53 protein-coding genes and 1 pseudogene (2 of these 54 cut by a window edge) are annotated in these 55,316 nt (G+C 72.4%); 26 read left to right on the top strand and 28 right to left on the bottom strand.

Translation table 11 applies throughout. The features are described from left to right. A protein-coding gene (locus tag BCL76_RS25700) for a class I SAM-dependent methyltransferase (protein ID WP_109781764.1) crosses the window boundary here: on the top strand, positions 1-306 show its 3' end. It extends 351 nt beyond the left edge of the window; the window shows 306 of its 657 coding nt (coding positions 352-657); its start codon lies off the left edge, out of view; the stop codon is at positions 304-306. Between the two features lie 75 nt (positions 307-381). On the opposite strand, the gene BCL76_RS25695 is transcribed toward BCL76_RS25700, so the two are convergent. Next, on the bottom strand, positions 382-789 hold the full coding sequence (locus BCL76_RS25695; protein WP_109781763.1) for a hypothetical protein: 408 nt from the start codon (positions 787-789) through the stop codon (positions 382-384). Continuing rightward, complete coding sequence (locus BCL76_RS25690; protein ID WP_109781762.1) at positions 789-1,931, bottom strand: molybdopterin-dependent oxidoreductase; 1,143 nt, start codon at positions 1,929-1,931, stop codon at positions 789-791. The genes BCL76_RS25695 and BCL76_RS25690 overlap by 1 nt, the downstream gene beginning before the upstream one ends. Positions 1,932-2,044: 113 nt before the next feature. On the opposite strand from BCL76_RS25690, the gene BCL76_RS25685 reads away from it, so the two are divergent. After that, positions 2,045-3,481, top strand: a complete 1,437-nt coding sequence (locus BCL76_RS25685; RefSeq protein WP_258309902.1) for a glycosyltransferase 87 family protein — start codon at positions 2,045-2,047, stop codon at positions 3,479-3,481. Here the strand turns inward: BCL76_RS25685 and helR are convergent. Further along, entirely contained in the window at positions 3,468-5,630 is a 2,163-nt protein-coding gene (gene helR, locus BCL76_RS25680) for an RNA polymerase recycling motor ATPase HelR (RefSeq protein ID WP_109781760.1), read from the bottom strand. The genes BCL76_RS25685 and helR overlap by 14 nt on opposite strands. A gap of 462 nt (positions 5,631-6,092) precedes the next feature. Here helR and BCL76_RS25675 point away from each other — a divergent pair, with 462 nt between their 5' ends. After that, positions 6,093-7,397: a hypothetical protein gene (locus tag BCL76_RS25675; protein WP_109781759.1), complete on the top strand. Its 1,305-nt coding sequence runs from the start codon at positions 6,093-6,095 to the stop codon at positions 7,395-7,397. Here the strand turns inward: BCL76_RS25675 and BCL76_RS25670 are convergent. The 3 genes from BCL76_RS25670 to BCL76_RS25660 all read right to left on the bottom strand — a co-directional run bounded on the left by BCL76_RS25670 (position 7,392) and on the right by BCL76_RS25660 (position 11,640). Continuing rightward, the gene (locus BCL76_RS25670; protein ID WP_109781758.1) at positions 7,392-9,038 is read right to left on the bottom strand and encodes an MFS transporter; all 1,647 of its coding nucleotides are present in this window, start codon (positions 9,036-9,038) and stop codon (positions 7,392-7,394) included. The genes BCL76_RS25675 and BCL76_RS25670 overlap by 6 nt on opposite strands. A gap of 87 nt (positions 9,039-9,125) precedes the next feature. Then, a complete protein-coding gene (locus tag BCL76_RS25665; RefSeq protein WP_109781757.1) occupies positions 9,126-10,565 on the bottom strand; it encodes a DUF2252 domain-containing protein in 1,440 nt (479 codons plus the stop codon). Positions 10,566-10,653: 88 nt separating this feature from the next. Then, positions 10,654-11,640 carry a YhjD/YihY/BrkB family envelope integrity protein gene (locus BCL76_RS25660; RefSeq protein ID WP_258309901.1) on the bottom strand — a complete coding sequence of 329 codons (987 nt, stop codon included), beginning with the start codon at positions 11,638-11,640 and terminating at the stop codon, positions 10,654-10,656. A gap of 86 nt (positions 11,641-11,726) precedes the next feature. Between BCL76_RS25660 and BCL76_RS25655 the strand changes: the two genes are divergently transcribed. From BCL76_RS25655 to BCL76_RS25645, 3 genes are all read left to right on the top strand, one after another. Beyond that, positions 11,727-12,374 carry a GAP family protein gene (locus tag BCL76_RS25655; RefSeq protein ID WP_109781756.1) on the top strand — a complete coding sequence of 216 codons (648 nt, stop codon included), beginning with the start codon at positions 11,727-11,729 and terminating at the stop codon, positions 12,372-12,374. A gap of 94 nt (positions 12,375-12,468) precedes the next feature. Beyond that, on the top strand, positions 12,469-12,942 hold the full coding sequence (locus BCL76_RS25650) for a DUF6325 family protein (RefSeq protein ID WP_109781755.1): 474 nt from the start codon (positions 12,469-12,471) through the stop codon (positions 12,940-12,942). 27 nt (positions 12,943-12,969) lie between these two features. Further along, positions 12,970-13,269, top strand: coding sequence for an SHOCT domain-containing protein (locus tag BCL76_RS25645; RefSeq protein WP_109781989.1), 300 nt, complete (start codon positions 12,970-12,972; stop codon positions 13,267-13,269). Between the two features lie 69 nt (positions 13,270-13,338). Here the strand turns inward: BCL76_RS25645 and BCL76_RS25640 are convergent, their stop codons facing one another. Continuing rightward, positions 13,339-14,913 carry an aminotransferase class I/II-fold pyridoxal phosphate-dependent enzyme gene (locus tag BCL76_RS25640; RefSeq protein ID WP_258309900.1) on the bottom strand — a complete coding sequence of 525 codons (1,575 nt, stop codon included), beginning with the start codon at positions 14,911-14,913 and terminating at the stop codon, positions 13,339-13,341. Between the two features lie 72 nt (positions 14,914-14,985). Here BCL76_RS25640 and BCL76_RS25635 point away from each other — a divergent pair, with 72 nt between their 5' ends. Beyond that, positions 14,986-15,903: a LysR family transcriptional regulator gene (locus tag BCL76_RS25635; protein WP_109781754.1), complete on the top strand. Its 918-nt coding sequence runs from the start codon at positions 14,986-14,988 to the stop codon at positions 15,901-15,903. 36 nt (positions 15,904-15,939) lie between these two features. Here BCL76_RS25635 and BCL76_RS25630 read toward each other — a convergent pair whose 3' ends face one another. After that, complete coding sequence (locus BCL76_RS25630; RefSeq protein ID WP_109781753.1) at positions 15,940-16,554, bottom strand: TetR/AcrR family transcriptional regulator; 615 nt, start codon at positions 16,552-16,554, stop codon at positions 15,940-15,942. Positions 16,555-16,651: 97 nt separating this feature from the next. On the opposite strand from BCL76_RS25630, the gene BCL76_RS25625 reads away from it, so the two are divergent. Next, positions 16,652-17,092: a nuclear transport factor 2 family protein gene (locus tag BCL76_RS25625; protein WP_109781752.1), complete on the top strand. Its 441-nt coding sequence runs from the start codon at positions 16,652-16,654 to the stop codon at positions 17,090-17,092. Beyond that, positions 17,089-18,003: an NAD(P)H-binding protein gene (locus BCL76_RS25620; RefSeq protein WP_109781751.1), complete on the top strand. Its 915-nt coding sequence runs from the start codon at positions 17,089-17,091 to the stop codon at positions 18,001-18,003. Before BCL76_RS25625 ends, BCL76_RS25620 begins: the two co-directional genes overlap by 4 nt. On the opposite strand, the gene BCL76_RS25615 is transcribed toward BCL76_RS25620, so the two are convergent. After that, complete coding sequence (locus tag BCL76_RS25615; protein WP_109781750.1) at positions 18,000-18,851, bottom strand: alpha/beta fold hydrolase; 852 nt, start codon at positions 18,849-18,851, stop codon at positions 18,000-18,002. The two genes, BCL76_RS25620 and BCL76_RS25615, sit on opposite strands and share 4 nt — an antisense overlap. A 50-nt stretch (positions 18,852-18,901) precedes the next feature. Next, positions 18,902-20,083: a UDP-N-acetylglucosamine--N-acetylmuramyl-(pentapeptide) pyrophosphoryl-undecaprenol N-acetylglucosamine transferase gene (locus BCL76_RS25610; RefSeq protein ID WP_109781749.1), complete on the bottom strand. Its 1,182-nt coding sequence runs from the start codon at positions 20,081-20,083 to the stop codon at positions 18,902-18,904. 238 nt (positions 20,084-20,321) lie between these two features. Here BCL76_RS25610 and BCL76_RS25605 point away from each other — a divergent pair, with 238 nt between their 5' ends. The 3 genes from BCL76_RS25605 (at position 20,322) to BCL76_RS25595 (ending at position 21,523) form a co-directional block, all read left to right on the top strand. Next, entirely contained in the window at positions 20,322-20,681 is a 360-nt protein-coding gene (locus BCL76_RS25605; RefSeq protein WP_030732855.1) for a hypothetical protein, read from the top strand. Positions 20,682-20,813: 132 nt separating this feature from the next. Continuing rightward, entirely contained in the window at positions 20,814-21,257 is a 444-nt protein-coding gene (locus tag BCL76_RS25600; RefSeq protein WP_258309899.1) for an SMI1/KNR4 family protein, read from the top strand. A gap of 71 nt (positions 21,258-21,328) precedes the next feature. After that, positions 21,329-21,523 carry a hypothetical protein gene (locus BCL76_RS25595; RefSeq protein ID WP_109781747.1) on the top strand — a complete coding sequence of 65 codons (195 nt, stop codon included), beginning with the start codon at positions 21,329-21,331 and terminating at the stop codon, positions 21,521-21,523. A gap of 73 nt (positions 21,524-21,596) precedes the next feature. Here BCL76_RS25595 and BCL76_RS25590 read toward each other — a convergent pair whose 3' ends face one another. The 3 genes from BCL76_RS25590 to BCL76_RS25580 form a co-directional block, all read right to left on the bottom strand. Further along, positions 21,597-22,463, bottom strand: a complete 867-nt coding sequence (locus tag BCL76_RS25590) for a phosphatase PAP2 family protein (RefSeq protein WP_109781746.1) — start codon at positions 22,461-22,463, stop codon at positions 21,597-21,599. Between the two features lie 63 nt (positions 22,464-22,526). Beyond that, complete coding sequence (locus BCL76_RS25585; RefSeq protein WP_109781745.1) at positions 22,527-23,507, bottom strand: YihY/virulence factor BrkB family protein; 981 nt, start codon at positions 23,505-23,507, stop codon at positions 22,527-22,529. Position 23,508: 1 nt separating this feature from the next. Beyond that, positions 23,509-25,413, bottom strand: a complete 1,905-nt coding sequence (locus BCL76_RS25580) for a diacylglycerol kinase family protein (RefSeq protein ID WP_109781744.1) — start codon at positions 25,411-25,413, stop codon at positions 23,509-23,511. Between the two features lie 197 nt (positions 25,414-25,610). On the opposite strand from BCL76_RS25580, the gene BCL76_RS25575 reads away from it, so the two are divergent. Both BCL76_RS25575 and BCL76_RS25570 read left to right on the top strand, forming a co-directional pair. Beyond that, a complete protein-coding gene (locus tag BCL76_RS25575; RefSeq protein ID WP_109781743.1) occupies positions 25,611-26,150 on the top strand; it encodes a DoxX family protein in 540 nt (179 codons plus the stop codon). Positions 26,151-26,178: 28 nt separating this feature from the next. Next, the gene (locus BCL76_RS25570; protein WP_181382729.1) at positions 26,179-26,568 is read left to right on the top strand and encodes a hypothetical protein; all 390 of its coding nucleotides are present in this window, start codon (positions 26,179-26,181) and stop codon (positions 26,566-26,568) included. Between the two features lie 206 nt (positions 26,569-26,774). Here BCL76_RS25570 and BCL76_RS25565 read toward each other — a convergent pair whose 3' ends face one another. Further along, a complete protein-coding gene (locus tag BCL76_RS25565) occupies positions 26,775-27,164 on the bottom strand; it encodes a hypothetical protein (RefSeq protein ID WP_109781741.1) in 390 nt (129 codons plus the stop codon). Positions 27,165-27,325: 161 nt separating this feature from the next. Next, positions 27,326-28,138, bottom strand: a complete 813-nt coding sequence (locus BCL76_RS25560; protein ID WP_109781740.1) for an MBL fold metallo-hydrolase — start codon at positions 28,136-28,138, stop codon at positions 27,326-27,328. A gap of 81 nt (positions 28,139-28,219) precedes the next feature. On the opposite strand from BCL76_RS25560, the gene BCL76_RS25555 reads away from it, so the two are divergent. Both BCL76_RS25555 and BCL76_RS25550 read left to right on the top strand, forming a co-directional pair. Continuing rightward, entirely contained in the window at positions 28,220-28,828 is a 609-nt protein-coding gene (locus tag BCL76_RS25555; RefSeq protein WP_109781739.1) for a CGNR zinc finger domain-containing protein, read from the top strand. Positions 28,829-29,020: 192 nt separating this feature from the next. Further along, positions 29,021-29,968, top strand: coding sequence for an NADP-dependent oxidoreductase (locus tag BCL76_RS25550; RefSeq protein ID WP_181382728.1), 948 nt, complete (start codon positions 29,021-29,023; stop codon positions 29,966-29,968). Between the two features lie 164 nt (positions 29,969-30,132). Here BCL76_RS25550 and BCL76_RS25545 read toward each other — a convergent pair whose 3' ends face one another. The 7 genes from BCL76_RS25545 to BCL76_RS25515 form a co-directional block, all read right to left on the bottom strand. Next, a complete protein-coding gene (locus BCL76_RS25545) occupies positions 30,133-31,497 on the bottom strand; it encodes a carotenoid oxygenase family protein (protein ID WP_109781737.1) in 1,365 nt (454 codons plus the stop codon). Positions 31,498-31,611: 114 nt separating this feature from the next. Next, positions 31,612-32,052, bottom strand: a complete 441-nt coding sequence (locus BCL76_RS25540) for an SRPBCC family protein (RefSeq protein ID WP_109781736.1) — start codon at positions 32,050-32,052, stop codon at positions 31,612-31,614. Between the two features lie 77 nt (positions 32,053-32,129). Then, the gene (locus tag BCL76_RS25535; protein WP_109781735.1) at positions 32,130-33,656 is read right to left on the bottom strand and encodes an MFS transporter; all 1,527 of its coding nucleotides are present in this window, start codon (positions 33,654-33,656) and stop codon (positions 32,130-32,132) included. Positions 33,657-33,764: 108 nt separating this feature from the next. Next, positions 33,765-35,768 (bottom strand): ATP-binding protein, encoded by a 2,004-nt coding sequence (locus tag BCL76_RS25530; protein ID WP_109781734.1) that lies wholly within the window; start codon positions 35,766-35,768, stop codon positions 33,765-33,767. A 126-nt stretch (positions 35,769-35,894) separates the two neighbouring features. After that, positions 35,895-36,287, bottom strand: a complete 393-nt coding sequence (locus tag BCL76_RS25525; RefSeq protein WP_109781733.1) for a nuclear transport factor 2 family protein — start codon at positions 36,285-36,287, stop codon at positions 35,895-35,897. A 70-nt stretch (positions 36,288-36,357) separates the two neighbouring features. After that, positions 36,358-37,578, bottom strand: a complete 1,221-nt coding sequence (locus BCL76_RS25520) for a cytochrome P450, cyclodipeptide synthase-associated (RefSeq protein ID WP_109781732.1) — start codon at positions 37,576-37,578, stop codon at positions 36,358-36,360. Positions 37,579-37,959: 381 nt separating this feature from the next. After that, positions 37,960-38,523: an HPP family protein gene (locus BCL76_RS25515; protein WP_258309898.1), complete on the bottom strand. Its 564-nt coding sequence runs from the start codon at positions 38,521-38,523 to the stop codon at positions 37,960-37,962. A 232-nt stretch (positions 38,524-38,755) separates the two neighbouring features. Here BCL76_RS25515 and BCL76_RS25510 point away from each other — a divergent pair, with 232 nt between their 5' ends. Then, on the top strand, positions 38,756-39,370 hold the full coding sequence (locus BCL76_RS25510) for a dihydrofolate reductase family protein (protein WP_109781731.1): 615 nt from the start codon (positions 38,756-38,758) through the stop codon (positions 39,368-39,370). A gap of 27 nt (positions 39,371-39,397) precedes the next feature. Beyond that, complete coding sequence (locus BCL76_RS25505) at positions 39,398-40,714, top strand: ClC family H(+)/Cl(-) exchange transporter (protein WP_109781730.1); 1,317 nt, start codon at positions 39,398-39,400, stop codon at positions 40,712-40,714. Between the two features lie 10 nt (positions 40,715-40,724). On the opposite strand, the gene BCL76_RS25500 is transcribed toward BCL76_RS25505, so the two are convergent. After that, positions 40,725-41,270 (bottom strand): hypothetical protein, encoded by a 546-nt coding sequence (locus tag BCL76_RS25500; protein WP_258309897.1) that lies wholly within the window; start codon positions 41,268-41,270, stop codon positions 40,725-40,727. A gap of 162 nt (positions 41,271-41,432) precedes the next feature. Between BCL76_RS25500 and cutA the strand changes: the two genes are divergently transcribed. From cutA to BCL76_RS25485, 3 genes are all read left to right on the top strand, one after another. Further along, on the top strand, positions 41,433-41,756 hold the full coding sequence (cutA, locus tag BCL76_RS25495) for a divalent-cation tolerance protein CutA (protein ID WP_109781729.1): 324 nt from the start codon (positions 41,433-41,435) through the stop codon (positions 41,754-41,756). A gap of 307 nt (positions 41,757-42,063) precedes the next feature. Further along, complete coding sequence (locus BCL76_RS25490) at positions 42,064-43,230, top strand: alanine--tRNA ligase-related protein (protein WP_109781985.1); 1,167 nt, start codon at positions 42,064-42,066, stop codon at positions 43,228-43,230. Between the two features lie 135 nt (positions 43,231-43,365). Beyond that, positions 43,366-44,433, top strand: coding sequence for an MBL fold metallo-hydrolase (locus BCL76_RS25485; RefSeq protein ID WP_109781728.1), 1,068 nt, complete (start codon positions 43,366-43,368; stop codon positions 44,431-44,433). Here the strand turns inward: BCL76_RS25485 and BCL76_RS25480 are convergent. Together BCL76_RS25480 and BCL76_RS25475 are read right to left on the bottom strand one after the other, a co-directional pair. Continuing rightward, the gene (locus BCL76_RS25480; RefSeq protein ID WP_109781727.1) at positions 44,430-46,922 is read right to left on the bottom strand and encodes a CehA/McbA family metallohydrolase; all 2,493 of its coding nucleotides are present in this window, start codon (positions 46,920-46,922) and stop codon (positions 44,430-44,432) included. The genes BCL76_RS25485 and BCL76_RS25480 overlap by 4 nt on opposite strands. Before the next feature lie 145 nt (positions 46,923-47,067). Continuing rightward, entirely contained in the window at positions 47,068-47,859 is a 792-nt protein-coding gene (locus tag BCL76_RS25475; protein WP_109781984.1) for an SDR family NAD(P)-dependent oxidoreductase, read from the bottom strand. A gap of 148 nt (positions 47,860-48,007) precedes the next feature. On the opposite strand from BCL76_RS25475, the gene BCL76_RS25470 reads away from it, so the two are divergent. Then, the gene (locus BCL76_RS25470; protein ID WP_109781726.1) at positions 48,008-48,580 is read left to right on the top strand and encodes a TetR/AcrR family transcriptional regulator; all 573 of its coding nucleotides are present in this window, start codon (positions 48,008-48,010) and stop codon (positions 48,578-48,580) included. 94 nt (positions 48,581-48,674) lie between these two features. Here BCL76_RS25470 and BCL76_RS25465 read toward each other — a convergent pair whose 3' ends face one another. Beyond that, positions 48,675-49,211 carry an NUDIX hydrolase family protein gene (locus BCL76_RS25465; RefSeq protein WP_109781725.1) on the bottom strand — a complete coding sequence of 179 codons (537 nt, stop codon included), beginning with the start codon at positions 49,209-49,211 and terminating at the stop codon, positions 48,675-48,677. 141 nt (positions 49,212-49,352) lie between these two features. On the opposite strand from BCL76_RS25465, the gene BCL76_RS25460 reads away from it, so the two are divergent. From BCL76_RS25460 to BCL76_RS25445, 4 genes are all read left to right on the top strand, one after another. Then, positions 49,353-50,186 (top strand): hypothetical protein, encoded by an 834-nt coding sequence (locus tag BCL76_RS25460; protein ID WP_109781724.1) that lies wholly within the window; start codon positions 49,353-49,355, stop codon positions 50,184-50,186. 223 nt (positions 50,187-50,409) lie between these two features. Further along, complete coding sequence (locus BCL76_RS25455) at positions 50,410-50,775, top strand: hypothetical protein (RefSeq protein WP_258309896.1); 366 nt, start codon at positions 50,410-50,412, stop codon at positions 50,773-50,775. Between the two features lie 86 nt (positions 50,776-50,861). After that, the gene (locus BCL76_RS25450) at positions 50,862-51,563 is read left to right on the top strand and encodes a GNAT family N-acetyltransferase (protein ID WP_109781723.1); all 702 of its coding nucleotides are present in this window, start codon (positions 50,862-50,864) and stop codon (positions 51,561-51,563) included. 169 nt (positions 51,564-51,732) lie between these two features. Continuing rightward, a complete protein-coding gene (locus BCL76_RS25445) occupies positions 51,733-53,331 on the top strand; it encodes a hypothetical protein (protein WP_109781722.1) in 1,599 nt (532 codons plus the stop codon). A 222-nt stretch (positions 53,332-53,553) separates the two neighbouring features. Here BCL76_RS25445 and xdhC read toward each other — a convergent pair. Together xdhC and xdhB are read right to left on the bottom strand one after the other, a co-directional pair. Continuing rightward, positions 53,554-54,354: pseudogene (xdhC, locus tag BCL76_RS25440) on the bottom strand (xanthine dehydrogenase accessory protein XdhC); the annotation flags it as partial. 1 nt (position 54,355) lies between these two features. After that, positions 54,356-55,316 carry the end of a xanthine dehydrogenase molybdopterin binding subunit gene (xdhB, locus tag BCL76_RS25435; protein ID WP_109781721.1) on the bottom strand. It continues 1,451 nt past the right edge of the window, so the window shows 961 of its 2,412 coding nt (coding positions 1,452-2,412); its start codon lies beyond the right edge, outside the window; it ends in the stop codon at positions 54,356-54,358.

Genomic DNA, 55,316 nt, shown 5'->3' with positions numbered 1-55,316 from the left:
GGCCGCTGGGGCACCGTCCTGCTCATCGACGGCAACATCGGCATCGGCGGCGACCCGGCCGCGCTGCTCCACCGCGCCGCCCAGCTCGCTGCCCCGGACGGCTCCTTGCTGGTCGAGGTGACCACCGTCGATGTGGACGAACGCGTGGAGGTGTACGTCGACGACGGCCGCGGCGGCCGCGGGGCGCCCTTCCGGTGGGCCCGGCTCGGCGCCCGCGCCCTGTGCGCCGAAGCCGTGGACGCCGGCTGGACCCGGCCCGTGACCTGGCAGGCCGGCGGCCGCGACTTCGTGAGCCTGCGGCGCTGACCGGGTCGGGAAGAAGCAGCACGTAGGGGGAGTCGATGCCCGTCGGCATCGACTCCCCCTACGTGGTCGCCCTGCTCAGCGCCGACGGGCCGTCCGTCGGCGCCCCCATGTGCGCGCTCCCGCGTACCCGGCCGTGAGTACGCCGATCGCGGCCATCGCCAGCAGCCAGTTCCGCGGATAGTCCAACGGCAGCACCGACGGGTTCGCCACGCCACCGGGACGCAGGAGCGGCGGCAGAGCGATCACCGTCAGGGAACCCGCGACGACCAGCGCGGCGCGCGGGACCCCGCGCAGGCGTAGGCCCGCCGCCGCGCACAGCGCCCCGACCCCGACGATCGACGGGGCGATCAGTCCGTCGTGCACGAGGACTCCACCCGCGAGCCACAGGGCGATCCGCCCCGGCTCGGGTTCCCGCACCAGCAGGAGGCCGCCGAAGGCCATCACGACCACGCCGACGCCACCGACCGCATGACGGAAGGCCATCACGCCACCTCCAGTCGGCCGACCCACTTGGTCTGCAGGACGCCCGGCCGGTTCGGGGCGATGATCCGCGCCGGGTAACCGTGGTCCAGCGACAGCACCTCACCGTTCAGACGCAGCGCCAGCAAGGTGAGCGGGTCCTGCGCGTACAGGCGGCCCATCTCCATCACCCGGTACGCGCCCACCGCTTCCAGCGACACCACCCGGCAGCGCGCGTCCGGGCCCCCGCCGGCCAACTCCAGCAGGTCCCGTACCCGTACGCCCGTCCACCTCGCGGACTTGCTCCAGCCCTCCACACAGGCCAGGGGCAGGGTCACCTCGTGCTGCGGGAGCGCGCGCAGCTCCTCCAGGGTCAGGGCGGCCGGGCGCGGCCCCGTCAGGGTCAGCCGCCAGCCGTCCAGCGAGGCCGCCGTGACGCCCGCCGCGGCGGCCGTACGGTTCACCGGAAGCCCCTGCGGGCCGTGCGCCGGACTGCGCGGACCGAACAGCTCCAGCGGGCCGAGCGCGGTGACGGACTGCCCGACGGTGGTCAGGGTGACCGCGCCGACCCCGGCCACGACCGCCGCCAGGAGCTGCCGCCGGTCCGGACCATCGGTCTCGGGCAGGGCCAGGGTGCCGGGGGAGCGGCGGGTGAAGTGGTCGCGGATCAGCGGCCATTGCACGGCGACGTGCAGCAGCAGAGCCCCCAGCAGGACCCAGCCGACGGCGTAGTGCACGGGAACGAAGGAGAACGGCCAGGGGTACCACTGGAAGGTGTTCAGCAGCCCGGTGAACAGCTCGAAGACCGCGGCGGCGACGAGCACGGCCACCGAGAGCCGTTCCAGCGCGTGGAGCACGGACCGTACCGGCGGCCACGCGAAGAGCCGCGGGTAGACCGTCCACAGCTTGGCCGCCAGCAGCGGGATCGAGGCCGTGCCGGAGGCCACGTGCAGCCCCTGGGTGAGCCGGTAGCCCCAGTACGGGCGGCTCGGGAGCCGGTCGGCCAACCAGAGCGGCGGATGCTGGAGGAAGTGGCTGAGCACACCGGTGGCGAAACAGACGACGAGGGCGAGCCCGAGCAGCCGGCCGATCACCGTCGCGGTACGGGCGTCGTGCAGCCGCGCCGTGAAGGTGATCGGCGGGCCCGGGGGCGAAGGGAAGCGCATGAGCCCATCACACCCCCGCCGAGGACCCGATGGGCGGGTGGAACACCTTACGGAATGCGGACATGCGGTTCGGCGGACGCCACTTGCGGACCCACTGCTGGAACGCTGCGGAGGTGACATCCCGTACCGTCCCGACCGCGCTCGCGACCTCCCTCGCCCTGACCGCCGTCCTCGCCCTGACCGCAGTCCTCGTCCTGACCGTCCGCCACGACGGCTACTTCACCGACGGCACGGGGCTGTTCCTCCGGTACGCCGCCTGCTGGGCGCTGTTCGCCCTCGCGCTGCTCGCCCTGCGCAAGATCCCGGCCGCCCACGTCGCCCCCCTGCTCCTGGCCGGCGCGCTCGCCGTCGCCGCGACCGGACTGGTGGCGCCGCCCCGTACCAGTACCGACTCCTACCGCTACGCCTGGGACGGCCGGGTCCAGTCGGCCGGCATCTCCCCGTACGACCACGCCCCGCAGGACCCGGGACCGGCCCGACTGCGCGACCCCTGGCTCTTCCCCACGGGCACCGCCTGCGCGGGCCCGGACCGCGCCCCGATTCCCGGCGGCGGCCCCGTCGCGCACTGCACCCGCATCAACCGGCCCGCCGTGCACACGATCTACCCGCCCGTCGCCGAGGCGTACTTCCTGGCGGTCGACCAGCTGTCACCGCACGGAGCCCGCCACAAGCCGCTCCAGATCGGAGCCGGCCTCCTCTCCCTCGGCGTGACAGGCGCGCTGCTGCTGATCCTGCGCCGCCGGGGGCAGGACCCGCGCCGGGCCGCGTACTGGGCCTGGTGTCCCGCCGTACCGATCGAAGCCGTGAACAACGCCCACGTGGACGTGCTGGGCGTACTGCTCACCGTGATCGGCCTCGGACTCGTCGCGGAGCGCGGGCCGCGCCACCGGGCCGCGGGGGGTCTGGTCCTCGGCGCCGCCGTCGCCACCAAGCTGATGCCCGCCGTCGTCCTGCCCGGGGCGCTGTCCGGGGTGCGCCGGGTCCGCGACGCCGCCGCCGTCCTGGTCCCCGCCGCCGCCTTCACCCTGCTCACCTACCTGCCCTACCTCCTCCTCTCGCACGGCTCCGTCCTCGGCTACCTCGGCGGGTACGTGGACGAGGAGGGCTACGACGACCCCTCGGCCGGCTCCCGCTACGCCCTGCTCCGCCTCGTCCTGCCCGACACCTGGGCGCTCCCGGTGCTCCTCGCGGCCATGGCGGCCGTATCCCTGTACGTGATGCGGCGCGGCGACCCCGAACGCCCCTGGAGCGGCGCCCTCCTGGTCACCGGGTGGGCCTTCGTGCTCCTGACCCCCGGCTACTCCTGGTACGCCCTGCTGCTGATCGCCCTCGTGGCGCTGGACGGCCGCTGGGAGTGGCTCGGCATCGCCCTCGCGGGCGCGGCGGTCTACCTCCTCGCACCCGTCCTCGGCCACCGGTCGGCGCTCGGCGTGAGCGCGTACGGCGCCGCGGTCCTCCTGATCGTGGCGGCCGGAGCCGTCCGTCGGTGGCGCGGGACCGGCGAACCGGGGGAGACGGCCGCGGCCCGCGACCGGGTCATGAACTCGTGAGGACGACGAGCCGCTGCGTCGCGCGCGTCATCGCGACGTAGCGGTCCACCGCTCCCTCGATCCCTGTGCCGAAGGTCTGCGGATCGACGAGCACGACGAGGTCGAACTCCAGCCCCTTCGACAGCCCCGGGGTCAGCGACCGGACCCGGGAGGTCTCCCGGAAGGCGCCGGCCCCGAGCTCCTCGGCGCCGATGACACAGGCGACCCCGTCGGCATGCGCCGCCAGCCAGCCGTCGAGGATCGCGTCCAGTTCCGTGACGGAGCCGTGTACCACGGGAACGCCGCTGCTCCGGACGGAGGTCGGCACATTGGCGTCCGGGATCGCCTCCCGGATCGCCGGCTCCGCCACCACCATGACCTCTTCGGGCGTCCGGTAGTTGACGCTCAGCGGGGCCACGTCGATCCGGTCGAAGCCGATCCGCTCCAGCCGCTCCCGCCACGACTCCGCGAACCCCTGCCGGGCCTGAGCCCGGTCCCCGACGATGGTGAAGCTCCGGGACGGGCAGCGCAGCAGCAACATCTGCCACTCAGCGTCGGTCAGTTCCTGGGCCTCGTCCACGACGATGTGCGCGAACGGCCCGGCGAGCAGGTCCGGGTCCGTCCCGGGCAGCGCACCCTCGTCGATCAGGCTGTCCTGCAGGTCCTTGCCGCGCAGCATCGTCACCGCGCCCTCACCGTCGTCATCGGCCGCGAGCAGGTCGTCGATGACTCCGGCCATGCGCTCGCGTTCGGCGGCCACCGCGGCGCCCCGCCGCCGCAGCCGTCGTGCCGACTCCGGATCGCCGAGCCGCTGTCGCGCCGCGTCCAGGAGGGGCAGGTCGGACACCGTCCAGGCGTGGGCGTCCGCGCGCTGCAGCAGCGCCACCTCCTCGCGACCGAGCCAGGGAGCGCACATCCGCAGGTAGGACGGTACCGACCACAGGTCCCCGACCAGATCGGCCGCGTCGATCGTCGGCCACGCGCGGTCGAGCGTCCCGATCAGCTCCTCGTCGTGGCGCAGCGATCGGCGCAGCAGGTCGGGCGAGAGGTCCTCGTCGTCGAGCTTGTCGAGCAGGATCGACACCAGTTCCTCCCAGATCTGCTCGCGCGCCTCGTTGTGCGGCGTACCGGCGGCCGCCTCGAAGGCCTCGGCCCAGTCGGCCGGGCTCAGCCGGACGTCGGACCAGGGAGTCGTGACCGTCGTCCCCGCGGTGGGCGGCTCCTCGTAGATCCGGACGGCCTGCTCGATCGCCTTCACCATGTCCGCGGACGACTTCAGCCGCGCCACCTGCGCGTCGGTCTCGGGCGCGGCCGTGGCCCCCTCGGCGACGAGGTCCCGCACGGTGCAGGTCTGCACGCCCTCCTCCCCGAGGCTGGGCAGGACATCGGCGACATAGGCCAGGTAGGGCTGGTGCGGGCCGACGAACAGCACGCCGCCCCGACGGTGCCCGAGGCGGGGGTCGGAGTAGAGGAGGTGGGCGGTGCGGTGCAGGGCCACGACGGTCTTGCCCGTGCCCGGACCGCCGTCGACGACCAGGGCGCCCCGCGAGCCCGCGCGGATGATGGCGTCCTGGTCGGACTGGATGGTGGCCAGCACGTCACGCATCCGCGGCGAGCGGCTGCCGCCCAGCCCGGCGATGAAGGCGGACTGGTCGTCGAGCGCGGCGTGCCCCTCCAGGGCGTCGGCGACGAACACCTCGTCCCAGTAGTCACCGATCCGGCCGCGGGTCCAGCGGTACCTGCGGCGGCTCGCCAGGCCCATCGGGTCGGCGTGGGTCGCGGCGAAGAACGGCTCCGCCGCGGGCGAACGCCAGTCGATCAGCAACCGGTTGCCGGCGTCGTCGGTGAGGCCGAGCCGCCCGATGTACACCGGCTCGGGATCGTCCTCGCCGACCATCCGACCGAGGCACAGGTCCAACCCGAAGCGCCGTAGTGCCCGCAGACGACCCGTCAGCCGGTGGATCTCCACGTCCCGGTCCATCGCCTCGCGGCCCAGACCGCCGGGAGCCCGGCGCAGTGCCTCGAGACGGTCGGACACCTCGGCGATCGTCCGCTCCAAGCTCTCCGCGACGGCCGCGAAGTGCTTCTCGTCCGCGCCGATCAGCGCGGGGTCGGCCTTGGGGGCCAGACGGGCGGGAAGATCGAACGCACTGGTGGTCAGGGAGTTCATATCAGGGCTCCTTTCCGCGGTGGCACCCGCGGACTCATCGAACGACCCGTCGACCGACAACAGCACACGCACTAGGGGGATCTCCCGTTTCCGCAGGTCCTGGCTTCGAGATGCGATTCTGCGGGACGGGTGGGGCCTTGCCGCAAGCCCCCCTGTGCGTTATAACTTGAGAGTGGAAAGGAGTGGGTACTCCTCCTCTCCCCTTGATCGTCCGCTCCGTACGGACGTCCCCCCGCCGAGTGGCAGCGCGCAGCGCCCCTGTCCCGGCCTTCCCTCCCTTCCGGTGAAACCGGTGACCTGCCGCGCGTTCATCCGTACGGCCGCACTGCGGATGCCGCCCCCGGCCGGCCGGGGCAGGCTGTGGGAGCAAGGAGAGCCGCCACAGCCTGCCCTGGCGCAGCTTCAGCGTCATCCACCGGATCCCGAGGGAACCACGGCTCCCGACCCCGTAGGAGGTCAGCCATGCAGGGTGACGAGAGCGCGGGCGAACTCGCGGCGCTGCGGGCCAGAGTCGCCGTCCTGGAATCGGAGGCCGCGCGCAGACCTCCGCCCAAGCACCGGATGAAGTCACTGCTGTCCGCGGTGCTGATCATCATCGGCTGTGTGCTCGCCCCGCTGGGCATCGTCGCGTCCTGGACCTCCAGCATCGTGGGGAACACCGACCGCTACGTCTCCACGGTCGCCCCGCTGGCCTCCGACCCCGATGTGCAGGCCGCCGCCGCCAACCGGGTAACGGCCGCCCTGATGGAGCACCTCGACCTCGAAACCCTGCTGGAGGACGCGGCCCCCGAGCAACGGCCGCTGCTCCAGAAGGCCCTGGGCAAGCTCGGCGGCTCGCTGGAGAGCGCGGTCAGCAGCTTCGTCAAGGAGAAGGCACAGGACGTCATCGCATCGCCCCAGTTCGAGACGATCTGGACGAATGCCAACCGCACGATCCATGCGTCGCTGGTCAAAGCCCTGACCGGCAGTGGCGACGGCGCGGTGGAAATCAAGAACGACGCGGTGACCATCGACCTCGCGCCGGTGATCGAACAGGTGAAAACACGGCTCGTGGACGCCGGTATGGGTGTCGCGGCCAAGATCCCCGAGATCCACACCGACTTCACCGTCGTGCAGTCCAACGACATCGGTCGGGTCAAGACGGGCTTCAAGCTCCTCGAGATCCTCGGCCTGTGGCTGCCGATCATCGCCATCCTGCTCGTCGCCGCGGGCGTCCTGCTCTCCGCCCACCGGCGCCGCATCCTGGTCACCGCGGCCCTCGCGGTGGCGTTCTCCGTCGCGGTCCTCGGCCTCGGGCTGACCGTCTTCCGTACGGTCTACCTCAACGCGCTCCCGGACACCGTCTCCCAGGCCGCGGCCGGTTCCGTCTACGACGCCATGATCCGCCTGCTGCGCACGACGATCCGCATGGTCGTGGTCCTCGGCATCGTGATCGCCCTCGCGGCCTGGCTCTCCGGCCCGGGCAAATACGCCACGGCCGCCCGCCAGATCTGGCACTCCGGGATCGTCGCCACCCGCGCCACGGCCGACCGGCTGGGCCTGCGCACCGGCCCGGTCGGCCCGTTCATCCGGCGCCACCGTGCCTGGTTCACCTGGGGCCTGGTCGCGATCGCCGTCCTCGTGTACGTCCTGTGGTCCTACCCGACCGGCTGGGTGGTCGTGGGCCTCGCCCTCGCCCTGCTCTTCGCCCTCGCGGTCATCGACTTCCTCGCCGAGGACACGACCGTCCCCGTCGAGGGGACGACCCCGAGTCCGCACCCGTCATGACGGAGCGTCGGCCGGGCGCCGAGCGGCGCCCGGCTGGGCCGCCGGGATGCGCTGGGTGAAGAAGAGCGCGACCAGGGCGGCGAGGGCCAGGATGGCGAGCGCGGCCCGCAGTCCGTCGATCCGCGCCTTCTCGTTCGCGTCGAGCGCCGCCTGCGCCACCACCGGATCCGTGCCCGTCTCTTCGAGGGCCTTGCTGAGCTGCTCGTCCGACAGGAACGGCGCGGTCCCCGCGAGTTGCGTATGCGCCCGCGTCTTGGCCTCGGCCGGGATCGCCGGATTCTGGTCGACGGTGGCGAGGAACGAAGCCGCCAGCACCGCGATCATGATCGACCCGGCGACGGCGGTGCCGATCGAGGCGCCGAGGTTGGTGACGGTGTTCTGGATGCCGCCGACCTCGGCGCTCTGCTCGTCCGGTACGGCCGACACGGTGACGGCCCCGAGCTGGGAGGCGAGCAGCCCGATCCCGAGCCCGATGAGCAGCATGGGTACGGTGACGACCGCCGCGCCGGAATCCGGGGTGAGGGCGGCCAGCAGGACCACGGCGCCGGCGAACATCGCCAGGATTCCCCACCGCACCACGCGTCGGGGTGAGGCGTTCGGGCGGAATTTGGGGACCCCGATCGCGGCGGCGAGCAGGGTGATCGAGAGCGGTAGGAGCAGCGCGCCCGTATGGAGGGCGGACAGGCCGAGCGCCACGGACAGGTAGAGCGGGACGACGAAGAACACGCCCATCTGCACGAGGTACTGGAAGAGGAACATCGTCAGGCCGCCGGTGAGCTGCCGGTTCTGCATGAGTTGCGGGTCCACGAGCGGTTCGGCGCCCCGCGCCACCAGGCGTGCCTCCCAGCGGAAGAACAACCAGACCAGCATCAGTCCGGCCAGCACCAGCCAGACGACGGGCGAGACGCCGAACCAGGAGGGGCCCCCGGCCTTGGGCCGGAACCAGCCCCATTCGCTCGTCCGCAGGATGCCGAACACGAACAGCCCGATGCCCGCGGCGGACAGGACCGCGCCCAGCACGTCGATCCGCGGCCGGTGCTCCGGGGGCGCGTCGGCGATCCGCCGGCCCAGCAGCAGGATGACGAGGACCATCACGACCTCCCCGGCGAACACCCAGCGCCAGGAGAAGAAGGTGGTCGCGAAGCCGCCGATGAGCGGTCCGACCGCGATCGCCACCGCTGCCGCCGCCGCGACCAGGCCGTAGGCGGCGGGCCGTTGCGCCTTGTCGAAGTTCGAGGCGACGAGCGCCACGATCGCCGGCATGATCAGCGCCGCTCCCACACCCTCCAGGAACGACCAGCCCACCAGCAGGAGCGTCAGGTTCGGGGCGAGCGAGGTCGTGAGGGAACCGAGCCCGTAGACGACGCAGCCGATCATGAACGCCCGTTTGCGGCCGATGAGCGCGCCGACCTTGCCGCCGCTGATCATGAGCATCGCCATCACCAGGGTGTAGGCCGTGATCGCGCCCTGCATACCGCTCACCGTGGTGCCGATGTCCTCCGCGACCGTGGCGATCGAAACGTTCATCACCGAGCTGTCCAGAGCCATCAGGAACTGCCCGGCAGCGAGTGTCAGCAGGATGAGCCTGGTGTTCCCCGCGTTCCCCGCCGCCCCGGCCGGTCCCGCTTGCGCTGCTGTCATGCGCGCAGCGTGCCACGGTCGTGGGAGGCGGCCGGGCACCTCGCCCGCCGGTTCAGCCGACTGGCCGAAGCAGCGGCTCGGTCCGGGTCAGGCCGAGACGGCGGTCACCCGGCCGGACGCGATGGCGTCCACCAGACGCTGGTGGTCCCGCTCGTTGAGGTCGGCGTAGCTCTCCGCGAACCGCACCAGTGCCTGGTCGAAGACGTCACCCCGGCCCAGGTACGCCGCGATGGCGATCCGGTCGCCGGACCGGGCGTGCGCCCGCGCCAGGGTCACACCGCAGAGCGAGGCGAAGACCCGCATGCCGCGCGGCACCATCCGGGCGGGCTCCGCGATGCCCTTCCAGTCGCGCAGCTGACGTACGTAGAAGTCCCGTTCGACGTCGTCGAGGCCCTGGGTCTGCTGCCAGCCGAGGAAGATGTCGCTCGCGGCCTGCATCAGCCGCTGGCCGGCCACGACCCGCTCGCCGCCGGTGGCGTACTCGCTGGGCCCCGCGTAGGCGGCGAGCACCGAGTCACCGGCCTCCTTCGCCTGCAGGATCAGCGGGTCCTCACCGTCGCGGCCCAGCAGCAGGACGATCCAGCAACGCGTGCCGACACTGCCGACGCCCACCACCTTGCGGGCCATGTCGACGATGGAGTACTGGTGCAGCAGGTGCTTGCGGTCCGTCTGCAGACTGTCCCCGTACCGCCCGACGACCTCCCGGATCTGGTCCTCGAGCGCCTCCCGATCCCCACTCGCCAGCAGATCGGAAGCCGGTGTGATCAGCTGTGGCACGGCGGCGAATCGGCGCCGCCCGTCGACCACCTCGGTGAGCTTCTCGAACGCCTGCAGGCTGTCGCGCCCGCGCGCCTTGCTCAGTGCCTCGGACACGTTCTTGCGGCCTCGGGTGTGGAGCGCACCCTCCGCCACCGCCTGGAGCTGCGCCTCGTCCACCCTCGCGTACCAGACGTCGAGGGTGCGCATCCCCGCGAACGCGCGCATCTGCTCGCGGTAGCCGCGGACCCCCGACGTCACGATCTCCGCCCGCTCGCGGTCGGAGTAGCCGTTCTCCCGCCCGGCGATGACCAGGCTGGTCGCCAGCCGCTTGACGTCCCATTCCCACGGCCCGGGCAGCGTCTCGTCGAAGTCGTTGATGTCGAACAGCAGGTTCCGCTCCGGCGAGCCGAGCAGCCGGAAGTTCAGCATGTGCGCGTCGCCGCACAGCTGGGCCCGGATACCCGAGTCGGGGGTGCCGGCCAGGTCACCGGCCATGATCGCGGCGGCGCCCCGGTAGAAACGGAACGGTGACTCCGCCATCCGGCCGTAGCGGATCGGTACGAGCTCCTGCAGTCGGGTGGCCGACTGCCGCTCGATGACGTCCATCGGATCCGCCCGGTGGGACGACGGCTCGAAGTCTCCGTGGGCGGATCTCGGGACGGCCGTCCGGGCCGCCCGGCCCTTCGCGGCCCGGTCCTCGGAGGAGAGCCGGGGACCACCACCCGCCGCGGTACTCGTCGTGGCCGCGGTCGTGTCGCGCTTCGTCATCGTCGTTGACCTCCCGGCCACCAGGGCCCCTGTCTCTCAGCATGGCACCGGCCCCGCACCGCTGCCCCACGGACGCCCGTACGGTTGCTCAGGGACTCTCCTGTCGCAGCCCGACCGGCCCCGGGCTGCCCAGCCGCCGGGCCAGGTACGGCTCCTGCGCCAAGGCCGCGCCCAGGGTGATACCGATGGCGATGGCCACGCACAGCACGATCAGCCACGACAGGATGACGAACACCGAGCCGGTGGATCCGTACGTGGCGAGCGACCGGTTGAGGGCGATCGGCATGTAGACCCGCGCGCCCAGCGACAACGCGGTCACCGCGGCGGCCGTGATGAGCGCACCCGGCAGCAGAGGGGGCCAGCGGATCACCCCGGCCAGCAGCAGGTGCTGGCTCCACCACCACGCCGCCGTCTGGACGAGGAGCGTGAGGGGGATCCCGAGCCACAGGCCGAGCCCGAACCCGTCGCGCACCGGACCCTGGAAGATCAGCAGGACCATCCAGGCGAGGATCCAGGCGAACCAGCGCCAGATCACGATCCGTGTCCCGCCCCGCGGGATCTGCCAGGCGCGCCGGCACAGCCGCTGCATGGCGCGGCTCACCGCGGTCGCCGACAGCAGCACGATCACGGCGCCGACCGCCCCGACGGCGTTGCGGATGTCCTCCTCCCCACTGCCGTCGAACACGTCGCTCAGCTGATCGCTCGCCGCACCGGTGAGCCCGAACGTCGTGCGTACGGAGGACACCATCTGGTCCCGTACCCCCGACGGGGCGAACGAGGCGACGACGAAGAGCAGGGGCACGGCGGTCAGGAAGCACTGGGCGGCCAACCGGGTGGCGGAGTCGAAGATGTTCACGCCGACCATGCGCTCCGTGACATGGGTGATCACGGGGAACCGGGTCTCGGCCCGCGCCTGCGTCCGTTTGGCGGCCGCGGCCAGCTCACGGGAGCGCTCGCGCCACCGTGCCTGGCGCTCCGACCACATCAGCGGCCCGCAGCGGCGTGCGGCACGGACGGCGGACGCCGGGTCGTCGTCATGGCGGCCTCCTTCGTCTGCGTCCAGGTTGGTGGACACCGGCGGAGGCGGCATCTCGATGGGCAAAAGGTGTCGGAGCCCGGCCCGGTGCGTAGTGTCGTATGTCGTCGCACGATTGGGGCGCCATGGTCCTCGACCTCATGCTCATCGCGCTGGCCATCGCCCTCTACCCGCTGCCGCTGATGGCGTTCATCCTGGTGGTGTCCTCCTCCAGGGGCGTGTGGAAGGGGCTCGCCTTCATCCTGGCGTGGCTGGCCAACCTCGTCGTGGTGATCGCGATCGTGCTGGCGCTGACCGGCGGCGAGCCTCCGTCACCCCGTTCCCCGCCCGGCGTGGCCGCCCTCGCCCTCAAGCTGGCGATCGGGGTGGGACTGGTGGTCTACGGAGCGCGCCGCTACCGCCGCATGAAGAGCAAGGCCGCCCGGGACGCCACCGCGAAGCCCTCCCGGGTCGAGGTCGGCTCCGTGTGGGCCGCCGCGGGCCTGGCCGTGCTGATCCAGCCGTGGGGCATGGTCGCGGCGGGCGCGACGACCGTCGTCGAGGCCGACACCTCGCACGCGACCACGTTCATCGCCCTGTTCGGCTTCTGTCTGCTCGCCAGCGCCGGCCTGCTGGCCGCCGAGCTGTACATGGTGTTCGCACCGGAGGCCGCCCAGGACCGTTTGCTGCGGATGCGCGCGTGGATGGAGGGCCACAAGGACGAGGCCATCGTGTTCGTCTGTCTGCTGCTCGGGCTGTGGCTGACCGCGCAGAGCATCTACGAGCTGACCTGACCGGCGGACGGTCCGCGGGACCGGTCAGACGTGCGGGGGAGCGGGCAGCGTGCTGGAATGAGTAGACCTTCCCCCCTCTCCGACAGGAGCTGCCATGAGCAGCGAGACCGAGCCGCGAGCCGACTTCGGCGACATCGAGGAACTCGGCCCGGTCGACTACATCGTGGTCGAGTTCCCGGGCAACCGTATGACGGGCGAGGGTTTCCCGATCCTCGTCGACCTGGTCGACCGGGGCATCATCCGCATCTTCGACTTCGCCTTCATCCGCAAGGAGGCGGACGGCACGGTGACCGCGCTGGAGCTCCAGGACCTCGGCGGCGAGATCGATCTCACCGTGTTCGAGGGCGCGTCGTCCGGCCTGCTCGACGGTGACGACATCCAGGAGGCCGCCGCCGCCCTGGACCCCGGGAGTTCGGCCGGGGTCATCGTCTACGAGAACACCTGGGCGGCGCCGTTCGCCCGGGCCCTGCGCCGCGGCGGAGCCCAGCTCGTGGCCGCGGGACGGATTCCCGTGCAGGCCCTGCTGGCGTCGCTGGACGCCTTGGAGGACCCGCCCGCCGGAGAGTGAAGCCCTCACAGCCTGGAGATGAGCATCATGCCCGGACTCCTTCGCGGGGTCGCCCGCACCGCCGTCATCGCGGGCACCGCCACCGCGGTGTCCAACCGAGTGTCCCGCCGCCAGGGCGGCCGCTGGGCGCAGCAGGAAGCCCAGCAGCAGCAGGCCCAGGAGGCCCAGCAGCAGGCGGCACCGCCGCCGCCCCCGCCGCCCGCCGCGGCGCCGGCCGACGACATGACCACCAAGATCGAGCAGCTGAAGCAGCTCAGCACCCTCAAGGAACAGGGCGTGCTGACCGAGACGGAGTTCGCCGAGCAGAAGCGCCGACTGCTGGGCTAGGGCGTCCAGCGAGGCCCGGCCGGCACGCCCGGCACGGCCCGGTACCTCGTTCGTCGACCCCCAGGTGTCTCAGGCGACGACGCGCAGGCGCGTCACGCCCGGGTCGACCGCGCCGCGGACATGGCCGTTCGGCGCGGCCGCGGTCCGCTGCAGGAACCGGACGGCCTCGGCGGTGATCACTTCGCCCGGCAGGACGTTGGGGATCCCCGGCGGGTACGCCGCCAGGGTGTCGGCGGAGATCCGTCCGACCGCCTCCTCCGCGGCCACGACCAGGGCCGGACTCAGGAACGCCGCGCGGGCGGTCAGCTTCGTGGCGCCGGGGGCCGGCAGCCGAAGCATCTCGGTGGTGCCCGCGCCGGCGGCGGAGCCGACGCCGACACCCACCGGTTCGGCGGTTTCGGCGCTGAGCGGTGAGGGCAGGGCGTGCAGCGCCTCGACGAACCGGTCCGTGTCCGGGACAGACCCCGCGCCGATCACGGCGACGATCGCCGCGTCGGTCGCCACCTCGACCATGATCTGGTGGTCCCGGAAGAGCCGGCGCCGCGCCTCGTGGCCCGTGATCCCGCCGGTCCGGGTGTCGATCGCGATCCGCAGCGGATCCGCCGCGACGATGTCGGGGAAGGCGTGGAACCTGTCGCTCACCACCCCGAAGCGGTCCAGCGCGCGGACGGCGCCCCGTACCCGGTCCGCCGCCGCGACCGAGCCGCCCGTCGCGGCGGCGTCGCTGACCAGGCTCCTTCGGGCGAGGTCGAGCGACGCGGTCAGCAACGCGCTCGCGCTGGTGGACTGCACGAGCCGGAAGGCCCGGTCCACGAGGGGTTCGAGCAGGTCCGCGAACGGGCCCTGCGCGAGGTGGAGCATCGCCGACTGGGTCAGGCTGCCCGCCAGCTTGTGCGTGCTCGACGTCGCCAGGTCCGCGCCCGAGGAGAGGGCGTTCGCGGGAAGAGCGGGGTGGAAACCGAAGTGCGATCCCCATGCCTCGTCGACGATCAGCGGTACCCCCGCGGCGTGCGCGGCGTCCGCGATGGCACGTACGTCGGCGACCGCGCCGAAGTAGCTCGGGGAGACGATGTACACGGCGGCCACGTCCGGTGTCCGTTCGAGCGCTTGCGCCACGTCGGTGGCGGTCACGCCGTGGGCGATGCCCTGCTCCGGGTCGACGGACGGCTGGACGAAGACGGCGTCCAGGCCCGACAGCACCAGCCCGTCGATCACGCTGGAGTGCACACTGCGTTGCACGACGAGCGTGCGCCCGAGGGCGGGGGCGACCATGGAGGCGATCTGGTTGCCCTGCGAAGCCCCGTTCGTCAGGAACCAGGTGCGGCGCGCGCCCCAGGCCTCGGCCGCCAGTGCCAGCGCCCTGTCCAGGGGGGTGTCCGTGCCGAGGTCGACGCCGTCGAGCAGGGGCGGGAAGTCCAGGGCCGGGATGCGCGAGCCGAAGAAATCGGCGAGATCCGATCCGGGGGCCGCGGCATGGCCGGGGACGTTCAGCCTGAGCCAGTCCCGTCCCGCATGGCCGAGGACCGCCTCGGCGTACGGGGCACACGACTGACCGTCGTCAGCGAGGCCGGGGGCGGGAGCGGGAGCGAGGGAGGGGGTGGAGAAGGGGGTGGGGGTGCGGTGATCGGTGGTTCTCGTGTTCACCCCCGGAGCGTGACAGCCGTCGAGCCATCGAGGAACGGTGGACTTTTCGTTACCCCTCCATACGATGTCTATATGCTCGACGTCCGGCAGCTCCAGGTACTCCGCTCCATCGCGCAGGAGGGATCGCTCGCCGCCGCCGGCCGCGCCCTGCACTACAGCCAGCCGACGATCACCCACCATCTGGCCGCCCTGGAAGCCCACTTCAACGCCCGGCTCGTCCAGCGCGGACCGCGCGGCGCCACCCTGACCGAGCTCGGCGAAGCCCTGCTGCCGCACGCCGAGGCCGTACTCGACCGCCTGCGTCACGCCGAGTTGGAGGTACGCAACCTCGCCGAGCGCGGCATGCGCACCCTCCACATCGGAACGTTCCCCACCGCGGGCGCCCTCCTGTTGGCGCCCGCGGTCAAGCGCCTCCATCAGCAAGGCGTCCACATCTCGCTCACCGAGGGCGAGCTCCCCCTGCTGCTGCGCGGGCTGCGCGCCAAGGAGCTCGACGCCGCACTCGTCTTCTCGCAGCCGGGCGACGACCTCGACCTCGACGAGCACTTCGAAGTGCACCCGCTGCTGTCCGATCCGCTGCTCCTGGTCATGCCGCAGGACCACCCCTGCGCGTCCCGGGACCAGGTCTCCCTCGGCGAACTGCGGGACACGGCGTGGGTGGGCGCCTCGGACCCGCACGATCCCTGCGACCGTGTGCTGGCATGGGCGTGCGGTCAGGAAGGGTACGAGCCCCTGCACGTGATGCGCACCGACGACTACGCGGTGGTCCAAGGCCTCGTCGCCGCGGGGACGGGCGTGGCCCTCGTCCCGCGGCTCGCCCTGGGGCCGCCCCGCCCCGACCTGGCCGTACTGCCCCTCACCACACCCGCGCTCGCCCGGGAGATCAGCGTCGCCGTCCTGCGGTCCACCTCGGCCGGCGCCGCCCAGGAACTGATCGAGGCGCTGCGGGAGCAGGCCGCGCTGATCACGGCCCGCTGGGCGCAGGCCTGACCCCCCGGCACGGCTCAACCGGCGACGCGTCGGCGGTCATTGGGCGGCGGCGGCCGTCCCCGGCCCCGTGCGGGCGTCGAGGATCGCGGCCGTGAAGCTCGCGAGCTGAGCCCGCAGTTCCTCGCGGGGTACCTCCTTCTCGCCGGCCAGATACGCGATCAGATCGGCCCGGGTGGCCGCGAGCAGTGCGTGGGCGGTGAAGTCGGTGTCGGCCGGGCCGGGGACGAGCCGCAGCAGGTCCCGGAGCAGGGTGTGCCAGTGCTCGTAGTGCTCGGTCCGGTAGGGACTGTCGGCTCCGCTTCCCTCCAACGCCAGGGCGAGGTGGCGGTTGTCGAGCTTGAAGCACAGCAGGGCGTCGAGCAGGGCCGGTACGCGCAGGGGCGCCGGTGTGGCCGGGCCCAGCGGTTGCGGGCCCCGCTCGACCGCTTCCGTGATCGGTTCGAGCCGGGCCTGGTACAGCGCGCGGATCAGCCCGTTGCGGTCACCGTAGGCGCGGAACAGCGTCGCCTTGCCGACGCCGGCCGCCGCGGCGATGTCGGCCATGGTCACTTCTTCGGGACTCGCGCACCGGGCGAAGAGGGTGTCGGCGGCGGCGAAGACGGCAGCCCGGTTACGGACCGCGTCCTTGCGCGGCTTGCGTTCGACGGTCATCGGAGTCCCTCCGGTTTGCGATACGGACCGGCGGTCCGTATCTTTCGGGAGAGAGAAACGGACCGTCGGTCCGTATCGTAGTGGACGGAGAACCGTCGTGCCCACGACCACCTCACCCTCGGATCTGTACCGCCACAGCCTCCGCCTGCTCCTGGAGAAGGACATCGACTCCTGGGTCGGCCTGTGGGCCGAACACGGAGTCATGGAGTTCCCCTTCGCGCCTGCGGGGTGGCCCCGGCGACTGGAGGGCCGGGAGGCCGTCGCCGCGTACATGAGCGACTACCCCGACCACATCGACCTGCACGACTTCCCGGACCTACGGATCCACGAGACCGCCGAGCCGAGCACCATCGTGGTCGAGATGCGTGGAGTGGGCCGACTGGTCGCGACCGGGAATCCCTTCGACATGACCTACATCGCCGTCGTGACCGTCCAGGACGGGCGGTTCACCTCGTACCGCGACTACTGGAACCCCCTTGCCGTCCAGGAACCCGCGGCGGCCTTCACCACGCATCCCACCAGGAGCAGCGCCCGATGACCGCCACCGCCCGTACCGCACCTGACGCCCCCGGCACCCCGGCCAACCCGGCCACCGCGGCCACCTTGGTCATCGGCGCGACCGGCACCACCGGCAGCCGCACCACGGCCCACCTCGTCGCCGCCGGCCGGCGCGTCAAGGCCGGCAGCCGCCGGGCCGCACCGGTGCGGGGCGCCGAGCCGGTCCGCTTCGACTGGTACGACCCGACGTGTTTCGGCGCCGCCGTCGCCGGCGCCGACAGCGTCTACCTCGTACCACCCGTCGGCGATCCGGACCCGGCGGCGGTCATGCTGCCCTTCCTCGACCGGGCCCGCGCCGCCGGCGTGCGCCGCGCCGTACTGCTGAGCTCCTCGGCGATCACCGAGGGCGGCCCGGCGGTCGGACAGGTGCACGCGGCCCTGCCCGGCCTGTTCGACGAATGGGCGGTACTGCGTCCCTCCTGGTTCATGCAGAACTTCACCGGCAGCCACGCCCACGCCGACAGCATCCGCGCCGACGGCGTCATCCTGACCGCGGCCGGGACGGGACGCGTCGGATTCGTGGACGCCGACGACATCGCCGCGGTCGCGGCCCGCGCGCTCACCGACGATCGCGCGCCCGACACCGACCTCGTCCTCACCGGACCCGAGGCACTGAGTCACGACGACATCGCCGCGGTCCTCACCGAGCTCTCCGGCCGCCAGGTGGTCCACCACCGACTGACCTACGAGGCGATGCGCGACCGTCTGGCGGCGGCCGTTCCGCCGGCGTTCGCCGCGATGCTGGCCGGGATGGACCGGGCCATCGCCGAAGGAGCCGAGGACCGCACCACGGACACTGTCCACCGTCTCACCGGCCGCCCGCCCCACGCCTTCCGGACGGTCGCGGCCCGGGAACTCACCGCCCACCCGGCCCGGCCGGACATCCTCTAGGCGGTGTGGTCGAGGATCGCGGCGGCGACGGTCGGCCGGTCGGCGGGGTCGATGCCGTGCCCGGCGTCCTGCAGAGCCAACAGCCGCGCCCCGGGGATCCGTTCCGCGAGGGCCTCACCGTGTCGGAGCGGGAACATCGGATCGGCGGTTCCGTGGATCACCAGCGTGGGTACGGCGATCGAGGACAGCGGGGCCCGCGGGAGCTCGCCGTCCGTCAGCGAGTCGTGGTTGCCGGCCGCGTCGAAATCGTGCGCGCGCTCGACATCGCGGCGGACGAGGACGCGGACGGCGGCCTCGTCGAACGGGCGCCGCCCTCCCGCGAGCACGCGCGCGTACGCCACCTGGTGGTCGATCACCGAGTCGGCGTCCGACCGGTCGACCCGGGCGGTCGAGGCGAACCAGGCGAACTCCTCGGTCGGCGGGGGCAGGTCCGAGGGCAGGTCACCGTCGTCGGGCACGGCGGGGGAGGTGCTGATCAGGACGAGCGAGAGCACGCGCTCGGCGTGGTCGAGCGCGAGCGACTGCGCGAGGGCCCCGCCGGCGGAGACGCCCACCACGTGCGCGGCCGGGATCCCATGGGCGGCGAGCACCCGGACGGCGTCGGCGACCAGGTCCGCGCCGGTGTACCCGGGGTGGCCCGGCTCGTAGGTGACCGACCGGCCCGTGTCCCGGTGGTCGTAGCGGATCACGAACCGCCCGCCCACGGCGAGCATCCGGCAGAAGTCCTCCTCCCACCAGAGCATCGAAGCCCCCAGGCCCATGACGAGCAGGACGGGCGGATCCGCCGGATCGCCGAAGGACTCGGTGCACAGCTCAACGCCGTCCACCTCGATCACGCGCTCAGCCATCACCGCACCTCCTCGCCCGTCCCATCATGCCCACGTACGGGCGGCATGGGTCAGTCGGAAGGCCCCGCAGCCGCGGACAGCAGTACGTCCACGAGCCGGTCGGCGGCGTCCGGCCGCCCGTACGCACGGGCCCGCGCCGCCATCGCCGTCCGCCCGGCGGGGTCGGTCAGCAGCGGACCGACCGCCTCCGCGAGGGTCCGCCCGGTGACCTCACCGAGCAGAGCCACCGCGGCCCCCGCATCCGCCAGGTGCCGCGCGTTGTGCGCCTGCTCGTTCCCGGCCGAAGTGGCCAGCGGCACGAAGACGGCGGGCTTGCCCAGCGCGGTCAACTCCGCCAAGGTCCCCGCCCCCGACCGGGACACCACCACATCGGCGAGCGCCAGTACGTCCGGCAGCTCCGGCCCGACGAAGCCCGTCAGGTGGTAGCGGCCCGCCAGGAACGGATCGAGCGCCGCGGCGGCGGCCCGCAGCTCGTCGACGTTGGCGGGCCCGCACTGGTGGATCACGTTCGCGTGGCCCAGCAGCCACGGAAGCACCTCCCGCACCACGCCGTTGATCTGCTGGGCGCCCTGCGCCCCGCCGGTGACGTAGACGGTGGGAAGACGCCGGTCGAACCCCGTCAGGTTCAGATCGTGCACCGCCTTGTCGGGGTGCCCCGTCAGGATCTCGGGCCGCACCGGGTTCCCGGTGACCACGGCCCGGTCGCGCACCTCGGCCGGGAGCAGCGGCAGGGACGACTCGGAGGACACCGCGATCCGCGTCGCCGATCCGGCCAGCTTCCGGTTGGCCAGCCCCAGCCGGACCGTCTGCTCGTGCAGGACCAGCGGGCGCTTGCACAACCGGGCGGCCAGCCCCGCCGGAACGGCCACGTACCCGCCCGTCGCCAGGACCACGTCCGGCCGGAACTCGGACACGACCGTACGGGCCTGGGCCACACCGAGCGGTACCCGCGCCATGTCCTTGACGTTCGCCGCCGAGAGCATCTTCAGAGGATTCGCCGACCGGCGGATCTTCCCGGTGGCCACCGTCCGGAACGCGATGCCCTCCGCCGGGGCGACACGTGCCTCCAGACCGTCCGCGGTTCCGATCCACAGCACGTCGAGCGTGGCGCCTTCGGCCGCGAGGCGGTCACGCAACGTGCGGACCGCTGTCAGAGCAGGGTAGGTGTGACCGCCGGTCCCACCGCCCGTCACGAGCAGGCGGAAGGGACGGGGGTACGAGGAAGCGTCCATCCGGCAACCCTACTGTCCGTTCCACCCATGGCCTCCGATCGGGTCGGGGCACCGGCGAAGGGCCCCCGACCGGCTCGCCGGCGCAGCGCCCGGACGGTCCCGAATTCGCCCGGACAGCCCAACGGGCGCGGCCTTCGGTGGACGCCTACCCTGAAACGGCACCCCGCCGACACGCCCCTGGTCCCGCGGTCAGGGCCGGCGCGGCCGGCTCAGTTCAGCACCGAAAGGCGGTTCCGACATGGCCACCAGGTCTGACGCTCCCGTTCTCGACACGCTCGCCGCGATGACCATCGACTCCATCGAGCACTGCGGCATGGACGAGAAGACTCTCATCACCACACGCATAGCCGCCCTCGTCGCCATGGACGCCCCGGCCATCTCCTACCTCGCCCACATCAGCCCCGCGGTCAAGGCCGACTTCACCGTCGAGCAGTTGCAGGACGTGCTCGTCGCGATCGCCCCGGTCGTGGGCACCGCGCGGGTCATGTCGGCCGCCGGCCACATCGCCCAGGCGTTCGGCGTGGCCATAGCGATGCTCGAAAGCGAAGCCGAAGCCATGGCCAACGCCGAATCCGAGAGCCGCCACAAGGCGTCCTGACCCTTCCCCCGGCCTTCCCTCTCCCCGACCGGGGTCGTACTGTTCGCTCGACGATCGGTCACGTCGGTCGACTCTCGGGCCCGGTCCAAGGGCGGCGGTGCTGGGGGCTGCCTCGGCCACAAGACACAGCTCATGGAGGTCGGTTCAACCGTGTGGACCGAAGCCGTTGCGGCCCTGCCCGGCACAACCCTCTGCCGGCCTCCCGTATCGGAGGCGGCGCTGCTCCGCTGCGCGACACTCCTCGGCCATGCGGTGCCCGCGGATCTCGCCTCCCTGCTGCGTGAGAGCAACGGCATCGAGGACGAGTACGGTGACGGGCTCATCTGGTCCGCCGAGAGCATCACGTCCGAGAACCGGAACCTGCGCGGGGATGTCGCGTTCAGCACCCTCTACATGCCGTTCGACCCGCTGCTCTTCTTCGCGGACGCGGGGAACGGAGACCTGTTCGCGCTCCTTTCCACGATCGATCGGCCCGATGTCTTCGCCTGGAACCACGAGGACGACAGCCGCACCTGGGTGGCACCGAGCCTCACGATGTACCTCGAATGGCGGCTGACAGGGAAGATCGAGCTGTAGCACCTCCCCTGTGGCACCTGCTCTGTGAGCGGCCGGGGTGACGGACGGGACGCCTGGGCGTTGTTCCGGGCATGACCGAAGACCTGCTGGACGTGCTCCTCGACGGGGTGACCGAACCGCGCCTGAAACTGCTGAGCGGGGACGAGGCGAGAGCCTTGATGGTCCTCCTCGGGGCGCTCGACGACGACGCGCAGCCGGCGGAGGTCCGTCAAGCCGCGGGCGAGATGCGCTTCCGTATCGCGTCCCGTCTGGCCCTGCCGTTGTAGGGGGCCGAGGGTCGGTGCGTATGCGGCGGCGGAGCCGGGTCCGCCGCCGTACGTCGGTTCCACGCCGGTCGATCTACGGTGTCGAGCGGTGCGCGGTGGTCGTGACGTCCCCGCCGCCGGCCGGCGGCTCCGGGTGGGCCGTCACCAGTTCCGGTTCCAGGCCCTGGGCGGGTGTGGTGCGGGGGCGGCCGATGTCGCCGCGCCACGCCTCGAAAGCCAGGGTGGTGGCGGTGACCACGGCGAGGCCCAGCAGCCAGCCCCCGACCACGTCGCTCACCCAGTGCACGCCGAGCGCGACCCGTGTGCCGCCGACGCCGAGGACCGCGGTCACGGCGAGCGCCCAGGCCGCCGGCCGCCACGCGCGCGGCACCAGCGGGAGCAGGACCAGCAGCAGCACGGCGCAGGAAGTGGTGGCCGTCATGGCGTGCCCGGAGGGGAAGGAGAAGCCGGGCGCCTGGGAAACCGGGTCGGGCAGGTGCGGCCGGGCGCGCTCGACCGCGTTCTTCGCCAGCAGGCCCACCAGGCCTCCCGCGACGGCGGTCACGGCCGCCCAGGCGGCCAGCCGTAGCGCCCGGCGCCACAGCAGCCACACCACCACCGCAGCCACCAACAGCCGCATGGTCAGCGGCCCCCAGGCGACGTGCGTGAGGAATTCGAGTGCCCGGACCCAGGCGGGGTGGTCGAGTGCGGTGCGGTGCAGCCACTCGGCCGCGCCCTGGTCGAGGCGGCGCAGCGGCGGCCACTGCGACTCCACCAGGACCAGCGCCAGCGAGAAGGGCACGGCCGCCAGCGCGGTCGCAGCCGAGGTCGCCACCAGCCGCACGCCGAACCGGGCGTCGGGCCCGGTCCGCCCCGACACCAGCCGCGCCGGCAGCCGCCACAGCCGGGGTCGGGGCCGAGGCCGAGGTCGGGTCCGGGGTCGGTCGGATCGCTGCGTCATGGTCGGTGGAGTTCCTTTCTCCGTACGGTGGGGCAGGGGCCGGCGGTCCCGTGGGCCGGTGCCTCAGCTCCCCGGGTCCGCCGTGACCGGCTCGGCCACACCCGCCCGTACGGCTTCCAGTTGGGCGGCGAAGGACAGCCCCAGGAAGAGGGCGAGCGAGGTGAGGTAGGACCACAGCATCAGTGCCATGAAGGCGCTGAGCGGCCCGTACACGGTGGTGAAGGAGCTGTCGGCCCCGACGTACAGGCTCAGCGCCGACGTCGCGCCGAGCCACAGCACCAGGTAGACGGCGGCGCCGAAGGCGAGCCAGGTGTAGCCCGGCTGGGTGCGGCGCGGGGAGCGGCGGAAGACGACGCTGGTGGCCACCACGGCCAGCAGGATGCCCAACGGCCAGCGCAGCACGTCCCACGCCCGGTGCGTGGTCGGTCCCAGGTGGTACACCTCCGTCATCGCGAGGCTCAGGTCGGAACCGAGCACCGTGACCGAGAAGGCGAGCCCGAGGGGCAGCCCCGCCGACAGGGCCATCACCAGTCCGCGGGTGTACTTGTGCAGGAACGGGCGGTCGCGCTCCACGCCGTAGATCCGGTTGGCACCGCGCTCGACCTGGCACATGCCGGTGGTGACGTTGGCGATCGAGAAGAGCAGACCCAGCCAGAGGGCCACCTCGCCGCCGTCCCCGGCCTGGCGGCGGCTCTCCCGCAGGGCGTCGTCCACGACGCCCTCGCTGGGACCACTGACGAGCCGGCGGATCGTCAGCTCCGCGATCCGCCCGATGTCCTCGGTGTGCAGGACGCCCGACAGGCCGATGAGCGCGATGGCGAGCGGCAGGATCGCGAGGACCGTCTGGAGGGCGAGAGCCCGGGAGTGGCTGAACCCGTCGGCGTACCGGAACCGGACGAAGGAGTCCCGTACGAGGTTCCAGCCGCCGTAACGGCGCAGCGCGGCCCACGCCTCCTCGGCGGAGAGCTCCTCGCCCTGTATTCGCAGCTCGGCCTCCGCTGCCTCGACTTCGCTGCGCTGCGGTACGCGCGTGGCGGTGCCCATGTCAGCGCACTCCGTCCGGTCGGCGGGTCCGCGCGGGAGGACGGCCCGCGCGTTGAACGCCGTGGGGCTCCCCGAACCTGGCAGTGCACCCGTACCCGTCAGGCTCCCCGGCCGCATCGGTTGCCCCGGCCGTATCGGCTGCCTTGACCGTCCCGGTTGCTCCGACCGTCCCGGTTGCTCCGACCGGATCGCCCTCCCCGGGGTTGGGCAGCCAGACGCGCAGCGCGCCCGGCTCGACCTCGGCGGTCAGCCGGGTTCCGGCGGCGAAGGCGTCCCCGTCGAGCTCGCGCGGCTGGGGTCGGGCGAAGCGCAGGTCGATCCGCTCGGCGCTGAAGTACTCCAACGCCCCGCCCGCCGCCCGCCGGTCCCGGCCGGCGGAGAGGCGTGGCCCGGACGTCCGCGTCGCCGAACGGGTCAGGAGGTGCCTGCCCGCCGCGAGCCAGCCCGCGACACCACGCGGATCGAGGAGCACCACCTCCAACCGGCCGCTGTCGGGGCGGGCGTCCGGCAGGAGGGGCAAACCGCCCTGCAGGGAGCCGACGTTGCCGAGGACGACCATGCGGGCCCGCCGCTCCAGCGGGGCGCCCCCGTCGAGCCGGATCGTCAGACGCATCCGCGGATCGCCGAGGTGGCGCAGGGCGGAGAGTACGTACGCGGCCCAGCCCAGGCGCTGCTTGAGCCGGGCGGAGGCGTCCCGGACCATGGCGGCGTCGAACCCGGCCCCGGCCATGACCGTGAACCGGGTCGGCGCGAGTCCGTCACCGTGGATCCGGCCCAGGTCGATTCCGACGGTGGCCCCGGCCAAGGCCTCCCGCAGGGCCGTGTCGGGATCGGAGGGCAGTCGCAGGTTGCGGGCGAGGAGGTTGCCGGTGCCGCAGGGGACGATCGCCAGCGGGATCGCGCCGCCGGACAGCACGTCGGCGCAGGCCCGTACGGTGCCGTCGCCTCCGCAGACCACCACCAGGGAGGTGTCCGCCTCGGCCGTGCGGGCGGCGAGTGCGCCCGCGGGCTCCTCGGCGCTGGTCGAGGTCCACGCCTGGTCCGTGTAGCCGTGGTGGCGCAGCAGGGCCCGCACCCGGGCGGCCGTCCCGTCACCGCAGCCGTGCGGATGGCGGACCACCACGGCCCGGCGCGGCCCGGCGGGAGCGTCGGCGGAGACCTGTTCCGGGACCGGCGTGGCGGCCTGGGCGTCGTCCGGGTTGCTCCGGGGCGTGGGGAGGCCGGCCGAGGTCCTCGTACCGGGCGTGGACAGGAGCAGCACGTACGCCATCACCAGCAGGGTGCACCCACCGTTCAGCAGCCCCACCACGACGTCCGACGGGTGGTGCATGCCTCGGTACAGCCGGGAGGCGGCCACGGCCGGCGGGATGAGCAGGAGCAGGCCCACCACCAGAGCGCGCTCGGCGCCGCGCAACCGCCGGGCCGCGAGCACCGCGAGTCCACCGAAGAGCGCCGTGGCGGCTCCGACGTGCCCGGAGGGGAAGCTGGAGGTCGGCGGCGCCGCGTCCAGGTGGCTCACGTCGGGCCGGGCCCGGCCCACCACCATGGTGACGAGCAGGAAGACGGCGGACTGAGCAGCCACGGACCCGGCCAGGAACGCGGCATCCCGCCACCGGCGGAGCCGGGGCACCCCGGGGAGGAGCAGCAGGGCCAGCACGGCGACGAGCGTCAGCGTGACGATGCTCCGGGTGGAGGCCAGCAGGGACATCCCCTCCGAGAGCGCGGTGGCGAGGGCCTCTCGCCGGTCCGCCAAGGCCCGGTTGACGCCGTCCTCCACCGAGAGAGGCCATCGGTCTGCCAGTGGGCCGGTGACCAGCAATCCCAGACCGGCGACCGAGGCCGCCTGCAAGGGAAGCAGCAGGAGGAGGCGGCCGGATCTCACGCCTGCGGTGTGTGCGTTGCTCATGGCCGACGTGTTGCCCGACCCGGCCCGGTCATGCGTCCCACCGCCGCTTCGACCATGGGCAGGCTCCGGTTCGACCATGGGCAGGCCGCGGTAGGAGGCGGACGCGGCCGCCGTTCCGGGGGCGCCCGGACGTCCGACGCCGACAGTCGGGGTGGATCCGGCCGGATGGACGGGCGGGGTTTGGGCAACAGCGGGCCATGGCCGTTCTCCGAAAGCTCGCCCGTCCCCTGCTCGCCGCCCCGTTCGTCACCGGCGGACTACGCACCCTGCGCCGCCCCGAGACCGCCGCGGAAGCGGCCCGACCCGTCATCCAGGAGATCGGGAAGCGCATCCCGGCCCTGGCCGGAGATCCGCTGCAGCTGGCGCGCGTCACCGGCGCGGTCCAGGCCGCGGCGGCTCTGATGTTCGCGACCGGACGTGCCCCACGCCTGAGCGCACTGACCCTCGCCGCCACGCTCGTGCCGACTTCCCTCGCCGCACATGCCTTCTGGACGGTGGAGGACCCCGACGAGCGCGCGCGGCAGCGCGCCGACTTCCTGACCGACCTCGCCTCGCTGGGCGGGCTCCTCATCGCCGCCGCCGACACGCACGGCAAGCCCTCGCTCGTCTTCCGCTCCCGGCACGCGCTCGACCGCCGGCACCCGGTGGATGCCGTCCGCCGCCCCGTCGAAGCAGCGGCGGTGCGTACGGTCCACCGGGCCAAGGGGGTCGCAGGCTCCCTCACCGGCTCCCGCTGAGCCCCGACCGAACGGCGAGGAGGACCACATGGCGGACGCCGCCCGTCGCAACGCCCTGCGGATACCCATCGGCCCGCTGCTCCGGCCGAATGCGCTGCGCCCCCGCTTCCTGGCGGAGATCCTGGCCGGCGTCGCCCGGAGCGCCCGGCGCACCCGTCGCCCGGCTGTCACCCCGACCTGCGCACGCGCCGCCGAGCACCGGTCGTTCTCCGGCGGGGAGATCGGTTCCGGAGCGGGTGTCACGGGCGAGTCGAGGTGTCGGGACACCTCTACGGGCGCCGCCGCCGGCCGGCGCGAGCGAGCCCATGAGGCGGTCGCGTCCCGTACCGCCGGCCCCGATGACCTCGCCGCCCTGCTCGCCATGCTGGACCTGCGGACCGGGCCGGACGAGAGGACGGTCCGGCCCGAGGACGACTGAGGAACCGCGCTCACGGACGTGACCTTCGCGGGCGGACCGACACCTGAGGACGAACCGTCGGTGCATCGACCCCCGTTCCGCGCCGGGCTGAGGATCGCACCCACCCAGCGGGGTGGGTGCAACGCCCGAGGCCCCTGACCGGTCCCGGGGTGGGGTCCGGCAGGGGCTGATCGGTCGGGCGCCGTGGCGCTCCGTGCTGTGGGGTTCTACTTCGGTGCCGGTGCCGGTGCCGGTGCCGGTGCCGGGGCGGGGGCCGGGGCGGGTGCCGGCGCGGGTGCCGGGGCGGCGGGCTTTTCGGGCTTGTGTTCGCAGTAGACCTTGCCCTGGTAGAACTTGCAGCCGGGCATGTTCTCGACGTCGCGGACCTTGTTCTTCTTGCCCTGGTGCTTCTGGTTCTTCTTGTCCTTGTCGTTGTGTCGTTGGTTGTTCCGGTGGTCGTTCTTGGTGTGGTCGACCTGTCCGGTGGCGGCGTGCTGGGTCGTCGGTGCGGTGGTGGTGGCGGCGAAGGCGCTGGTGGGGATCAGCGTGCCACCTCCGACGATCGCGGCCGAGACGGCGAGCATCGCGTATCGCTGCTTCCGGGAGGTGCGGACCATGGGAGTGACTCCTGTGTGAGGTGGTGGGGGGAGGGGCTCGGTTCCAGAGACTGTGGGGCGGTATGTCCCGTTTTGCTCTCTGGTTAAAAGGCTGACCCCGGGACTTCATGAAGCTGTCCGCCGACTGTCACAGGCGCGTGACAGCCCCCCGCGCCTCCCGCTCAGGACGGCAGGGAGGAGTACCGGCGCCAGTCCGGGTCCAGGCGGTCGGCGAGTCCGGCGGCGGTGAAGGCCGCTTCCAGGTCGTCGTGACCTTCGGTGAAGTGGGCCCAGCTGTCGCAGTGGACGGGGACGACGCGGCGGGCATCGAGGATCTCGGCGGCCTCGGCGGCCTGGGGGCTGTCCAGGACGATCAGCCCGCCGTCGAAGAGGGCGGGGAAGCGGGGGGCTCCGGCGAAGAGGATCGCGGTGTCCACCGGGGCGAAGCGTGCGGCGATCTCCTTGACCGCGGTGAGGGACGCGTTGTCCCCGCTGATGTAGAGGGTGGGCAGGCCTTCGCCGGTCAGGACGAAGCCGACGACGTGGCCGAGGACCGGTTCGACCTCCTCGCGCGCGCCGGGTCCGTGGACGGCGGGTACGCCGGTCACGGTCACCGTGCCGCCGTCCGGGCGGTCCAGTTCGACGGATTCCCAGTCGGCCAATCCCTTGGCCTTCCCGCCGAGGCGCTGTGCGCCGCCGGTGGTGGTGAGGGTGAGCGGGACGTCCGCGAGCAGGGCCCGGCCGGAGACGTCGAGATTGTCGGGGTGCTCGTCATGGGAGAGCAGGACCACGTCGATGGGGCCGAGGTCGCCGGGGGTCGAGGTGGAGGGCGCGGTCTTGGTCAGGGTCACGCCGGGCGCCGGGTAGTCGCCGGGGGCGTCGAAGGTCGGGTCCGTCAGGAAGCGCAGGCCTCCGTACACGAAGAGGGCGGTCGGGCCGCCGAGAACACGAACGGGGAACTGGTCCGTCGATGTGGATGCGGGTACAGAAGGCATGGGAGTGACACCTCACGGATGGATTCGGATGAACCGTGAGACGACCGTAGCGGCTTCTCACGGATAGCTGCAAGGCGTACCATGAGGAATGTGAAGGAGCCCGCGATGGAAGAGCCCGTCCCGCCCCCCGCCCAGGGCGAGGAGGAGCACATCTCCCTCGCGCTTGCCAACAGCGCCGTCGCGCGGCCCGGCGGGCACACCGTCGACCTCTTGGGGACCCCTGATCGGGCGAACCGCTGGCTGACGGAACGCGGTCTCGCCCCGGTCGACGCCGGTATCCAGGAGATGTGCACGACGCAGCTGCGCTCACTGCGCGAACAGGTCAGGTCATTGTTCGCGGCCCGTGTCGCGGGCCTCCCGGCCCTCCCCGCCGCCGTGAGGGCCGTCAACGACGCGATGACCCGCGTCCCCACCGCGCCGCTGCTGCAGTGGGACGACAAGAACGGCCCCTACCGCGCCGCGCCCCACCCCACCACCGCGATCCTCGATCACGCCCTGGCCGCTCTCGCCGCCGACGCCGCCGACCTCCTCACCTCCCCGAACGCCGAACGCCTCACCGCATGCGGTTCCACCCCTTGCAACCGCTACCTCCTCCGCCAGGGCCGCCGCCACTGGTGCTCCACCCGCTGCGGCGACCGAGCCCGCGCCGCCCGCGCCTACGCCCGCCGCAGCGCGACCGGGACGCAATGACGCCGCTGGGCCGAAGCGCCGTGCCGGGCTGCGCGCGCATACGCCGTCCGGGTCTGCCCTGGGAGCCCGGGGTGTGCTGGAAGGCTCCGTCCGGCGTTCCCGGGCGATGATCCGTTACGGAACATGCCGGCGTCCGGCCGCTCGGCGCCTCTTGCCGTAGGGGTTCGGCGGCCAATCCTGAAAGGCCCCGCTATGCGTGCTTACGTCATCGACGCCTTCGGTGATACCCCGAGCCTCCGGGAGATGCCCGTTCCGGACCCCGGGCCGGGCGAGGTACAGATCAAGGTGCGCGCGGCGGGGGTCAATCCGCTCGACTTCAAGACGGCCGGCGGAGAGCTGGCCGGCTCGGGAGCCGAGTTCTCCTTCCCCCTCACCCTCGGCTTCGACGTCGCCGGCACGGTGACCGCAGCCGGTGAGGGCGCCGACTTCACCGTCGGCGACGAGGTGTTCGGCCTGGTGTGGCCGCGCTCCTTCGAGCACGGCTCGTTCGCCGAATACATGACCGCCCCCGGGCAGGCGGCCCTCGCGCTGCGCCCCGAGGGCCTGGACCCGGTGTCAGCCGCGGCGCTGCCGATGACGGGCGGGACCGCGCAGAGCGTGGTGGACTGGCTCGGCCTGACCGAGGGGGAGAAGCTCCTGGTGGTCGGTGCGACCGGAGGCGTGGGTTCCTATGCGCTGCAGATGGCCGCGGACCGTGGTGCCCACGTCATCGCCGTCGCGGCCGCCGCGGACCACGAGTACGCACGCTCCCTGGGCGCGGCCGAGACCATCGATCACCGCACCACCGATGTCGCCGACGCCGTCCGCTCCGCCCACCCCGACGGCATCGACGCCGTTGTCGACCTCGCCGACGACGCCGAGACGGTCGCCACCCGTATCGCACCTTTGTTGCGCGACGGCGGCCGGCTGCTCAGCACGGTCTTCGCCACCGATCCCGACGCTCTCGCCGCCCGGGGAATCAGGGCGGTGAACTTCGCCTACCGCGCCACCGGCGAGGACATGGCCCGTCTCGCCACCGGGGTGACGGCGGGCGGCCTGCGCGTCGCCGAGACCCGCGACTACCCCCTCGCCTCCATCGACGAGGCCCGCACCGCCCTCCTGCACGGGCACGTCCGCGGCAAGCTGGTCATCACGACCTGACAGCTACCGGGTCATGGTGGTGATCTCCCCTGATTCTTCGCGCCGGAGCGCCGGAGCGCCGGAGCCGCGAGATGCTCGCGGCTCCGGCAGTCGGCCCCGGGGGGAGGGCCGTTTCGGGTGAGCGGTGGTGGACGCGGCGGGGCGCGCCGCATCCCCGCTCAGGGTCAGCCCGCGGAACCGTCCAGGGTGCTGTCGGGGATCCAGGACCCGTGGAGTCCGGCGCTGACGCGGTGGGGGAGATGGACGGTGGCGATCCGGTCGAGGCCGGAGGCGTCCAGGACCAGGAGTTGCGAGGCGTTCTGCTTGAGGTCGGAGACGACGGTGAGGAGGTAGCCGTCGTCCTCGCGGGTGGTGTCGGCGGCGGGGACGAAGACGGCTTCGCTCGGCATGCGGGCGTCGCCGATCTGGTGGATGCGGCGCGCGCCGGTGGTGCGGTCGTACTTGACGATGCCGTAGCCGCCGAAGCCCTTCTCGTCGGGGAAGGAGATCGCGTACTGGTAGCGGTTCTCGGCGCCGAGGTAGTCCTCGTTGATGGTGGGGAACTCGACGGGAAGGTCGTCGATGATCTGCTCGTCGACCGTGCCGGCGGTCAGGTCGAGCACCCAGCGGCGGGTGTAGGAGCGGGTGACGGGCTCGCTGCCGCGCTCGGGGGCGCCGATCCACCAGTTCCAGGAGAGGCGGAAGCCTTCCCGGTCGACGGTGGGGCCTTCCAGGACGATGCGGCCCTGGCCGTCCTCGTAGGCGTTGGAGACGTGGAGCATGTTGCCCGGCTCGATGGAGAACCAGCGGGTGTGGCGGGCGCCGTTCTCGCCGCGGGGCATGACGCCGATCCGGGAGGGCTGGTGGTCGCTCCAGCTGTACGGGATGCCCGAGCTCTCGGTGTGGTCGAAGGTGACGTTTCCCTCGACGAAGACGACATGGCGGCGGGTGATGGCGAAGTCGTGCTTGAGGGAGGCGGTCGCTCCGGGGACCTCGGCGCTGTGCGTGATGGCGCCCTTGGTGTCGGCGACGTAGTGGGTCAGGAACGGCGGGAAGGGCGAGGAGCCGAAGAAGTGCAGCTCGCCGGTGACCGGGTCCTCCTTGGGGTGTGCGGTCATGGCGGTGCGTAGTTTTCCGTCGAAGTCGTAGGCGCCGACGGTGTCGAGGTCGGGGGTGAGTTCGAAGGGGAGGTTGGCCTCGCAGAGGGCGAGGAGGCGTCCGGCGTGTTCGATGACGTGGGTGCCGGCTGCGCTGGCGGTCAGGTCGGGGCCGTGTTCGGTCATGTACGGGGCGCCGTCGAGGGCGGGGGTGTGGACCCAGCGGTTGCGGTACCACTCGGCGCGTCCGTCCCGCAGGCGGATGCCGTGGACCATGCCGCTGCCCTTGAACCAGTGCGTCGGGGTGACACCGGGCTTGGGGTTGTGACCGTTGCGCAGCAGCCGACCGGTCAACTCGGGGGGCAGCGTGCCCTCGACGGTGAGGCCGGTGGCGGAGACCTCCTCGGCGACGGGGGTGTAGTGGCCGGTCAGGTACGGAGGGGTGGTCGTCATGGCGGGAATCTCTCTCGTGGATGCGTGGATGCGTGGATGCGTGGATGTGCGTACGCGCGGAGCAGGTGGTCGCGCGGATAGGTGTGTGCGGGGCGGCGCGGATGTGGTGCCTGGTCAGACGGGCTGCTCGGCCCGGACCTTGAGGTGCGAGAGCCAGCCTTCGAGCGAGTCGTGGAGGGCCTTGCCGAGTTCGTCGACCTCGGCGTCGACGGGCGCTCCGCTCCAGGACTCCTCGGTGTGCACGACGACGCCGGCGTCGGACTGTTCGAAGGCCCATACGTGGACGCCGACGATGCCCGCGACGGTCCCGCCCCACACGATCCGCTTCCCCGGAACCAGCTCCTGCACGGTGGAGGTGATGTCCAGGCCGTGGGTGAGCCAGCTGAAGGAGCTGCCGGGCACCAGCGGCCCGTCGACGATCGTCCGGTCGATGTCCGTGTTCCAGGCGGGCCAGGCCGCCACATCGGTGTGCAGCGCCCACACGGTCGTGAGCGGGGCGTCGATCACGGTGCTCAGGCGGACGATCACGGGGGCGGTCTCGTCGATGGTGACCATGGGGCTACTTCCTGTCTGGAGGAGATCTGTCGGTGGTGCGGCGGGTAAGACTGACGGCCGGTGCGGCTGTCGCTCGGCTACCGGTCCTGCGGGACAGGCGGGATGCCGACCGGTCGGGCGCCGGCACCGGTGCCGGTCGCGGTACGCGCCCCGGTACGGCGGGTCAGGAACAGCGCGAGGAGTGCGGTGGTGGCGAGGATGGCGGCGGAGACGGTGAAGGCGGCCTGGTAGCCGGCGGTGAGGGCGTCCAGGGGTGGCCGGTCGGTGGTGGCGTGGGCGGTGACGGAGCCGGCCAGGGTGGCGAGGGCGGCGAGTCCGACGGCGCCGCCGACCTGGCGGGTGGTGTTCACCAGGCCGCCGGCGAGGCCGGCGTCCTGGCGGGGTACGCCGTCCACGGCGAGTGCGGTCAGTTGCACGAAGGCGATGCTCAGGCCCAGGCCGACCAGGACGCTCGGCCCGAGGACGTCGACGAGGTAGCTCCCGTCCGGCCGCATCCGCGACAACCACAACAGACCGGCGGCCTCGGTCAGCAGAGCCGCGGTCACGGTCGCGGTGGCCCCGATGACTCGGGCGATACGCGGAGCGAGAGCAGAGCCGATCATGTGCGCCAAGGCGAGCGGGAGTTGTCCTACCCCGGTGAGCAAGGGGCCGGATCCCAGAACCTGTTGCTGGTAGAGCGGCAGGAAGAAGAACAATGCGATCCATACGGACCCCAGCAGCGCCATGAGTACATTGCCCACGGCGACCTGACCGGCGCGGAGCAGCCGCGGTGGTACGAGCGCGTTCGGCCGGCGGCGCTCGATCACGGAGAAGGCCACGAGCAGTACGGCGGCGGCGCCGAGGGAGCCCAGCACCCGGGCGTCCGTCCAGCCGGCGTCGCGTGCCGTGGTCAGCCCCCACACCAGAGCGGTCAGGGCGAGGGTGACGGCGAAGGTGCCCAGCAGATCGAACCGCCCGTGCTCCGCCGCGCCTTGCCGCTCGCCTTGCCGTCCGGACTCCGCTTCGGCGTCCCGTGGCACCAGCGCCACCACGGCGGCCAGCACCACCGCCGATCCGAGGGCCACCGAGTGGAAGATCCAGGGCCAGCCCCACGCCTGGGTGAGCAGACCGCCCAGCAGCACGCCGCCCGCCGCTCCCGCGCCGGAGACCGCTCCCCACACGCCCAGTGCCCTACCGCGCCCGGGGCCGGGCGGGAACCGGTCCATCACCAGGGCGAGCGCGGCCGGGGCGATCGCGGCGGCGCCGACACCCTGCACCGCACGGGCGGTGATCAGCACGCCGGAGGAGGTGGTCAGGCCCGCCACCACCGAAGCCAGTGCGAACAGGGCGAGCCCGCCGACCAGTACCCGGCGGCGGCCGAGGAGGTCGGCGACCCGGCCACCCGCCAGGAGCAGCGCCCCGAACGCCAGGCCGTACGCATTGACCACCCAGGTGGTCCCGCCGTCCGACAGTCCCGCCCCGGCTCGGATCTGCGGCAGCGCCACATTGACGATCGAGGTGGCGAGCATGACGGTGAACTGGGCCGCGGCGAGCGCGGCGAGCACCGCTCCCGGCCCGGGGACCCGGCCTGGCGCTCGGCCCGTCTGCGTGAGTGCAACGTTCATGCCGCACAGACTCGGCGCGGACGGTGTCCACTATCCAGGCCCGACAGGAGCGGCCACTGTCCACTCCTGTCCGCACCTGTCCACCCGGACCGAGCCTGTCCACCGACGCTAACGCGGGTCGTGCAACTCCTGCTGCCACAGGGCCTCACAGAGCAGGTCCAGTCCTTGGCGCAGGTGGCGACGGTAGGTCCCGTACGGCAGACCCAGGCGGCGGGCTGCAGCCTCCTGGGTGGGCGCACCGGAGAAGTAGCCGGCCGTCAGGGCCTCGCGGGCGCGCACCCCGCGCGGGTCGAGCCCGAGGTCGTCGACGGCCCCGCGCAACAGTGCACGCAACTCCCCGACAGGACTGTCGAAGTCGGCGGCGAGACGGGAACGCATCAGCGCACACGCGGCGAAGGCGTCCGCGTCCCGCCAGTGGGCCAGCGCCTCGCGTACGGCCTGGTCGAACGCACTACGCGAGACCGGCGACGGCCCGGAGGGGGCGGCGGGGGCCTCGGTGGCCGAGATGAAGTGCATCAGCCAGGTCTCCACCGGCAGTCGACGCCAGTCGACGGCGAACAGCCCGTACGTGTAGGCGCCGACCCGCGGCCGCGCCCGCGTGTCCACCAACGTGCCCTTGACGCGCTCGGCCCACGTCTCGGCGTCCTGGAAGACGGCGAACCCGTACGCCCGCCCCCGGGCGCGGGCCGCCTCCGCCTGGGCCCGGGAACTGCTCAGGTCGATGACCCGCGAGGGCACCTGGTACTGCTCGGGGTAGACCGAGAAGCGGCTGATGCCGATGTGCTCGCCGGGGCTCACCGGGTCGGTCTCCTCGGTGTACCGCCAGGCCGCCGCCACCACGGGATCGGTGGCCAGGTCCTGGGCATCGGGCGGGGACGGCAGGACCAGTCGCGCCGTGAACGCCACGATCCGGCCCGTGTTCACGAGCCGGTAGACGCTGAACGCCTGCGGCTGACGCCCCGCCCAGTAACGGACCAGGTCCGCCGAGGCGGCCCCTTCCGTCTCGGTGGCCATGCGCAGGATGACATCGATGTCGTCCGGGTGCAGCGGACGGTCGTGGACCTCGTCCTCGCGGGACCAGGAACGCAGCCGGGCCAGGGTCGCGCCCTCCCGGAACAGGTAGAAGAGATCGTCGGTGACGGTCCATACCCGTTCCTCGGGCGCCTCGCGCAGGATGCGCAGGTATTCGTCCGCCAGGCGTTGGCGCATCGCCTCGAAGGCGTTGGGCGCCCGCCAGCGCAGGTCGGCGGCCAGCGTCTCGCGTGCCGCGTCGTGCGGATGCAGTCCTCGCAGAGTGGACTCCATGAAGGGCAGGTCGCGCAGCCAGGAGAAGAGCGGATGGACGTCCTCCCCGGGGAGCACCGCGGCCAGCAGCTCCTCGGACGTCGAGTGGGCCTGCGCCGCCACCTCCAGGGCGCGGCGGTGGGCCGCCGTGGGCACCTCCCCGATCAGCCCCGCCAGTAGGGTGCGCAGCACGTCCGCCGTCGGCGCCCAGATCTCCTCCCGGCCGCAGCCCTCGGACCCGGCCGCGGCGGCCAGCGACAGCGCGAGCGGGTTGCCCCCGGCGAAGCGCAGCACCCGGTCCCGCAGTTCGGGCCGGATCTCCGCGGCCACCAGCAGGCTCCGGGCCTGCTCCGCGGAGAACGGCTCCAGCTCGCTCACGTGCAGGAGCCGGGACCAGGCCGGATCGGCGGCCCACTGCGGCTGCGGAGCCCGCCGGCCCCCCAGGACGACCAGGGTGTCGTCCGCGGCGCGCGGCAGGAAGTGGTGCCACAGCCAGCTCTCCAGCCACTGGCAGTGCTCGAACGAGTCCACGAACAGGACCGTGCCCGGCACGTCCAGGAACGGTCCGGCGGCGTGCTCGAAATCGGCCGGGTCCCGGCTGACGAACCGGCCGTCGAGTTCGACGAGCAGCCGGCCGGCGGCCCGGGCATGGTCCGCCAGCCGCCGCAGCAGCGTCGACTTGCCGATGCCGCCCGGCCCGTACACGTAGAACGCGAACGGCGCCTGCGGATCACCCGCCAACGCCTCGCCGAATCGCCCGAGTTCCTCGTCCCGGCCGACGAACGCGCGTACACGCGCTCTGCTCAGTCTTTCCCCCACGGACACCATGGCGGCTCCATCCCTTTGTTGCAGCGGTTCCAGTTGTTCCAGCAGTGGACAGCGGTCGCGGGGCCCGGCCCTCTCGCGAACTCCCCGGGCCCGCGCGAAGCGGCGCCTCGCCCAGGCCCGTCGACCTCACTGGACGAGACCGATGTTCCCGTCAGCGGCGTCACCGGTGATCAGGAGGGTGGTCTCCTCGACGCGCCGGAAGCGGCCGTCGCAGGACAGCTCGGCGAAGAGGTAGACCTCGGTACGGGAGGTGTGCCCGTCCTCGTGGACGAGGGTGACGGTGTGGCGGTCGGCGTAGCGCGTTCCGTCACGGAGCTCGTCGTGGACCTCGATGTGTCCGCTGCGGATCATGGAACGAAGGCGTGTCATGTGCTGGGTGAAGGAGGCGCGGTCACTCCACACGCCGTTGGTGCGCTGGCGGTAGTCGGGGGTGAAGTGCCGATCGATGGCTTCGGTGAGGTCGAGGCCGGGGGTGAACAGCAGATCGTCGATGGCTCGGGTGATGTCGGTCGATGTCATGGTGTCTTCGCCTGGGGGTGGGGGGTGTACGGGGACGGTGGGGCGTACGCCGGTCGCGTACGGTGTCGCGTCAGCGGACGGGGGTGAAGTCCAGCGACAGCGCGACCGGGCCCCGGGTGTAGAGGCCGGCCTCCTGATAGCGGAAGCCCGGGCTGTAACGGACCTGGTCGAGCAGGGGTAGGAGCATCGCGGCGACGGTTTCGAGCTCGGCGCGCGCGAAGGCGACGCCGACGCACTGGTGGAGGCCGGTACCGAAGGCCAGGTGCTGGGCGGCAGCGGTGAAGGAGCGGGCGGTGCCCAGGTCCGGGCGGTGGATGTCGAAGGTGTCCGGGGCGCTGAAGGCGTCGGGGTCGCGGTTGGCCGCGCCGATCATGCAGAAGACGGTGGCACCCGCCGGGACGGTGGTGCCGGCGAGCACGGTGTCCTCCTTCGCCTGGCGGGGAATGAGTTGTACCGGCGGGGTGTGGCGCAGGGTCTCGGCGATCGCGGCGCCCAGCAGATCGGGATCCCGGCGGACCTGCGCCAGCTGCTCGGGATGGTCGATGAGGTGTTTGAAGAGCAGGGCGAGGGTCTTGTCCGCGGGTTCGGTGGAGGCCACCAGAACGTTGATGATCAGCGCGGTGACATCGCGATCGCTCATGGCGATGCCGTCGAACTCGGCGGTGCACAGCTGGGATATCAGGTCGTCGCCCGGGTTGCGGCGCCGCTGTTCGATCACCGGGAGGAGGTAGGCCTCCAACTGCTCGGCGTGCTCGACGCAGTGGCGGCGACGCTCGGGGGTGAGGTTCAGGCCGGTGATGAACTCGGCCACTCCGCCGTGCCAGACGGCCACCTGGCGCCAGTCCTCGCGTTCCAGGCCCAGGACGTCGAGCGTGGCGTGGATGGCGAACGGCTTGCCGAAGTCGTTGACCAGGTCCACCCGGCCCAGAGGGAGGAACGGGGCCATGAGCGCTTCGGCACGGGCGCGGATGACAGGTATCCGGTCCTGGAGAGCCGAGCCGGTGAAGGCCCGGACGACGATTCTTCGTTTGGCGGTGTGCTCGGCCCCGGTCATCTGGGCGAGGACCGGCCCGCGCATCACCGGCTCGGCGCGCACCTGCAGCATCTCGGTGGTGAACAGCTCGTGGTCGGTCAGCACCCGTTTCACGTCCGCGTGGCGGGAGACGAAATAGCTGTCGATCTCCGGCTCGTAATGCACCGGAGCCCGTTCCCGCAGTGCTGCGAAGTAGCGGTCGGGGGCAGCGGCGAAGTCCTCGGACAGGACGCTGAAATCGGTATCGACCACGGGCATGGGGAGACCTCTCGAACTGCGCGACGCACGGAGGGACGCGAGCGGAGGTCGGCACGAGCCGCCGCCCCGGTCCTGGCCGAAGGGGGTTCCGGCCGTGGACGGCCGCCTGCCCCCTTCGCGTGCGGGAGGAACGACGCGAGAGAAGGAACAGGTGGGTGATCCGGCCTGCAAGACGTGCGAACGGCGTGCGGGGTTGCGCCGGTTGGCAGGAGTTCGCCCCCGGCCATTGGGTGGAAACCGACGCAAGCGCCGCAGCTCAGGGCACCCGGTCGGCGGCCTGATGGGCCGTGGCCGCACACGGGCCGGGGTCGGCCGCCCCGATGAGGGCGGAGCCGGCGGACCGAGCCGCGCCACCACCGACGAACCGGGTACCGGGCCGCGCTACCACCAACGAACCGGGTACCGGGCCGCCCCCCGGCGCACCCGGGACGCCACGAAACCGGCGACCACGAGGACCACGCTGGCCGCGAGCAGCAGAGGGACGAACCGTGCGGGTGCCGGGGTCTGCAGCACGACGACGACCGCGGTCGCGCAGGCGGGGGAGTGCGGGGTCCGGGCCAGCGTGGTCGCGGCGAACGTCAACCCCCCGGCCAGCGCCGCGCTCCAGGGGTTGCTCTGCGACAGCGCGAGGACCGCGTACCCCGCGCCCGCGCCCAGGAGATGGGCGACGACGACACTCCTGGGTTGGGCCATGGGGAGGGTGGGAGCGCTGTGCAGGACTCCGGCGGTGGCGGCGAGGGACGGTATGAGCACCGGTTCGCCGATCACCGCCCCGATGGCCGCGAGCACCAGCAGGACGGTGGTGACCGCGCCGACGCCGTGCAGGGCCGCTGCCGCCCCGTGCCAGGCGGTTCGGCGCCCGCGCCCCGTCGGGAGCGGTACGTCGTCGTGAGGCGCCTCGGGGCCGGGCACGCGTCGGCGGGACAGCAGGGAGTCAGCTTTCACGAGGGCGGCTCCTGGCACGGCGGCGGTACGGGGGGCGGGCGCGACGGGAGGGCTCGCGCACCGCCGGCCACCCTGCACCGCCGATCTGTCACCTGCCTACAACCCCTGCGTATCGGCCACGGCGCGCAAGCCGGATCCGCTGCCGTCGGGGAGTCGAGCGGCGTCCGGCAGGCGCGTGCCCTTGGATGGGGCGGTACGCGGACGGACCGACCACCAGCTCCCGGAGACCCGTATGAGGAAGATCAAGGCGCAGCTGTTCATCTCGCTCGACGGGGTCGTCGAGGCGCCCGACCAGTGGCACTTCCCCTACTTCGACAAGGACATGGGGGCGGCCGTCGACGCGACCCTCGGCAGGGCGGACACCCTGCTGCTCGGGCGCCGGACCTACGACAGCTTCGCGGGCGCCTGGCCGGAGCGGGAGGCGGCCGGCGGGGAGGACGCCCCGTTCGCCCGGGTCCTCGGTGACGCCCGCAAGATCGTGCTGTCGAACAGCCCGCTCGACTTCACCTGGCGGAACTCCGAACAGCTCGTCGGCGACCTCCCCACAGCGGTGGCCGCGCTCAAGAACGAGCCGGGCGCCCACACCCCCGTCTGGATCAGCGGCTCGGTATCCGTCGTACGCCAACTGATCGCCGCCGGCCTCCTGGACGAACTGAACCTCCTGCTGCACCCGATCGCCGTACGCAACGGCATGCGCCTGTTCGAGGAGGACGCGCCGGCCGTCCCGCTGGAGCTGCTGTCCGCCGAGACCTTCCGGACCGGTGTGCTGAACCTGTCCTACGCCGTGGCCACCGCGCCCGGCGAGGGGACGTACGAGGACGCCAAGACCCACCTGCCCCAGCACTAGGAAGCGACGGAATCGGCTGGTCGGGGCATGACGAAGACCTCGCGCGGTGTCGGGTCCGGTCGGTGGCGATCCGGCCGCTCCTTCGTGGTCGCGGCGGTGGCGGGCTGCGCGGTCGGCCTGGTCGGCGGCGGTTTCCGCTGGTGCCTGCTGCGCGCGGACACGCTGCGCGTGTCGCTGCTGGAGGCGGCCGACGGGCTGGGTGCGGCGGGCCGGCTCATCCCGGTCGTCCTCACCGCGGTGGGCGCGGCGGTGGCCTGCGCGATCGCGCAACGGGTCCCGCACGCCGCGGGCAGCGGGATCCAGCACGTGGAAGCCGTATGGCGGCAGGAGGCCGAGGCCCGTATCGCCTGGCTACTGCCGGCGAAATTCCTGGGCGGGCTCATCGCGATCGGCTCGGGCCTGGTCCTGGGAAGGGAGGGGCCGATCGTCCACATGGGCGCCACGATCGGGTCCGCGGCCGGTCGGCGTGGCCGCCTGGACCCCGAGGACGCCCGCATGCTGCACACCGCGCTCGGCGGGGCGGGCCTGGCGGTGGCCTTCACCGCACCGCTGGGCGGGCTGTTGTTCGTCTGCGAGGAAGTGACCGGCACGGTCCGACCGCGTCTGGTGCTCCTGACGCTCGCCGGCACCGTCACGGCAGTGGTCGGCTCCCGGCTCGTCGTGGGCGACGCGCTCGTCCTTCCGCTGTCGGCCGTCACCGCCCCGCCGCTGTGGATGCTGCCGGTCTTCCTGCTGTCGGGGGTGACCGCCGGGGCGCTCGGCGCCGCGTACAGCACGCTGGTCGTACGGACCCTGCGGGTGTGCGACGGGCTGAACCGGATCCCCCTGGTCGCCCGCGCCGCGCTCATCGGCGCCGGGGTCGGCGTCCTGATGGCCTTCGATCCGCTTCTCACGGGCGGTGGTGACCAGCTGAGCGAGCGCCTGCTGGCAGGCGGCCACCTGACGGGCGGCGGCCTGACGGTGGCGGCGCTGGTGCTCTGTCTCGCCGTCCGATTCGTGGCCGGACCGCTGAGCTACGCGGCCGCGACCCCCGGCGGGCTGTTCGCTCCGCTGCTGGCCCTGGGAGCCCTCTGGGGAACGCTCACGCACGCGCTCGCCGCCCCTGTGCTGCCGGCCGGCTCCGCGAGCGCGGCCGCCTTCGCGGTCGTGGGGATGGCCGCGGTGTTCACCGGCGTCGTACGGGCGCCGCTCACCGGCGCCGTGCTGGTCGTGGAGATGACGGGAGCCGGCGCGCTCCTGCTGCCCCTGCTGACCGCCTGCTTCGCCGCGACCGTGACCGCGGACCGGCTGGGCAGCGAACCCATCTACGACGCGCTGCGCCGCCGGATGTCGGAGCGTGCCTGACCGTCGCGACTCACCCGGAGAGCTCGGCCCGCCACTGTCGAGGCCACTGCCCCGACGGCGGTGGAGCTCCCGCTATGCCGAGATCGCGCCGCGCGCTCTCGTAGAAGGCGTCACGTGCCGCGCTCGCGAGCCGATGCGCCTGGGTCCACCTCTCGCCGTCGACCGCGCCCTCCCGCACGAGGAGTTCGACGGTCCAGATCGTCTCGTGCCAGTGCCGTGCCGCCGCGATCGTCGCCGCGTCCCCGACGAGCAGGACGGACTCCCACTCCGTCGCCCGGTGGGACTCCGCGTCGGCGAGCAGGGGCAGACCCTCGGCCGGCGCCAACGGATCCGCCACGTCCGCGAACCCGAGCGAGGCCCCGATGCGCTGGGTGACCCGTAACTGCGCCTTGAGGGCATTGGCGTAACGGCCGTACGTCTCGAAGCGCTTCTCGTCCCACCGCTCCTCCCGCTGCCGCGTCCAGCGCCGACGCTCGGTCAAGGTCTGCACGGCGTAGGAGCCGAGCGAACCGACCACGACACCTATCAGAGCGGGCAGTTGATCGAGCAACGCCACAGTTCCTCCCCCGAACCGGTCCCTGGTGCCGCACGATAGCGGCGCCGCGGCAGTCAGCCCTACCCACCTACCGGACGGTTCGTTCCCGCCGGCCCGGACCGGAGTTCCGCAACGGGTCGGCGTCGACCGTAGGGTGGCCGAAACCGACCGAGGAGGACCGGCATGGCGAGCATCGTGATCGCGCAGACGACCGTGGACGACGAGACGAAGGCGTACGACATCGCGCGGGCCGCGGTGGAGGCCCGGCTGTCGGCCGGCGCGCACATCGACGCCCGGATGACCACCTTCTACTGGTGGAAGGACGCCGTGCAGCACGAGCGGGAGTACCGGATCTCGTTCAAGACCACCGCGGAGAAGGTCGCCGAGTTGCAGGCGTGGGTCCACGAGCGGCACCCGTACGAGGTGCCGCAGTGGATCGTGCTGCCGGCCGTCGGAACCACGGAGGAGTACCTGGCGTGGGCGGTGAAGGAGACCACGACCGGGTAGCCCTCGCCCCGCCCCTGCCGCCGGCGCGAAAAAATACCCGCGCACCGGCGGCAGGCTCGCACTAGGGTGGGCCGCATGAACGTCACCGGCCCCAGCACCACCGCGACCGCGCGAGCGACCAGCTCGCCGGTTGCCGCCGCCTGACCTTCCCCTCTCCCCGGCGACCGGACAACGGTCCGTCGGTTGTGCCGTGGCGTACTTGCCCCGGTCGGAGACTGAACGGTCCCGTTCTCCGGTGCCTCTCCCGCGCGATGCGAAGGAAGCACCCCTCATGAATCAGCACATCAAGCACCCCGTCGGTCGCCCCATGCGCACCGATCAGCTGGTCAGTACGTTCGTCGAGTACTTCGAAGAGCGCGAGCACCGCCGAATCGTCGGCTCCACCCTGCTGCCACCGCCGGGCGACCCCGTCCTCTTCACCACCTCCGGCATGCACCCGCTCACCCCGTACCTGGAGGGTCGCCCCCACCCGCTGGGCAGCCGGCTGGTCAACGTCCAGCGCTGTCTGCGCACCACGGACCTGGAGGAGGTCGGCGACGCCACGCATCTGACGGTCTTCGAGATGCTCGGCACCTGGTCGCTCGGCGACTACGCCGGCCCCCGCAGCCTCGACTGGGGGTACGGGCTCCTCACCGAGGGGCTGGGCATCGACCCCGGCCGCCTGCACGCCACGGTGCACGCCGGCGACGACCGGACCGGGCCCGACACCGCCTCGCTGGAACTGTGGCAGGACCGCGGTGTCCCCGTCGAACTCACCGTGGAGGACAACTGGTGGTCCAACGGGCCCGTCGGACCGTGCGGTCCCGACTCGGAGATCTTCCTGTGGAACGGAGACGGCCCGCCCGAGTCCACGCCCACCCGCGACGACCGCTGGGTGGAGGTGTGGAACCACGTGACGATGACCCACCGCCGGCTCGACGACGGATCCCTGGTGCCCCTGCCCCAGCGCAACGTGGACACCGGGCTGGGCCTGGAGCGGCTCGCCTCCCTGCTCCAGGGCAAGTCGTCCGTGTTCGAGTGCGACGTCTTCGATCCCTGGCGCAGCCTCGTACCGAATCTCTGGCCCCTGGACGAACGGTCGCTGCGCGTGGTCTGCGACCATCTCCGCTCGGCCGTCGTGGTTCTCGGCGACGGAGTGCGCCCGGCCAACACCGGCCAGGGCTACGTACTGCGACGCCTGGTGCGGCGGATGCTCACGCTGCTGTGGCGCGACGACCCCTCGCGCGGCCTTGGTGACCTGCCGATCGAACTGGTCCGGCACACCTTGGACCACTTCCGGCAGGTGATGGACCCCGGCGACGTACTCCCGATCCTGTGCGAGGAGGAGCGCCGGTTCCGCCGGCTGCTGGAGCGCGGGCGACAGGTGCTCGCCCGGCCCCGGTTCCGCGGCCCGCTGACCGAGGAGGACTTCCACTACCTCCACGACACCCACGGGCTGCCCCGCGAGCTGGTCACGAGCCTGCGGCAGGAGTGAGCACGCGGGTGCGGACCGCGTTCGCGCGGGGATGCGCCGGGGCGGTGGGCTTCGCGGGGACACCGCGCCGGATGCGGCGTACGCTCGTCGACGGGGGAGCGTACGCCGTGCACCGGCGGGACCGCGGGAGGACCGATGACCGCGCTCGGTGATGTGATCGACATCGACGAACGGACCCTGCTGGTCTCCGGGCAGGAACTGGATCTCGAACACGATCGCCCGGACGTCGCCAACGCCCTCGTACACCGGGCCGGCGACACCCTGGTGCTGGTCGACACGGGCGTCACCACGGCCTTCCGCACGGCCCTGCGGGAGGCCGCCGACCGGGTCGGGCCGTGGTCCCGGGCCCTGGTGCTGACCACGCACGGTCACCCCGACCACGTCGGCAACGACGACCTGGCCGACGAGCTGGGGGTGCCGGTCGAGCACTACGTCCCCGCCCTCGACCTCGACCAGATGCGGGACCCGGTGGCGTACTGGACGCGGACCCTCGAACGCGTCGCCGGGGCATTGCCGGCGGCCCCGCCCGCACTGGCGACCCGGTTGGTGTCGCTGTTCGAGCCCATGCGCCCCTTCGGCGCCACCACCCGTACCTACGAGCAACGAGCCCCGGAGCGGATCCGGATCGGCTCGTCACGGTTCACCGGCTGGACCTTCGCGGACGGCGCGGTACGCGTGCTCCGCAGCCAGGGCCACTGCGCGGGGCACGTCGTCGTCCACCTCCGGGACCCCGGAGTCCTCCACCTCTCCGACGAGGGCAACGGACCCTGCGGGGCCATGGCCGACGCCGACCAGCTCAAGATCCAGACCGTACTCGGCGCGGTCGCCGTCCTCTTCGAGGAGGGGCAGGCCGAACTCCTCACCGACGGCCACACCTTCGCCCTGCGCCGTGGCGCCGAGGTGGTGCCCTACCTGGACGGGCTGCTGGAACAGGCCACCGCCCTGCAGGCGGCGGCGCTCGGGCTGATCGGGGAGAGCGGACCGGTACGGCCGAGCGAGTTCGGCGCCCGTTACGGCGAGGTCGTCACCGCGCTCGGGGGCGGCGGCGCCAACCCGAACGCGATGTTCCTCGCGATGACGGTGGTCAATCAGCTCCGCGAGCTCGGGCTGCGGCCCGAGTCGGCCGACCCGGACGCGCCCTGGTCCCGGCCGCCGCTCCGCAGCCCCACGGCGCAGGCTCCGGAGCGGCGGCCCGGTCCCTAACCGGCGCTGATCGCCGTCACGTGCGTGGAGCCGTCCCGTAGGGCGGTGATGCGGACCTGCCCCGCCGGGAACGGGTCCCTCCCGTTCGGGCCGGGTATCTGCGAGAAGGACGTCCAGGAGCCGTCCGGCCTCCTGACGTCGTGCCAGACCCGTCCGTCGAGCCCGACCGCCACGACCTGGGCGGAGCCGTCCGGTGTCCCGGCGATGCCGATGGAGCTGGCCCCCATGGTGGCGGTGGTGACGCCCCGCGGTGGCCGAAAGCCCGTCCAGGAACCGTCCGGCCGGCGCAGCTGGTGGTACACCATCCCGTCGAGCCCGATCGCGAGGACCTGGGAGGACCCGTCGGGCATCCCGGTGATCGCCATGGCCGGACCGGAGAACGTCGCGGCCCCGTTGTAGCCGGCCAGGCGCCCCCAGGACGTCCACGTACCGTCCCGCCCGCGCACGCAGTGGTACATGGCACCGTCCGTGCCGTAACTGAGCAGCTGGGCCGACCCGTCGGGCATGGCGGCGATCGACACCTTCGTCGCGCCCCATCGGCTCTTCGCGGTGAGGCCGGGCAGGGCCCGGAACCCGGGCAGTCCGCCGTCGGCGCGCCGCACCTGGTGGAAGGTGGTGCCGTCCATGGCCGTGACCACGATCTGGCAGGTGCCGTCGGGGAACGCCGCGATGTCCGCCTCCCGTACGGTGAATCCGGTCGAGCCGTCCGGCCCCGCGACGCGCTGCCAGGGCTGCGGCGCGGCCGAACCCCGTACGGAGGTCAGCCACAGACCGTTGTCGGGCGCGATGCCCAGCACCACGACCGAGCCGTCCGCCATACCGGCCACGGCGCTCTGCACCCCCGTGAACGAGGCGGTGCCCGAGCCGGACCCTGCGGCGCCCGGCAGCGGACGCATGCCGCTCCACGCCCCGTCCGGCCGGCGCTCGGTGTGGAAGAGCACCCGCCGCTCCACGTCGTACGGCGGCAGTTGCGCGGAGTAGAACCAGACCGGATTGGTGATGGCCACCAGTTGGTCCAAGGTGGTCGAGGCGGGCTTGAGCCGGCGGACCTCGGCCCGGGCGAACAGGGAGGCCTTGCCCCAGCCGCGCCAGTGCAACTGCCCCTTGCCACTGCCGTCGATGGAGGTGGCGGCCATGATGCCCCACTCGGTGTAGAGCGTGGCGATGCTGTCCGGGGCACCCGTCACGTTCAAGGTCACATCGACGGCGTCGAAGAACGACAGAGGCAGTTCCTCACCGGGTCCCGCGACCGCTCCACCGGTGCGGGCGGTGAAGTCCACGCTCACGGCGGCGGATTCGACGGCGTACGACCGGCCGAGGCGCAGTGCGTCCAGGACGGCGGGCGTCGACAGGCTGGTGGCGTACACGACGTTGTGGGGGCGGCCGACGGCGTCCGCGGGACTGTGCGCGTCGCTGTTGCCGACGGCCGCGACCCGCTTGCCGAGGCAGAGCATCACGTGCCAGGCGGCGATGTTGGCCGCGTCGTCCAAGGTCCACGGTCCGTTCCACACCTCCAGGGCGTCCACCCGGTCGAGGCCGAACTCCCAGAAGGAACCCGCCGCCGGAGTGAGCGGATGGGCGGCGATCGTGAGTCCGCCCAGACTGTGCACGCGTCGGGCCTGCCCCTCGAACGCCCCCTGGTTCGCGGGGCCGTAGCGCCAGTCCACCCATTCGCCCTGCGGCAGACCGACGGCCAGCCAGTGGCCGTGGCGGGTGGTGACCTCCTCGGCGTTGACGACCAACAGGTCGGTCGGGATGTTGCCCCGCCATGTGACGCCGGTGGAGCTGGTGTTGTGGTCGGAGGTGGCGATGAAGTGCAGCCCCTCCTGGCGGGCCGCGGCGACGATCTCGTCCACCGTGCGCTGCCCGTCGGAGTGGACGCTGTGCAGGTGCAGGTCGCCCCGGTACCAGCCGGGGCCCCGCCCCGGCACGGAAGTCGGCAGGATGTCGTAGGGGGTCCGGGGGAGCGGATCTCCGTGGTGGAGGGTGACGTCGACCTGCCAGGCCATGCCGCCGGCGCTGCCGACCATCGGTCCCAGGATGACGGACCAGCCGCCGGGGTCGACGGGGCCGGGCACGTAGCCGGGGGTGGCGTCCGCGGCGGAGAGGGTGAAGCCGGTCCGAGCGCCGCCCGACCAACCGCGGAAACCGGACGGGCCGAAGGCGCCGAGGTCCAGGATGCCGGCGGCGGCGTCGTGGGTGGTGACGACGGAGATCCGGTGGACTCCGGCCGGGACGTCGAAGGGGACGTACGCCCACTGGTCGTTGCCGTAGGGGGAGTGGCCGCGGTAGGTGGTGGTCACCGTGTCGGAGCCCTGGCCCCTCGTCGCGGCGTACGTGATCGGCGCGGGAACCAGCGCGGAGGCTCCGCCCGCGGCCAGCAGGGCCCCTAAGCGGAGCAGGGACCGGCGCTCGACGTGCGAGCCGGGGGCGGAGCCGGAGCCAGGGGACGGTTCGGGCGCATCGCTCGGCAGGTGTTCACTCGGCACAGCTGTGCTCTCCGTTCACATGGGGGTGGCAGGGAAGGCGCGTGTGCTGGTGCGGGGGTGCGGGGGTGCGGGGGTGCGCGCGAGCGGCCGAGCCCGGCTGTCGGCCGAGCCCGGCTGTCGGCCGAGCCCGGCTACCGGAAACCGGCTAGCGGCTGGCGCGCTGGGCCTCGACGATCTGTCGTACGGATCCGTCGACGTCCGTACGGGCCTGGACGCGCTCGGCGAACCCGGGGAACTGCCCCGCGATGGCGCTCAGCAGCCGCAGCTCCACCGGCGCGACGTTGACCTCGCACCGGTCGCGGCGGACGGCCCGTTCGACGCCGTCCGCGACCTGCCCGGGCGTGACGGTCCTGATGCCCTTCGGCGTGGTGGCACCGGTGGCCGCGAACATCCCGGCGTCGCGGACGAATCCGGGCTGGACCAGGGACACCCCCACCCCCGTACCCCTGAGTTCTTGGCGCAGGGCGAGGGCGAAACCGCGCAGTCCGAACTTCGTCGCGTTGTACAGGGAGGTCGACTTGGTCGCCGCCTTGCCGGAAATGGAGCCGACCAGCACGATGTGCCCTCGGCCGCGGCCCACCATGTGCTCCGCGAGCAGCCGGGACAGCAGGACGGGCGCGCGCAGGTTCACGTCGAGGGCACGGTCGAGCTGGTCCTCGGTGTAGTCCAGAAGGTCGCCGCTGGCCGGCAGCGCGGCGTTCGCGACGAGGACGTCCGCCTCCGCGCAGCTCTCGGCGAGCCGGACGACATCGGAGCGCACGGCCAGATCGGCGACCACGGTACGGGCTCCACAGGCGTCGGCGGTGACCTTGAGGGCTTCCTCCCGCCGCCCGCTGACCGTGAGGCGGGCTCCCTGCGCGGTAAGGCGCGCGGCCAGGGCGGCACCGATGCCGCCGGTGGCGCCGGTGAGCAGAACGTTCGATCCGGATATGTCCACGAGCACTCCCGTGCGGCTGGCGAAGTCCCTCAACTGTTCGTTCGAACGAACAGTATGGATGGCTCCGCTCCTTGTCCACACATCGTCATCCCCCGTGCTCTCGGCCCCCATCGGAGAGTCGAGCAGGCAGATGGGGCAGAATTACGCCATGTCCCATGCTTCCGCCACCCGCCAGAGGATCATCGACGCCGTACTGCGGATCATCGGGCAGGACGGCATCGCCGCCGTCACCAACCGGCGGATCGCCAAGGAGGCCGGAGTCTCTCTCGGCTCCGTCACCTACCACTTCGCCACCCAGCACGAGCTGCTGCGCGAGAGCCTGCTGCACTTCGTGGCCGAGGAGACCCGGCACTTCACGGCGCTCGCCGACGAGTGCTCCGACGAGCACTTCGACATCGGGCAGGCGGCCGAGGTGGTGGCACAGGTGGCGGGCGGCAACGCCTTCGACAGCCGCCACATCGCGCCGTTCGAGCTCTACGTCCAAGCCGGCCGCGACGAACGGCTGCGCGCCGCCGCGGCCGAGTGCTTCGCCGCCTACGACCTGTTGGCCACCCGGATCCTGACCCAGCTCGGCGTCCCGGACCCCGAGCGCCTGGCCGGGGTGGCCGTCGCCCTCGTGTTCGGGCAGCAGCTACGCCGCCTGGCCACCGGCGCCCCGGCCGAGGACCTGGTCGACACCCTGCTGATCCTCACGAAGTTCGCCCCGACGCAGGCCTCGTAGCCGGGTCTCCGGCCCCGGTCGCCGCCGCGGCAGGTGCGGGCAGGGGAAGGCAGGGGCCGGAGCCGGGTGCGGTGTCGCGCACCGCGCGGGGACTTCAGTACGTGTACCCCACGTGCGCCAGGGCCTGCTTGAGCAGCGCTGCGTGCCCGCCCGGCATCTCGCCCTGCACGGCCGCCGAGAGCGCTTCCTGCGGGCTGAACCAGACCAGGTCCAGGGCGTCCTGACGTGGGCGGCAGTCACCGGTGACCGGGACGATGTAGGCCAGTGACACCGCGTGCTGGCGGGGGTCGTGGTAGGGGGTGACGCCCGCCGTGGGGAAGTACTCGGCGACGGTGAAGGGCTGCAGGGACGAGGGGATGCGGGGCAGGGCCACGGGCCCCAGATCCTTCTCCAGGTGGCGCAGCAGCGCGTCACGGATCCGCTCGTGGTGCATGACACGGCCGGACACCAGGGCCCGACTGATCGCCCCGTCCGTGCCGATCCGCAGGAGCAGTCCGATGGTGGTGACTTCGCCGGTGTCGTCCACGCGTACGGGGACGGCTTCGACATACAGGATCGGCATCTGGGCCCGGGCCATCTGCAGCTCGTCGTCGGTCAGCCAGCCGGGCGTGGTTTCGGTCGTGTCAGACATTCCTTGATCCTACTTTCCAGGGTGGGCTCCGGCCCAGATCACGCGTCCGCCCGACCCGGGAAGAGTGAGCCCGTGGGCCCGTCCCGGCGACCCGGACCCGCCACATTCTGCCTCGCGCGGGGGCTGACGTACCGTTTGGGCATGAGCATGCCCCCGCCCCAGCAACCCCCTGGCCCCTACGGGCCCCCGCAGCCCCCGAACCACCACGGTGGACAGCCGTACGCCGCGCAGCCCGCGCCGCCGCAGCAGCCGTACTCGGGCCAGCCGTACCCGGGGCAGCCGTACCCGCCGCAGCCGTACCCCGGTCAAGGGGCGTGGGGGCAGCCTCCGACGGGCCTGCCGCCGCGCAAGAACCGGACGGGCTTGGTGATCGGGATCGTCGTGGGATCGCTGGTGGTGCTCGGCGTGCTCGGCGCGGCCGGAGCCGCGCTGAGCGGATCAGGCTTCCCGGAGGCCCGGTACCGGCTCACCGTTCCCAAGACTTTGGTGGACGGCAAGTACCAGCTGGTCCAGGACCATTCGGACACCGAGGGCAAGAAGGCGCTGAAGGGCACCTACGACTCGAAGATCCGCGATCCGAAGCCGGTGGTCGGCCAGTACGCCTTCGAGTCCCCGAAGGCGTCGGGCGCCCTGGTCGTCTCGGGGATGTACGGCCGGTTCAAGGACCCCGCGGAGGCCCGCGAGAAGATGCTGCGCGGCGCCACGGACGCCGAGGGCTCGTCCCTGGGGGTCCCGGCGCGGGACATCACGCCCACAGGATCCGACATCACCCTGTCCTGTCAGGTGCTGACGGTGCGACAGGGCGGGGTCGAGAGCTCGCTGCCGATGTGCGCCTGGGCCGACGAGAACACCAGCGCCTCGGTCGGGATCGTCGACCAGGAGACCGCGCTGCAGAAGCCGGGGTCCGTCGACCTCGCCAAGACCGCCGAGACGACCCTCAAGGTGCGCGCCGAGATGCGGCAGCCGATCGGCTGACCCGGAGCGGCTGGCCGGGGCTGGCCGGGGCTGGCCGGGGCAGGCCGGGGCAGGCGGGCGCGGGCGGAGCGGGAGTGGCGGTGGCTCTGAACCGCTGCGGAGTTATGCCCTGAAGGTGACTTTTCGGAACCGGAAGCGGTCGGATAGCAATGATCCCGGCGCCTGGTGCGGCCTGCCGACGGTCGGCAGGGCAGCGACCGGCGCGCCGAGGAAGGAACGTCCCGTGATCCGCATACGTCACGCCGCCGCTCTGGCCGCCATGGCCGTCACCACCCTCGCCATCGCCGTGAGCCCCGCCTCGGCGGCACCCGGCGACACGCTCACCATGTGCTCCAGCACGCTCACCCCGGACGGCTGGGTGGACGCCCAGTGGTGGAACAGCGGTGGCTGCGGCTCCGGCTTCACGCCGAACACCAAGCAGATCAAGGATCTGCGGGGCTACCCGGTCGGCACCCAGGTCAACGCCTGCGCCTCCACGTGGCCGCCCGCCGGCTGGACCATCACCAACACCTACTACTCGAGTGGCTGCCGCTACTCCGCCGTCCCCAGCTTCAACCCCAACACCTGGACCCTGAAGCGCACCTCCTGACCTCACCCGGTCGAGCGGGTGGCTCGTACGGCGTGTCCCGCACCGCGGGGCCGCCCGGGGCCGGCCCCGCTGCCTACCGTGGCCCCATGAGCGCACCTTCAGCACTACCGGCGGCCGGGTACGGGATCCGGTTCGCCCGGCCCGCCGAGTCCGGGGCGGTCGCCGCGCTCCTGGCCCGTGCCTTCGCCGACGACCCGGTCATGACATGGATGTTCCCCGCTGCCGACCGGGAACGGGGGATCGCCCGCTACTTCCGGCTGGCCCAGCGGCAGCAGCGACCGCGCGCCGGCGCCGTCCGGGTCGCCGCGACCGCGGACGGGCGGTTGCTGGGGGCCGCGCTGTGGTCGGGACCCGGATGCTGGAAGCCGTCCGCGGCGGCGGAGTTGGTGGCGATGCCCCGGTACGCGTACGTCTTCGGCTTCCGTGGGCTGCCGCGGGCCGGGGAGGTGCAGAACGCCATGCACGAGGTCCATCCGCCGACGCCGCACTGGTACCTGCCGTCCGTGGGGACGGACCGGGGGCTCCAGGGGATGGGCGTCGGATCGGCGCTGCTCGGCCAGCAGCTGGCCGACTGCGACCGGCTCGGGCACCCCGTGTACCTGGAGTCCAGCAATGTCAGCAACATCCCCTTCTACGAGAAGTTGGGCTTCCGGATCACCGGAGAGATCCGGCTCCCGGAAGGCGGGCCGACCCTCTGGCCGATGTGGCGGGACCCCGAACCGGCCGACGGACGCACCTTGGGTCAGGGCGCTGCTCGCGGATCGTCCGCCCGCGGGCCGATGCCGTGATGTGATCGACGCGGCCCGTGCGCACGGATCGGGCCGTCGCCGTCCCCTGCCATCAACTGCCACGCACATCAAGGCTGTTGGTCAAACGATCACGCTTGCGTCGCGGACAAGTGTTCTGGAACCCTCCGCTTGACTCTCCTGTCACACGAGCAACGGAGGCAACCCCCGCATGCCCTCAAGCCGAATACGCCGTGCGCGGCTCACGGCCGCCACCGCTGTCGCGGCAGCGCTCGCGCTCACCGGTCTCGCGGCACCCGCGCAGGCGCAGGACCCCGCATCGGACGCACCCGGGACCTGGATCCAGGAGCCCCGTACGACCGAGGCCACCCCCGCGCCGCTCGATGCCGGCGCCTGGGCCGGTCCCGGCGGGGCGGCCTCGCCCGCCGACTTCACCCTGCAGCCCGGTGAGATGAACGCCGAGACCACTCGGCGGGTGACCCGCCTGGCCTCGGTGCTGCCCGACTCGGGCGGCGTGCAGAAGCTGTTGGTCGGGGCGAACCGCACCGTCGATCCGTGGTGTTCCCGAGACCCGTTCGGCACGGCCCCCGACCCCGACATCAAGTACTGCCTGCAGAAGGACGACTCCATCTCGCAGGAGTGGGTACCGCAGGGCATCACCGGCGTCTCCGACGCCAAGGACAACGAGTTGTGGGGCGCCGCCGGGAACATCCAGCTGTTCGCCTCGTACGACGGCTGGGACCCGGGCCGGGAGAACGATCCGAACCCGTCGGCCGGCGACTGCACCGCCGCCGAACTGGAGGCCGACGACGCCTGCAACCAGAAGGGCGTCCGGATCACCTTCGTGCAGAGCAGGACCAACCCGGCGACCGGCAGCCCCGAGGTCAAGTACCGGCACGTCCTGCTGGGTTGGACCTATGAGAACTCCGCCGACCACATCTCCTTCGACGGGCTGCACGCGGGCGAGTACCCGATCCAGAAGGGAGTCCACGCCGGCGGGATCGTCTGGTACGGCAACTACCTCTACGTCGCGGACACCCGCAACGGCCTGCGCGTCTTCGACATGCGCTCCATCCTGGACCTGGACCCGGACGGCGACCCCGGTACGCACGACGTGATGGGGACCGACACCGACGGGGTCAGGACCACCTCGAACGTGGAGGTCAAGACGAAGGTCGGGCGGCACGACAACGTCTGGTACAGCTTCGGCTACCGCTACGTCATGCCACAGGTCGCGGCATGGAAGTTCAAGGCGGCGCAGGGCAACCCCAAGGGCTCCTACGCCTGCGTCGCCACCGGCGCCCCGAAGGCGTCCTACATCTCCCTGGACCGCAGTACCGGCCCGGACCGCCTGATCATGGGCGAGTACTGTCGTCCGGAGAGCGGCCACCCCTCCACCGGCCGCATCGCCTCGTACCCGGTCGCGGCGCTGGAGGGCCGCTCAGCCGACGTCACCGCCCAAGGCTGGGCGAACTACCTGCCACTCGCGGGCGGCGGTGCCCAGGGCGCGGCGGCGTACGACGGCACGCTGTACGTGAACGAGTCCAAGGGCACGGACGAGCCCGGCAACCTGTGGCGCTACAAGTGGAGCGAGGGTCGGCTGGTCCAGGACGGGCAGGCCGTCAAAACCGCTCGGGGCGCGGAGGACCTCTACATCGAGCGCGGCACGGGGCGCCTGTGGTCCCTCTCGGAGCACCGCCCGGGGTCGGCGACGGACTGCACGGCGACCAAGGACCCGGCGGATCCGGCCGGAACCGACTACTGCCAACGCGTGCTGTACGCACACAAGCTGAGCGCCCTCGGGGGCTGAGCCGTCTCTTCCGGATCCTGCCGGCCGGGCTCGCCGGGCACGGCAGGATCCGAAGGAGGCGCCCTAACGGATGCCGGAGCGTACGCGCACCTCGCGGACCTTGGGGACCGCAGGGCTCCTGGGAGCCTCGCGGACCGCACGGGCCTCGCGGACCTCAGGGATCTCGCGGACCTCGGGGACCTCAGGTGTCTCGATCGCCGAGTTCGATGCCACCCCGGGACGGTCCTGCTCGAAGGTCCGGAGCAGGTCGGCCGCCACGCTCACCGCGATCGTGGCCGGCTCCTTGCCGGTGATCTCGGTCATCCCGATCGGCGTCTTGATCCGATCGATGGTGGCGGCGTCGTGACCGCCCTCGGTGGCCAAGCGCTTGCGGAACCGCACCCACTTGGCGGCCGAGCCGATCAGTCCGATCGAGCCGAGACCGGTGGTACGCAGGGCGGCATCGCACAGCGCGGCGTCCTCCGCGTGATCATGGGTCATGATCAGGACGTGGGCACCGGGCGGCAGCTCCGTGAGCACCTCCTCCGGCAGCAGCGGCGTGTGGTGCACATGGATCTGCGCCACCGCGTCCGACAGCACGCCGAGCCGTTCCTCGGTGAGCATGTCGGACCGGGTGTCGATCAGGTGCAGATCGATGTTGTGGCGGGCCAGGATGCGGGCCAGCTCCAGTCCGACGTGCCCGACGCCGAAGACGGCCACCGCCTGGACCACCGGCAGCGGTTCGAGGAGCAGGCTGACGGCGCCGCCGCAGCACTGCACACCGTGGGGCCCGACGACCTTGTCGTTGAGGGCGAACTCCATCAGTTCCGGCTCCGGATCGGGCTCGACGTTGAGCTGGCGGGCCCGGTCGATGGCGACGGCCTCGATGTTGCCGCCGCCGATCGAACCCCAGGTCTCGGTCTGACCCACCACGAGCTTGGCACCGGCCCCACGGGGCGCGTGGCCGCGCACGGTCGCGACGGTCACGAGCACGCCGGGCTCCCGGCGTGCTCGCAACCGCGTGACCGCGGCGATCCACGTCATGTCAGGCATTGCTCAAAGCGCTTGTGTCGGTACGGATCTCGCTGTCGCCCGGAGCGAGGCCGTCGCCGCTCCGCACGTCCGCCTTCTCGCGGACCGACTCGATCGCCCAGAACACCGCCTCCGGCGTCGCGGGGGCGGCGAGTTCCACGCTGACCCCGGCGGGCCCGAACGAAGCGGCCGCCTGACGCAGCGCCTCGCGCACGCAGAACGCCAGCATCAGCGGAGGCTCACCGACCGCCTTGGACCCGTACACCGCGCCCTCTTCGGTGGCGTTCTCCATCAGCGTGACGTTGAACTCCTCGGGCATCTCCGAGAAGCTCGGCAGCTTGTACGTACTGGCCGCCTGGGTCAGCAGCCGGCCGCGGTTCGGCCCGTCACTGGTGTCCCAGCGCATGTCCTCGAGCGTCAGCCAGCCCGCGCCCTGGACGAAGCCGCCCTCGACCTGACCGATGTCGATCATCGGGGACAGGCTGTCGCCGACGTCGTGCACGATGTCCACCCGGCGGATGCGGTACCCACCGGTGAAGCCGTCCACCTCCACCTCGGCCGCGGCGGCGCCGTAGGAGAAGTACTTGAACGGGGAGCCCCTGAAGCTCTTCGCGTCCCAGTGCAGCCCCTCGGTCCGGTAATAACCGGAGGCCGACAGCTGAACGCGCTGGAAGTACGCGGTGTGCACCAGGTCGTCCCAGGCCAGCTCCTTGTCGCTGCCCAGGGTGCGGGCGACGCCATCGACGATCCGCACGTCCGAGGCGTTCGAACCCAGCTGGCTGGCGGCCACCTGCAGCAGCCGCGTGCGCAGCTGCTCGCAGGCGTTCTTCACCGCACCACCGTTGAGGTCCGCCCCGGAACTGGCGGCAGTGGCGGAGGTGTTGGGCACCTTGTCGGTCCGCGTGGGGGCCAGCCGCACCTTGTGCAGCGGGATGCCCAGCGTGGTCGCGGCCACCTGCAGCATCTTGGTGTGC

The organism is Streptomyces sp. CG 926 (assembly GCF_003148825.1).
Lineage (GTDB): Bacteria > Actinomycetota > Actinomycetes > Streptomycetales > Streptomycetaceae > Streptomyces.
Note: the sequence above shows the minus strand (reverse complement) of the source record. Positions and strands in the feature narration are given on the sequence as shown.

Bases quoted from the DNA above. Each gene is read 5' to 3' on its own strand.
- BCL76_RS25600 (WP_258309899.1), top strand. From the start codon at position 20,814: ATGGAGGTCGGTTCAACCGTGTGGACCGAAGCCGTTGCGGCCCTGCCC.
- BCL76_RS25635 (WP_109781754.1), top strand. From the start codon at position 14,986: ATGCTCGACGTCCGGCAGCTCCAGGTACTCCGCTCCATCGCGCAGGAG.
- BCL76_RS25535 (WP_109781735.1), bottom strand. From the start codon at position 33,656: ATGAACGTTGCACTCACGCAGACGGGCCGAGCGCCAGGCCGGGTCCCC.
- cutA (WP_109781729.1), top strand. From the start codon at position 41,433: ATGGCGAGCATCGTGATCGCGCAGACGACCGTGGACGACGAGACGAAG.
- BCL76_RS25505 (WP_109781730.1), top strand. From the start codon at position 39,398: ATGACGAAGACCTCGCGCGGTGTCGGGTCCGGTCGGTGGCGATCCGGC.
- BCL76_RS25670 (WP_109781758.1), bottom strand. From the start codon at position 9,038: ATGACAGCAGCGCAAGCGGGACCGGCCGGGGCGGCGGGGAACGCGGGG.
- BCL76_RS25550 (WP_181382728.1), top strand. From the start codon at position 29,021: ATGCGTGCTTACGTCATCGACGCCTTCGGTGATACCCCGAGCCTCCGG.
- BCL76_RS25675 (WP_109781759.1), top strand. From the start codon at position 6,093: ATGCAGGGTGACGAGAGCGCGGGCGAACTCGCGGCGCTGCGGGCCAGA.
- BCL76_RS25460 (WP_109781724.1), top strand. From the start codon at position 49,353: ATGAGCATGCCCCCGCCCCAGCAACCCCCTGGCCCCTACGGGCCCCCG.
- BCL76_RS25590 (WP_109781746.1), bottom strand. From the start codon at position 22,463: ATGACGCAGCGATCCGACCGACCCCGGACCCGACCTCGGCCTCGGCCC.
- BCL76_RS25615 (WP_109781750.1), bottom strand. From the start codon at position 18,851: ATGGCTGAGCGCGTGATCGAGGTGGACGGCGTTGAGCTGTGCACCGAG.
- BCL76_RS25645 (WP_109781989.1), top strand. From the start codon at position 12,970: ATGCCCGGACTCCTTCGCGGGGTCGCCCGCACCGCCGTCATCGCGGGC.
- BCL76_RS25585 (WP_109781745.1), bottom strand. From the start codon at position 23,507: ATGGGCACCGCCACGCGCGTACCGCAGCGCAGCGAAGTCGAGGCAGCG.
- BCL76_RS25580 (WP_109781744.1), bottom strand. From the start codon at position 25,413: ATGAGCAACGCACACACCGCAGGCGTGAGATCCGGCCGCCTCCTCCTG.
- BCL76_RS25540 (WP_109781736.1), bottom strand. From the start codon at position 32,052: ATGGTCACCATCGACGAGACCGCCCCCGTGATCGTCCGCCTGAGCACC.
- BCL76_RS25690 (WP_109781762.1), bottom strand. From the start codon at position 1,931: ATGCGCTTCCCTTCGCCCCCGGGCCCGCCGATCACCTTCACGGCGCGG.
- BCL76_RS25525 (WP_109781733.1), bottom strand. From the start codon at position 36,287: ATGACATCGACCGACATCACCCGAGCCATCGACGATCTGCTGTTCACC.
- BCL76_RS25490 (WP_109781985.1), top strand. From the start codon at position 42,064: ATGCGCACCGATCAGCTGGTCAGTACGTTCGTCGAGTACTTCGAAGAG.
- BCL76_RS25620 (WP_109781751.1), top strand. From the start codon at position 17,089: ATGACCGCCACCGCCCGTACCGCACCTGACGCCCCCGGCACCCCGGCC.
- BCL76_RS25695 (WP_109781763.1), bottom strand. From the start codon at position 789: ATGGCCTTCCGTCATGCGGTCGGTGGCGTCGGCGTGGTCGTGATGGCC.
- BCL76_RS25555 (WP_109781739.1), top strand. From the start codon at position 28,220: ATGAGGAATGTGAAGGAGCCCGCGATGGAAGAGCCCGTCCCGCCCCCC.
- BCL76_RS25665 (WP_109781757.1), bottom strand. From the start codon at position 10,565: ATGACGAAGCGCGACACGACCGCGGCCACGACGAGTACCGCGGCGGGT.
- BCL76_RS25565 (WP_109781741.1), bottom strand. From the start codon at position 27,164: ATGGTCCGCACCTCCCGGAAGCAGCGATACGCGATGCTCGCCGTCTCG.
- BCL76_RS25470 (WP_109781726.1), top strand. From the start codon at position 48,008: ATGTCCCATGCTTCCGCCACCCGCCAGAGGATCATCGACGCCGTACTG.
- BCL76_RS25655 (WP_109781756.1), top strand. From the start codon at position 11,727: ATGGTCCTCGACCTCATGCTCATCGCGCTGGCCATCGCCCTCTACCCG.
- BCL76_RS25560 (WP_109781740.1), bottom strand. From the start codon at position 28,138: ATGCCTTCTGTACCCGCATCCACATCGACGGACCAGTTCCCCGTTCGT.
- BCL76_RS25445 (WP_109781722.1), top strand. From the start codon at position 51,733: ATGCCCTCAAGCCGAATACGCCGTGCGCGGCTCACGGCCGCCACCGCT.
- BCL76_RS25545 (WP_109781737.1), bottom strand. From the start codon at position 31,497: ATGACGACCACCCCTCCGTACCTGACCGGCCACTACACCCCCGTCGCC.
- BCL76_RS25595 (WP_109781747.1), top strand. From the start codon at position 21,329: ATGACCGAAGACCTGCTGGACGTGCTCCTCGACGGGGTGACCGAACCG.
- BCL76_RS25450 (WP_109781723.1), top strand. From the start codon at position 50,862: ATGAGCGCACCTTCAGCACTACCGGCGGCCGGGTACGGGATCCGGTTC.
- BCL76_RS25510 (WP_109781731.1), top strand. From the start codon at position 38,756: ATGAGGAAGATCAAGGCGCAGCTGTTCATCTCGCTCGACGGGGTCGTC.
- BCL76_RS25570 (WP_181382729.1), top strand. From the start codon at position 26,179: ATGGCGGACGCCGCCCGTCGCAACGCCCTGCGGATACCCATCGGCCCG.
- BCL76_RS25485 (WP_109781728.1), top strand. From the start codon at position 43,366: ATGACCGCGCTCGGTGATGTGATCGACATCGACGAACGGACCCTGCTG.
- BCL76_RS25610 (WP_109781749.1), bottom strand. From the start codon at position 20,083: ATGGACGCTTCCTCGTACCCCCGTCCCTTCCGCCTGCTCGTGACGGGC.
- BCL76_RS25530 (WP_109781734.1), bottom strand. From the start codon at position 35,768: ATGGTGTCCGTGGGGGAAAGACTGAGCAGAGCGCGTGTACGCGCGTTC.
- BCL76_RS25465 (WP_109781725.1), bottom strand. From the start codon at position 49,211: ATGTCTGACACGACCGAAACCACGCCCGGCTGGCTGACCGACGACGAG.
- BCL76_RS25520 (WP_109781732.1), bottom strand. From the start codon at position 37,578: ATGCCCGTGGTCGATACCGATTTCAGCGTCCTGTCCGAGGACTTCGCC.
- BCL76_RS25630 (WP_109781753.1), bottom strand. From the start codon at position 16,554: ATGACCGTCGAACGCAAGCCGCGCAAGGACGCGGTCCGTAACCGGGCT.
- BCL76_RS25650 (WP_109781755.1), top strand. From the start codon at position 12,469: ATGAGCAGCGAGACCGAGCCGCGAGCCGACTTCGGCGACATCGAGGAA.
- BCL76_RS25605 (WP_030732855.1), top strand. From the start codon at position 20,322: ATGGCCACCAGGTCTGACGCTCCCGTTCTCGACACGCTCGCCGCGATG.
- BCL76_RS25575 (WP_109781743.1), top strand. From the start codon at position 25,611: ATGGCCGTTCTCCGAAAGCTCGCCCGTCCCCTGCTCGCCGCCCCGTTC.
- helR (WP_109781760.1), bottom strand. From the start codon at position 5,630: ATGAACTCCCTGACCACCAGTGCGTTCGATCTTCCCGCCCGTCTGGCC.